The following is a 57,671-nucleotide window of genomic DNA, read 5'->3' on the forward strand; positions in this document are numbered from 1 at the left end:
ACCTATAAAACATCGGAATTACCTGAAGTACTTAAACGCATTGATTTACAACACATCATACTGGAAACAGATTCTCCGTTTTTACCCCCTGTCCCTTATCGTGGAAAACGGAATGAAAGTGCTTACCTGCTTCATGTGGCTGAAAAATTAACGGAGGTATACGGGGTTACACAAGCGGAAATTGCCGCAATTACCACTAAAAATGCCCGGGAACTATTTCATCTTTAACACATTCATCTGTTACTTTTTATAAGTATACCGTTATAATAAGAAACAGAATGCGTTTCATTTCCAACTACTTTTTATTGGGATTATGCTGCTTCCTGGCTCGTACAGGCACCGCTCAGCAAACGGCCCGGTTTCATTCGCTGTGCAATCAGGCCTGTGAAGCATTGGAACACGGAATGGTTGACCACGCTTATGTCTTACTGACAGAAGCATTTGCAATTCCGATTCCTCCTAAAGCGGCTGATTACCTGAACATGGCCAAATGTTATTCTCAACAGAACGAAGCGGACTCAACAGAAAAGTACATTTACCTGGCAATGGAACGGAATCCAAAAATCCGGGGAATCATCCGCATACACGGTTTGTGGTTTGAACCGATCGTCGGGGTCGGGAAATGGGACGAAATACGGGAAAAAACAAGAAGTTCTGTCACACTTTCCAACGAAGCTCAACGGGTTGTAAATGAACTCAGCACCATTGACTCGCTCAACACCCGGTTTTATAAACGGTTCCGGTCGGAGGCAAATCCATGGGAACCCGTGGATACGGCTGCACTCCATGCCAGTTGGGACAGTGTATTTCAGGAAGCACTTAGAAATGCTCCGAAACTGGATAGTATTCTCCTGAGTTTGCCCGACTCTCTGTTGATTCACCCGGCTGTTGAAGAAACATTCATGATTCTGGATAATTCTCTCCGGGCGGACTATTGGAAACCGCGAAAATACATGTATGAGGAGCTAATCCGAAAAGGGTTTACAACACCGGATATCCTGGCACTTATTTATACCGAAGAAAAGTTCGGAAATGACAGTATGTTCGACGTGTTCAACAAACCAGGTGAAAACGCATTGTTTTTCATTGAATATGGTCTTATAGCAAATCTGTACACTCATTCGTATCGCTTGTTGAATCTATGGAATTACGATGAAAAAGAAAACTGACCTGTTCCATCTTCCACCGGAGAAAGAACGATATGAACAATACTTACCCAATAAATAAATCCGGATTCCTATTGTTCATTTCTCAAAGCTTTGTATTTTCATCACTTCTTAAAAACTAGCTATGAATCAATTGGTGAACGAGAGTAATCAACACACAAATAACGGAGCCCTTACTACACTTACAACGGTCTTTTTTTTCTGGGGATTTATTGCTTCCGGAAATACCGTGTTCATTCCTTTTTGTAAAGAATATTTCGGATTGGATCAATTTCAAAGCCAGTTAGTTGATTTTGCATTTTATGGCGCCTATTACCTGGGAGCACTCACTTTATTTTTGATCAGTTCGTCAAAAGGAAAAGATTTAGTGGGTTCCTGGGGGTATAAAAAAACGATTGTCATTGGCTTGTTGTTCTCAGCAATCGGTGCAGGAGCAATGATTTTTTCGGTCTACAACAATGTATTTTCAGGAATGCTATTCGGGCTGTTCATTGTTGCTCTTGGATTTTCCCTGCAACAGACCTCGGCAAATCCGTTTATGATTATTCTGGGGGATGAAAAAACCGGAAGTACCCGCATTACATTGGGTGGAGCTGTAAACAGTTTTGGGACAACGATCGGACCTTTGGTCATTTCACTGGCATTGTTCGGCACAACTGCCGCTATCAGTGATGAACAGATAAAACAACTCGAACTGGATAAAGTCAACATCCTTTACGGTTGTGTAGGACTATTATTTTTAGCGGTTGCATTGCTCTTCCGGTTCTCGAAAAACGTACCGGAGGGAAAGATAGCAGAGGAACATTCAGAAAAGCTGTCTGAAAAAAAGGCGATCACCAGTTTACTGGTCATCACCGGGCTACTGATTGTTTGTTTTGCTCCTGTATTCTACAGTTACAGCGACCGTTTTAACGGAGATGAGAAACATGCGGAGCAAATACGGATTATCGGATGGCTGGCCGGTCTCTTAGTAGTTATATCCGGAATTCTCTTCACCTATTTCAAAGGTTCTAAAATCAAACACGGATGGGGAGCCATGCAGTATCCTCAGCTGACATTGGGAATGCTGGCGATTTTTATCTATGTCGGCGTCGAGGTATCTATTGGCAGCAACCTGGGAGAACTACTCAAAGAAGACCACAAGATTGATGGTTCCGGTATCGCGCCTTTTGTTTCCATGTACTGGGGGAGTCTGATGATCGGGCGCTGGACGGGTGCCATCGCCGCTTTTAATCTTAGCGCATCAAGTCAACGTTTTTTACGCTTCATTGTCCCGTTGATTGCATTTGGAATCATTATGGGGATCAGCAAACTGTGGGGATACAATGTAGAGCCACTGAACTGGTATATTATCTGTGTTCTTTTCCAAATCATTGCATTTTACCTCACCCAGGACAAACCCGCATTAACGCTTGGCGTGTTCGGTATTTTAGGTGTCGCGGCCATGATCATAGGTATCCGGACAAGCGGTATCGTTTCAATTTACGCCTTTCTGAGCGGAGGGTTATTCTGTTCCATTATGTGGCCCTGTATTTTCTCATTGGCGCTCGGCGGACTCGGAAGGTATCAAACACAGGGATCCGCGTTTCTGGTGATGATGATCCTGGGAGGAGCGATTATTCCTCCTTTGCAAGGAAAATTAGCTGATATTTTTACGATTCAATCTTCATTTATCGTAGGCATCTTTTGCTTTGCTTACCTGGCATTTTTTGCTTTTGCAGTAAAGCGGATTCTCACAAAACAAGGAGTGAATTTTGAGTAAGTTTATTCGACAATGACCGGGTAGCTCCGCCCCTTGCTCCGGATGATATAATACCCTTTATCCAGCGTACTGACATCGATCTGAACGAATGTTTTACTCGCATTCACAACCATCGTTTTACCGGTAACATCTTGTCCCAACAGGTTTAAAACGCGAATTTTCCCTACATTTTCTCCCCGGACAGATAATATACCGGAAACAGGATTGGGAAATAATTCAACAGGCTTCCCTTCTATATTCACGGCAACAATATTCGAATAGGTATAATTCCCGTCGAAATCGGTTTGTTTAAGCCGGTAATAGGAAACGTCATTCAACGGATTTTCGTCAAATTCTTCGTACTGCAGCTCTGCATGAGAGTTTCCTGCAGCCGCTCTTCGGACTACCTGCTCCCAGTTATATCCGTCAGCACTTCGTTCAATCACAAAATAATCAGTGTTAATTTCAGTTGCCGTTCTCCAGCGGATACGTACCTCATCGTTTTCCTGTTGCGCTTCAAAACTCAGGAGTGTAATTGGCAAAATAACAGCCGAAATAGTATTGTAGGCTACAAAAGCGACATCACTGTTTGGTGTCAATATATGTTGAAAGCGTGCGATGCTTGTATAATTGGAAATTGTAATTCCCAGGTCGGCAAAATCAAATGCCAACAGGCGAAGATCCCTTGTTCCGGCAGTTGATGCACCGCAGGCACCTCCCAATGTATAAAATTTCCAGTAAGGACGCGCAACGGCAGAAACAGCTGAGAAATTAACATCTACTTCCGTTCCGACCAGGACATTTGACGCATTTAAGAAGCGGAATTTGTCCCACACCGAACTATTCAGATCGCCGGTTTGCGTCACAACAATGTCCGGTACACCATCTCCTATTGACGCAGGGTCGATCATTGAAACAGTGTATCCGATAGTTCCTCCGATATTGAATACAGCTGTCGACAAATCCAATCCGTTCTGTCCGTCCGTCAGGTAAGATGAAACATTCCCTCCGAAAGGAGGAGTAACCGCCGGGTAGCATCCGTTTGCTGCCGGAGTCGTACTAAAACCTCCGTATTGTCTTCCAAGCCCGATAACAGCGCTGCTGCTGCTTCCCGATACAGTTGCGGGCATTGCGTTAAAATTGAGCGGGACAAAAGTAATTCCATTTGCCGTCAGCGCAGCGTTGTTGACACCTGTTGACCACACGGTAGATCCGGTTCGGAATGCGATCAGGTTCTGCGTGGCAACATCTACGGAAACAGGAGAAGATGTCGAACTTGTAAAATAACCTGAATGATCGGTGTAAATGCGCGTAACCGGGGTCTGGGAAAGGCAGGTAATGCCTGTATGCAATAACATTAGTATTCCAATCAGGAAGCGGGTGTAAGTGATGTACTTTTTCATGTAAATGGTTCCTTTGCGGAGCAACAAAAGTACCCTTTTTGAACCGAAATACCAAAAAATGGTTTTAACAATGGCAAAACCGCCTCAAATATGAAAACATTTACACACAATAAAGCGCCTGAAAATCATTTAAAAAGACTTACAGACGCTTTATCTGTAAATTGATCAGTTAGCGATTATTTCCCAATGACCAACTGGTGAATTGACGTTCCGTTTTCTCCTGAAATTTTCACCAAATATGTTCCGGTAGAAAGCGAAGTAACATCCAGTTGTTCAGCTTCTGCAGAAGTAACGGTGGCTTGATGAACAACAACACCTCTCAAATCTGTTACTTCAACACGGTCATTGATTGTTCCTCCTTTGATGTACACCAATCCTGACGAAGGATTCGGATAAACAATCAAATTATTTTTCTCTACTACAGAAAGACCAACCCCGGGTTCTACAGGTGCTTCAGCTTCTTTCACAAGAATTTTAAACTCATCAAAATAAAACCCGTCGTTTCTGACGCCTCCGTCGGATTCCAGTATAAAACGAACATGAATTGTTTCCCCGATGTAGTCGCTTAAACTGATTTCTTCCGCCACCCAATTAGCCTGTGTTCCATCCCATACCGGCTCGTTATCAGGCTGAACAGAGTTATTGGCAGCTGACCCCGCATTGGTATATAAACCGCATTGTCCGATCCAGGAAGTTCCCCCGTCCAATGAAACCTGGAATTGACAGTAGTCATAATCTGCTTCAACCTCCCACTGTGCGTAGAATGTGACTTTAGCAGACGCTGCATTTGTCAGGTCAATCGGATTGGAATACATCATCGTACGCGTCGTGTTGTTTTGGTAATCAGCTCCCGGAGAATCGGTAATTGAACGGGACGGTGAATAATATTTTGCCGTTGTCGTATTCCAGTTTCCGGTCCAGTTGGTTGTGCTTTCTCCATTTTCGGATACCACTTCATCCATTGCCGCACCCGATCCGTAAATCTTTGTGATGGTATCCCGTTGCACCCAGTTTCCGTCATCGGTTGTCAATACATACTTTATTTCGTCTCCGTCCTGGATACCGGTCGTCAACACATAAGAAATCGTTCCATCATCTGTTCCTGTAGCTGCCAGGTTGTACACAACGGGAGTTCCAACACTCTGGATATTCAGCAACGGTTCCAACGATACGGTTGCCGGTCCGTTTTCTCTTCCCAGACGTTTAATTGTGTGGTGAAAATTCCCGGTTGTTGTCGTCACGGAGATCGGATCGTCTTCGTTTACAATGTAATATTTATGGACCATGTGCGCCAACCCTAAATTGACAAACAGCATTTCCTGACAGGTCGGAATAATTTCTGAACTTGCCGGCCAGAAGCTTCCGCCAATCTCCGGCGTCATCGCAAAAATGGTATCCTTCACTCCTACTCCCACATCTACTTTGTACATGTAATCATCCGAATCACCTGAAGCAGGATATAAACCACTACTTTTAGTTGCTTCAAATCCATTATACTGAGTCAGGTGATCACCCAATGCCTGGAAGTAATCGTGGTGGTCAGCATACTCTTCAGCAGTCGTTCCAATCGGAAACAACAACATGTCTCCATACGTGTGTGCATTCAATGCTGCTCTCACCGGCAGGTTTTGTACCAACCAGCGCATTGCTTGTGTTTCCGGTTCAGAAAAAGCGCTTGTCCCCGGATAGGTGTCATTGTTTTGATTGGTACTCACACCAGTTGTTCCCCATCCGTAGGAATAATTCCGGTTAATGTCCACTCCTTTATTGGTGGAACCGATATTGGGATTCCTGTTTTTCCGGTGCATTCCTCCTCCGTTCGGATCAGTTGTCTCATTATAAATGTAACCGTCCGGGTTTAAGCACGGCACAAAAAGCATTTGTGTATGATCAACCAGGTACTTGACTTCCGGGTTATTGTTATAATTTTCCAGCAGATACCACATGTAATAAATCAGCTGGGACATACTCATTGGTTCACGGGCATGGTGAATAGCAGAATACAACAACATCGGATCTCCGTCATCTGTATTCGGATTATTGGAAATCTTTACCTGGTAAATCGGTCGGTTTTCCCATGTCAGGAAAGTGTGAATCGGTGCCTTCACAGAAATGAGGTTGGGATACAACGCAGCCATTTCATCCAGTTCCTGTAACATTTCATTGTATTTGTAATATCCTCCGTAGGTTGAAGAAACCTGGAAATTTTCCGGAACTGTGTTTGTATTTCCGGTCGAGGTCCCGGAGCAACTTGCATTTTTAGGTTGTGCAGGATAAGAATTCTGTTGAACATAGTATTTTTTTACATCGTCAATCACCACTTCGTACTGGTAATTTAATGCCGCCACACGCTGAATATCCTGCTCGGACAAATCGGTAATAATGAACTGTCCGCTTTTCCGGTAACCATGATCCACCGGGATTCCTTCGTTGAACAATTGTACCAAACCATCCCGGTCAGCATAAATTTTTACTTTGGAGAATTTTTGAGCACTGACTGTTGACACAACAAAAAGCACTGCTGCAAAGAGTATTGTTTTCATCATTTATAAGTGTTTGATTCATGTGAAATTACAAAAAAAATAAACACATTCATGAAAAAACACCTTTTTAATAACTACTGCCAGGACACATACATTTAAAATTTTTCACGCTAATTTCTTTAATGATTTACATAGAAATGGCTCGCCAAGCCGCTAAGTCCCAAAGGTATTGGTTTATTCATATTGCGTCTTTGCGAGAACAGGTTAAATGAGTTAAAAAGTAAATGCGTTTGCTATGTAACTACTGCGATTCAATTATTTTATTTCCTCGAAAAAGTGTAATTTTGCACTATGAAAAGAGTGGTTGTAGGACTATCAGGAGGTGTAGATTCAAGTGTTACTGCACATTTATTGATTCAGCAGGGATATGAGGTAATCGGGATGTTCATGCGCAACTGGCATGATGAGTCCGTAACGCTTTCGGATGAATGTCCGTGGATCGATGATTCCAATGATGCCTTGTTGATTGCCCAGCAATTAAATATCCCTTTTCAAGTCATTGATTTAAGTAAAGAATACAAAGAGCGAATCGTCGATTACATGTTCAGCGAATATGAAGCCGGAAGAACTCCCAATCCGGATGTACTGTGCAACCGGGAAATAAAATTTGATGTATTCCTCAAAGCGGCAATGGAACTCGGTGCCGATTACGTAGCAACCGGTCATTATTGTCGGAAAATTGAACACGAAGACGGAACATTCGGATTACTGGCAGGAAAAGATCCGAACAAGGATCAATCTTATTTCTTATGTCAGTTGAGTCAGGAACAATTGGCCAAAGCACTGTTTCCGATCGGTGAATTACTGAAATCGGAAGTACGTGAGATTGCAAGTGAAATTGGGCTGGTCACTGCGGATAAAAAAGATTCGCAGGGCTTGTGTTTTGTCGGAAAAATCAGTTTACCTGTCTTTTTACAACAACAATTGGCTCAAAAGAAAGGTAATATTGTAGAAATCCCGGATACGCTTCCACAGTTTTCGACGTATCATTCACTCGCAAGGACAGAAGAGAATTTAGAGCAACTGGTTGAACCGTTTACATTCCACGAAAGTGACGGAATAAAAGTGCACGAACACATCGGGGCACATTACTATACGATTGGTCAGCGCAAGGGACTGCACATCGGCGGACGACCAAACCCTTCGTTTGTGATCGGGATCGATACAGCGACCAATACCGTTTATACAGGGCAGGAAGAAACGCATCCCGGCCTGAACAGAATTGCTTTGTTTATTGCCAATGATGAGATCAATTACATCAACAGCAAATACATATTGAACACTGGAGATTCTTTGACTTGTCGTGTGCGGATTCGTTACCGTCAACCATTACAGAATGCTACCTTGTACAAAAAAGAAGACGGGTTGTACATTCTGTTTGATGAGCTTCAGAAAGGAATCACTCCGGGACAATTTGCTGCGTTTTACCTGGGCGAAGAATTGATCGGTTCGGGTGTGATCATGTATTGATCATTGGTTCCCGTTTTTTATTTCATTCAGCACTTACTCCACAAAAAAAGTCCTCCGGGTTGCGAAGGACTTTTTACTATATAGAGAAAATTATTACTTATTTTTTTACAGCGTTAACAACTGCTTTGAAAGCTTCAGGGTGGTTCATTGCTAAATCAGCAAGTACTTTGCGGTTCAACTCGATTCCACTTTTGTTAACAGCTCCCATGAATTGAGAATAGCTTAATCCATTCTGACGTGCACCTGCGTTGATACGCGCGATCCACAATGAACGGAAGTTTCTTTTCTTTTGTTTACGTCCGACGTATGCATATCCCAACCCTTTTTCAACGGCGTTTTTTGCTACTGTCCAAACATTTTTTCTGCGTCCAAAGTAACCTTTGGCAAGCTTCATCACGTTCTTACGACGTGCTCTTGAAGCAACATGATTTACTGATCTTGGCATAATTTTTAAGTTTTTTGATAAAAAGTGCGTTGTTATTTCAAACGACTTAGTTACTCATTACCGGGTTAAACAATTAATAAACCTTGGGGTTGATTATTTCAATCCCAATTGTAATTTAACATTTGACTCGTCAGACGGGTGAACCAATCCGGCGTATGTCAAGTTACGCTTTCTTTTTGTCGACTTCTTAGTTAAGATGTGACTTTTGAATGCGTGTTTTCTTTTGATTTTACCGCTTCCAGTAACTGTGAATCTCTTCTTTGCACTGGATTTAGTCTTCATTTTTGGCATCTCTCTTCAATTTTAAAGTTACCTCTATATAGCTTCTTTTAATTATGAATTATTAATTATCAAAGGTCAAGTACATAAATTGTACACTTGATAAATTAATAACTCATACTTTTTTATTTCTTTTTCGGGTTGATCATAATGGTCATTCGCTTCCCTTCCAGTTTAGGCATTTGTTCCAACACACCTAAATCGGCCAGTTCCTGTGCAAATTTCAACAACAAGATCTCCCCCCTGTCTTTAAATACAATTGTACGTCCGCGGAAGAACACGTACGCTTTCACTTTACTTCCTTCTTCCAGGAATTTTTTAGCGTGCTCCAGTTTGAAGTTAAAGTCGTGATCATCTGTGTTGGGGCCAAAACGGATCTCCTTGATGACAATCTTACTTTGCTTCGCTTTGAGCTCTTTTTGTTTTCTTTTTTGGTTGTACAAGAACTTCCGATAGTCCATGATTTTACAAACCGGCGGAACGGCATTCGGAGAAATCTCTACCAAATCCAATTCAGCCTCTTCGGCTAAAACCAATGCTTCTCTCACGCTCATGACCTTCGGTTCTTCACCTTCAACGATCAATCGGATCTGAGGAGCAACTATTTTTTCATTAATTCTATGTTCTTCTTTTGGTTCCTGACGAACCGGTTTACCACCTCTTAATTTAGCCATTCAAAAATTAAACTATACGTTAAATACAAGTTCTTGTTCTACCAATTTTTCTACCAAATTCTTAAACTCTTCCATGCTCATTGCACCTAAATCCCCTTCTTTTCGCTGGCGAACGGAAACCTGCTGATTGGCTTCTTCCTGTTCTCCAACAATCAACATAAACGGGATTTTGTTGAGCTCTGCCTCACGTATTTTCTTACCGATTTTCTCGTTTCGGTCGTCAACGGAACCGCGAATATCGTAATTATTTAGGAATTCTGAAACTTTTTCTGCATAAGCATTGTATTTTTCCGAAATCGGAAGAATCGTAAACTGACTGCCAGTCAACCACAAAGGAAAGTCTCCCGCGCAGTGTTCCAGCAATACAGCAACAAAGCGTTCCATGGATCCGAACGGTGCTCTGTGAATCATCACAGGTCGGTGTTTTTGGTTATCTGCTCCGATGTATTCCAATTCAAACCGCTCCGGCAGGTTGTAATCGACCTGGATTGTTCCCAACTGCCACTCACGCCCCAATGCATCCTGCACCATGAAATCCAGTTTCGGCCCGTAAAAGGCCGCTTCACCGTACTCCACAATGGTCGGTAAGTTTTTCTCTGCTGCTGCTTCAATGATCGCACTTTCAGCTTTCTCCCAATTTTCATCACTTCCGATGTATTTGGAAGGATTTTCAGGATCGCGCAGTGAAATCTGTGCTTTGAAATTTTCAAACGACAACGTTTTGAAAATATACAATACCAAATCAATTACTTTCTTGAATTCTTCTTTTACCTGGTCCTGTGTACAGAAAATGTGTGCATCATCCTGAGTAAATCCGCGGACACGTGTCAATCCATGTAATTCACCGCTTTGTTCGTACCGGTAAACAGTTCCGAATTCTGCAAAACGAGCCGGCAATTCTTTATACGAACGTGGTCGTGATTTAAAGATCTCACAGTGATGCGGGCAGTTCATCGGCTTCAACAGGAATTCTTCATTCACATCCGGTGTTTTAATCGGCTGGAATGAATCGGCACCGTATTTCGCATAGTGACCGGAAGTCACGTACAATTCTTTGTTCCCAATGTGCGGTGTAATCACTTGTTCGTATCCTGATTTGCGTTGTGCTTTTTTCAGGAAATTTTCCAGGCGCTCACGCAATGCTGCCCCTTTCGGCAACCACAATGGCAATCCTTGTCCGACAGTCTGTGAGAATGTGAATAACTCCAGTTCTTTCCCCAGTTTTCTGTGATCACGGCGTTTTGCTTCTTCTACTTTTTCCAGGTACTCTGTCAACTCTTGCGCTTTGGGGAATGTGATTCCGTAGATGCGTGTTAACTGCTTGTTTTTTTCGTCACCACGCCAGTATGCTCCTGCAATGGAAGTCAGTTTTACCGCTTTGATAAAACCGGTATTCGGGATGTGCGGTCCGCGACACAGGTCGGTAAAGTTTCCTTGTGTATAAAATGTAATTTGTCCGTCGTCCAACCCTTCTATCAACTCCAGTTTGTACGGATCTTGTTTTTCTGTAAAATAAGCAATCGCATCGGCTTTTGACACTTCTTTACGAACGAACGGGCTTTTTTCCTTTGCCAGTTCTTTCATTTTTTGCTCGATCTTTTCCAGGTCTTTTTCCTGAATGGTATAATCCATGAAATCGACATCGTAGTAAAAACCGTTTGCAATCGGAGGTCCGATCGCCAGTTTGATGCCCGGATAATAGAATTCCAGCGCCTCTGCCATCAGGTGAGCGGACGAGTGCCACATGGTTGATTTTCCATCGGTGTCGTTCCAGGTCAACAACTGCAGCGTGGTATCACCATTGATCGGTGTGTTGGCATCTACAACTTTGTTGTCAATCTTTGCGGCAAGAACATTGCGAGCCAATCCCTCTGAGATGCTCATAGCGACGTCCATAGGAGTGATTCCTTTGTCGTACTGTCTTACCGATCCGTCCGGAAGAGTAATGTTAATCATTGTTATAAAATCTATTATCTGTTTATTTTGGACTGCAAAGATAAGGATACGGATTTTAATATTGATTAAATTATGTGGAAATAATAAGTGGTTAGTGGAGAGTGAATAGTTGAAAGTGGATTAGAGTTGAAAGTGAAGAGCGAGGAACCATTAATTATCAATGCTCAAAACTCCACAACATATAGCATACTGCATTTTGAATGAGGTAGTGTGAAATCAATCATAACATCAGCAAGTCAAAAGGTCATAAAATCATACAGTCATAAAGTCAATGATCAAAGCTTCGCAACAATAGATTTTATTGGCAACACTCGATCATTCATAATTAAAAGGAAGAACTCATTCGCTTTATGGAACGTCTGCTGTTGAAAAGTTTCAAACGGGGGCTTCCGGGTCATTTGGCATTCAATTACCTTTACCGCTAAGAAATAACCGAAATATGAAAATTACATTCAATTCGCCTTTTATACTGACCTTCACGTTATTGGCTATGTTTGTGCTGATTATTAGTCTGAGCATTGGCGGAACGTTGCAGATTCTTGCTCTCAACGGCAATTTTGATTTCACCAACTGGCAATCGTATGTCGGGTTGTTTCTGTATCCGCTCAGTCACGCGGGCATTACGCATTTAACGGCCAACTTCGGAATCATTCTGCTCATTGGCCCGTTGCTGGAAAAACAATACGGGTGGAAAAAATTACTATCGATGAGTGTGATCACGACACTTGCGATCGGAATTGCGCACATTATTTTGTCTGACAGTGGTTTGATTGGTGCCAGCGGATTGGTGTTTTTGTACATTATTCTGGCAAGCTTATCCAATGCCACCAACAAAGAAGTCCCCCTCACGTTTATCCTGGTAGTCTGTCTGTTTTTGGGACAGGAAATTGTCAGCAGTTTCCAGGAAGATCAGATTTCACAACTGGCCCACATCGGAGGTGGATTGATGGCAATCTTATTCCGCTACGTATTCAAATCCGCATAGCACGGCAATTACTTAATCAGAACCGATTGTTTCTGAAGGAAGTTTTTTCCCTCCGTCCAATATTCACATCGGATGTCATACATCCCTTGCTGTAACGTATTGAGCGGAATTAAAAAAACATGCGTCCCTGTTACTGAAAACGACTGATCCAGTTGCTGATTATTTGGTCGCCATAATTTCAACACAATGGAATCAGCTTCAATGTTTTTTGCAAACTGAACAATCAATTGCCCGTCCTGTTGCGAGATGACAAGTGAATCCAGCAATTTTGCCGAATGCATGGCATCAATTTCATGTTGATAGGCAATTTCTTCCTTGTAATACTCTTCACTCACCAGATCTACTTTTTGCCCGGCCAATACAGAGACCAATACACCGATAAAAACGATAAAAAGTCCCATTACGATCATAATTCCTTTTCCCCAGTTCATTTGTTTCTCTTGTTAAATAATTTGTTCCATCCGGTCAGAAAATCGGACCGATGATTTTTACTTTTTCACGGTCAATTCGTTTCCCGTTCCCATACACTTGCAGGTCAAATTCTTTCTTCCCTCCTTTTATTTCACTGAGCGGCAGACGAACGATAAAACGCTCTTTGACGGTTCCTTCAGCCGGCAGAATGAGGTTTTTCACCACCTGCTCCACTTCTCCCTTCTGTCCTTCCGGCAGTTTCAACTCAACTTTATAAACATGGCTTGTCTTATTCACCAGACTGATCTCAAAAATATTGACAACACTTCCCTGGTCAATTCGGTACGTCGTTCCCCGTTGTCGCAGAATAATGCTTTCAAAATCCTTACGGGTGATCATTGCCGTTGCTACCAGACCCAATAACAAAATCAATAATGCAGAATACGCTTTGACACGCGGCGTCCATCTGAAACCGTTTTTTTCAACGATGTTATTTTCCGATTTAAATGCAATCAATCCTTTGGGCAAGCCCACACTTTCCATCATGTGATCGCAGGCATCAATACAAGCAGTGCAGTTAACACATTCCAGCTGTGTTCCGTTGCGAATGTCGATTCCTGTCGGGCACACATGCACACATTGACGACAATCGATGCAATCCCCTTTTCCTGCTGCCGACCGGTCTTCATTCTTCTTGAATTTTGCTCGCTCCTCTCCCCGCACATGATCATAAGAAATCACCATGGAGTTGGCATCAAGCAGTACACCCTGCAGCCTTCCATAGGGGCAGATTGTTGTACAGACCTGCTCTCTTAATTTTGCAAAAACCAGGTAAAAAACGGTGGTAAAAATGACAATTGCAACCAGTCCTCCGACGTGCTCATTCAACGGATCTGTCTGAATTTCCCACAACCTGTCGGAACCAATAATATAAGCCAGGAACGTATTGGCAATGAGGAAAGAAATGACCCAAAAGATCAGGTGCTTGAGAAACTTCTTCCGGAGTTTTTCTTTTGTCCAGGGCGATTCCCGAAGTCGTTTCTGATGGGTATAATCACCTTCAATCCAGTATTCGATTCTGCGAAACAGCATTTCCATGAAAATGGTCTGCGGGCAAACCCATCCGCAAAATAACCTTCCAAAAATGATGGTAAAGAAGATGACAAAGACTATTCCCAATACCATCACCAATGCAAAGATCCAAAAATCCTGTGGCCAAAAGACACTTCCAAACAGAATAAACTTCCGCTCCAGGATATTGAAGAGCAACAGTTGCTTTCCACCGATTTTGAGATGGGGAGCCAAAAAGAGGAAGGCCAAGAGAAAATAGGACACTATTTTACGGTAGTTATAAAATGTCCCACTGGGTTTTTTCGGGAAAATCCAGATGCGTTTCCCTTTGTCATTTACGGTTGCTATATGGTCTCTAAAACCTTCCTCCAAACTCATATCTAATGTCTTTAGATAAAACTCCCCTTCAATTATTTTTTCGTCACACGACGTATTGCAAACATTTTATTGCCGAACGATCTTACCTTCCGGTTCTTTTCCGTTCGCAGCTTCTTTGAAATGCAGAATGTAAGACGCGACCTGCTGAATCTGTGTCGGCTTCAATTTAGAAGCATGTTCCGGCATCCCGTTCGACGTTCCGTACTTCACAACTCCGAATACTTCTTTGATGTCGTACCCGTATATCCATGTATTATCCGTCAGGTTCGGACCGATTTTACCGGATCCGTCTTCCAGGTGACAAGCCACACAGTTTACATCAAACAAAGCTTTCCCTTGTTTCAGGTCGTTTTCATCTTCCAACAATTCTGCTGTTGTCTCATCAACATTCATCGCCATTTTAACCAGGTATGCTTCGACCTCTTTTTGTTTCGCGATCATGTCTTTCTCGTATGCGGTGGTCTGCAAATCCCCTGTTCCAAGAATGTGAAAATGGAATACATACACCACTGCAAACACGATTGTTGCGTAGAATCCCCAGACCCACCAAGGTGGCAGGTTGTTATCCAACTCCCGGATTCCATCGTATTCGTGGTGCAGGAGGATTGTATGTTCTTCTTCCAGATCAACAGCATCTGTCAGTACCTTATTCAATTTCTTCGTTACCGGCGATTTGATTGCTTTTTCTTTCGGTGTCCGCACCATCCTCATGAAGTTCATGAACATACTTCTCAGGTAGAACACAACTCCCAGCAACACCAGGTCAATCGCCAGGAAGAAATACAAATCCTGATTTTCCACCAACAGCCACGGCTGTCCTTCTTCCGCCATTCCGGGACGGTTGAATGTAAGTGCAAATAATTCATTTCCGGCAAATAAGAAACCAACCAGCAGAAGAACCGATAACAGTGTTGATCCCCCGTCTTTTTTCTTCGCGATTCGCTCCTTGAAATAATCGGATTTAATCAATGTAGAAATGGACCCTGAAAGCACGATGATTGCCAGCAATAAAATGATTGTCAAAGTAATGAACCAGTAGAAAATCGTGAGGTTTTTCTGGTAATTCGGCACGTATTTGATTTCCACCTTTTTTTCTGTTCCTTCCGGGACATCTGCTGTGGGTTCCGGAGCCGGCGTCCACGCATCAATGTAGTCAAAGACGGCTTTGATTTCTTCTGTCGACAACGGCTGCGGATCCATTGTTGTCGGAGAAAAATCTTTGATGGCATTCGCCATGGTACTTTTCCCGGATGTGATCAGCGCATTGGAATTTTTCACCCACTCAATCAACAAATCTCCCTCTCCTGCCGCTTCCCATTTGGCGCGTACTCCGACCAGGTCAGGTCCTGTTGATTTTTTACCGAGGGTATGACAGGTAAAACATTTTTTAAACAACTGTTCTCCATTTTGAGCGGCAACACTACCTATGTGAATCAAACATCCGATCACCACAACCAGTTTAAACAAACTTCTCCTTTTCATTGCTTTTCATTTTCTTGATGAAACGTACTTCCTTCCTCAACATCCATCGGGATATTGCTCAACTCTTCTACCTCTGCTTTCGACATCCGGATCACTCTGGTCAGAACAATCGTAAAAAACAGTACGAAAATCAGTAGTGAGATCATCGGGTAAATATCAATCCCCTCAATGGTCGTCAAATTGTGTTTTATAAATCGTAACATAAGCTTCTATTTTGGTACGTCACTCGCTTTAATATCTGTCCCCAATCGTTGCAGGTAAGCAATCACAGCAACAATTTCTTTTTTCTCAATGTCTTTGATCAAGTCTTCTTTGTTGACATTTTTCAATACTTCCGGTTCAAAATTGTTAACAATGTCCTCCGCAATGGTGCGCGCTTGTTTTTTCAAATCAGCCACCGCCTGGTTTGCGTACCCATCTTTGTAGGGCACATTCAATTTCTGCATGGCTTCTATTTTCTTCGCAGTCAAAGAAATATCCAGGTCATCTGTTCTCATCCACGGGTATGCCGGCATAATGGAACCTTCGGATACATCTTTCGGACGGATCATGTGTTCGTAGTGCCACAAATTGCTTCGCAATCCTCCTTCCCGTGCCAAATCCGGACCGGTACGTTTGGATCCCCACTGGAACGGGTGATCGTACACAAATTCTCCTGCTTTTGAATATTCGCCATACCGGACCGTTTCAAAACGCAACGGACGAATCATCTGCGAGTGGCAGTTGTAACAGCCTTCCCGGATGTAAATATCGCGTCCTTCCAATTCCAGTGGTGTGTATGGCTTCACACTCGAAATCGTTTTTACATTGGATTTCACCACCATAGTCGGTACGATTTCAATAATTCCCCCGATCGCCACAACGATGATGCTCAGGATCATGAACTGAACCGGCTTGCGCTCAATTCTTCTGTGCCAGTATTCTCCTTTTGAGGATACTTTCAGGTTCTTGGTAACAGTTGCCTCTGCAGGCTCTTCCGCCTGGAATGAACCTTGTCGCGCTGTTTTGATCAGGTTGTAGAACATCATGACCGTTCCGACAATGAACAACAATCCTCCGATTGAACGCAACACATAGTACGGCCGCAGTGCCTCAACTGTTTTCAGGAAGTCTCCGTTGACCAATGTTCCTTCCGGTGTAAAGTCCTGCCACATTAAGCCTTGCACAAATCCGGCAACATACATCGGAATCGCATACAAGATTACCCCCAACGTAGCGATCCAGAAATGTTGATTCGCCATTTTCTTAGAGTACAACTCTGTGCGGAACATTTTAGGGAACAGCCAGTAGAGCATTCCGAAGGTTAGCATCCCGTTCCACCCCAGTCCGCCAACGTGCACGTGTGCAATTGTCCAATCGGTAAAGTGAGAAAGCATGTTCACATTTTTCAGGGATAACAACGGTCCTTCAAATGTCACCATCCCGTAACATGTCAAGGCAACCACCATGAATTTCAGCGTTACATTGTCACGCACTTTGTCCCATGCCCCACGCAATGTCAGTAACCCGTTGAGCATTCCTCCCCAAGACGGAGCGATCAGCATGACAGAGAACACGACTCCTAAACTTTGCGCCCAGTCGGGAAGGGAGGAATACAACAAATGGTGAGGTCCAGCCCAGATATAGATAAAAATAAGTGCCCAGAAGTGAATAATGGATAAACGATACGAATATACCGGACGTTCAGCCGCCTTGGGAACGAAGTAATACATCAACCCCAGGTAAGGCGTTGTCAGGAAAAATGCGACCGCGTTGTGACCATACCACCATTGTACCAACGCATCCTGTACCCCTGCGTACCAGGAGTAGCTTTTCAGGAATGAAACCGGCAATTCAAATGAGTTGAAAATGTGCAAAATAGCTACCGCCACGAATGTTCCGATGTAGAACCAGATGGCCACATAGAGATGCTTCACCCTTCTGACCAGAATGGTCGCAAACATGTTCCATCCGAACACGACCCACAGAACCGTAATCGCGATGTCAATCGGCCATTCCAGCTCCGCATATTCTTTAGAGGATGTGATTCCCAGCGGAAGCGTTAGTACTGCTGAAAGAATGATCAACTGCCATCCCCAGAAGTTAATGTAACTCAACTTATCACTCCACATCCGGGTTTTCAGCAGTCGTTGAAGGGAGTAATAGACCCCTGTAAAAATCCCGTTCCCCACAAATGCGAAAATCACGGCATTGGTGTGCAACGGCCGGATACGTCCGAAGGAAAGTACTTTAAATCCTAAATAGTCATTAAAAAACTGCGGGAATGCCAATTGCAAGGCAACAATTAATCCCACAAGCATACCTGTAATCCCCCAAATAATGGTGGCATAAGCAAAATACTTAACAATTTTGTTGTCGTAATTAAACTTCTCTACTTCCATCTTCTTCTTCTTTTGTTTCGTTACTTTCGTCTTCAAAAAGAATTCTTACGGATGGTGCATAATCATCTTCGAACTGATTATTTTTTACTGCCCAGATAAAACTTATCAGGAAGAACAGTGCAATCAGCAAACTAACTACCAGCATCACGTAAATAATTCCCATGGTGCAAATGTCATGAGATTGTCATAGAGAAAATATGAGCCGGATAGGGTAAAAACATGATTTATGTCATGTTTTTACCACCGGACAAAACCGACACACTATTCCGTTATAAAACAAATGATTACTCTTTTCACAGGTAGCACAGCTATTTGAAAGAACCGGTGACGGATAAGCCCATACAGGGCATGAACATATCCTGGTATTGCATCATCCGGGATTTCAAAAAATACGGTCTATATATAAGGTATATAAAATAAGGAAATTACGTCCAAAAAACACGTAACACATCAGTTGAAAATAACAACCGTTTAATCAATAAAAACACACCATAAAGCAATTGTTAAAAAACCTACGCTTTTAAAATTTACTTTAGTCAGGTGATAATGAACTGCATTATGAATAAAAACGACTGTTTTTACTACAATCTAAAAACAATATTTTTATGAAATGGTGTTGAATTCATTTCCAAAATGAAAAAGTTTTGTATTTTTAACGCAAATTTAATGTAATTATGAAGAAACTATTATACTCATTTGCAGTTGTTTTGTTTGCTGGAAGTGGTGTTATGGCACAACAATTCTCATGTGCTACAGACCATTATCATCAACAGTTGGTGGAGAAAGACCCCTCTTTAGTTAAAGACCTTAAGCAGTTAATTGCCAACGGTTATGTTGAAAAAGCAGATGAAGATGATTCCACAGTTTTTGTGATTCCTGTCGTTTTCCATATCATTCATCAATACGGTGTTGAGAATATTCCGGATGCGAATATTTTTGATGCGATGACGGTATTGAATCGCGACTACAGCAAGATGAATGCTGACACAAACACTGTTGTTTCAGTGTATGACACATTGATTGCTAACGCGAAAATCCAGTTTAAACTTGCGGCTTATGATCCGTGGGGAAATTGTACAAACGGTATTGACCGTATTTATTCACATGAAACATACATTGGAGACAATTTTGTAAAAATGAACCAGTGGGACCGTTCCCGTTATCTGAACGTTTGGATCGTGAACAGCATGGAGTCGGGAACAGCAGGTTATGCCTTGTATCCGACAGATGTGAATGGTTTGGGCTACTGGTTAGACGGAATCGTTCTTCGTTACAACTATATCGGGAGATTATCACCGGGAAGTGAGTTCAATTCACGAGCGTTGACACACGAAGTAGGCCACTGGTTGGCGTTGCCTCACGTTTGGGGAAGCAACAACAATCCGGGAATTGCTTGTGGAGATGACGGTATCAATGATACACCAAGAACAAAAGGACATACGGACTGTACAGACCCGATCAGTATTGTTTGTGACGTGAATAACTTAGCAGCTGCTACATATGATTTCAGAAACGTTACAACAACTTCCGGTGCGATTGACACAACTGCACCTCCGACTCAAGTAATCATAAATACTAAACGAATCGAATTCAGCAACTTTGAAGCAATCGGAGTTTCAACGAATTCAACTGCTGATAGTGTTTTCTCCTTTACAGGTTGGGGAACAGGTGCAGCGGACGGAGAAACAGACTTTGCAAACCTGACAGGTACAATTAATACAGGTAAATATTATGAATTTACTGTTACTCCTCAATTTCTTCAAGGACTTACACTCTCTGAAATCACATTTGATGCAGGAAGAAATGATGAAGGGGCACGAACATTCGTGGTTCGCTCCAGCGTGAATAACTTCAGTTCTAACTTAACAGCAACGACAACTCCACCGACACACCCTGAGTTAGCTGTACAGGCTGGAAATGTATTCTTCATTAAAAATGATGCTGACAACTCGTTCTCCGGAGCAAAAATAACATTGTCAGGAGCGAATTATACAGAGTTTCACGACCCGATTACATTCAGAATCTATGCATACAATGCTGAAAGTACTGCCGGAACATTTGAAATTGACAATGTGAACCTGGTTGGTACATATGGAACAATTGAGAACGTTCAAAACTATTTGGAGTATTCTTACTGTTCAATGATGTTTACACCCGGACAAAAGAAAGTAATGAGACATGCATTGCAAGGTACAGACGGTCAACGTAAGAACCTGATCACAGCTGCAACACATGAAGCAACAGGTATTGATTTGACAACTCCTCCGGTATGTATTCCTACTGTGGATATTACTTCAGACCGTAAATTCGTATGTGTGGGGCAAGCAGTTGCATTCCAGGATAAATCATACAACGGACCTGTTACGTTCCGTGAGTGGACATTCCAGGACGGAACACCAGCAACAAGTACTGCTGCAAATCCATCTGTTTCTTTTAACTCGTTCGGAAGAAAAGCTGTAACACTTACTGTTGGAAATGCTTCCGGACAAGTTACAAAAACATTTACGCACTACATCGATGTTCAGGAAGACTGGGCTGCTTATACAGGACCGAAATCATTTGACCTGGAGCCGGCAAACCAATACCAGGAGTTGCGTTATGTAAACGATGGTGATAACTTCAGCAAGTTTGAACCGGCAGGTACAGGATTTAACAGTAGCCGTTCTGTAAAATTAACGACATACAAAGATATTTCAAACGCATTGCCAGGAACACAAGAGTCTCGTTATTATAACAACCTTGGAGGACAGGTAGACGCGATTATCACACCTACGTTCGATTTGAGACATACAAGCGGTGTTACATTCTCGTTTGATTATTCGTATGCGACAAACGCTGTACAAACAGCAGACATGACTGAAAACATCAAAGTATATTATTCAAGAGGATGTAGTGAAACATGGGTTCCATTGGGAACAACAACACAACATACGATCTCAGGAGCGGCGTTGGCAAGTGCAGGATTTGCAGGAAGTATCAACTTTACTCCAGCATCAGCAAGCGATTGGAAAAGCTTCTCTCGTCCGTTTAATGCAACTTCTGCCGATAACAAAACACGTTTCAAAATTGAGTTTACAGCATCTGATTATTCAAACAACCTGTTCATTGATAACATCATGATTGGCGGAACACTCGGTTTAGCGGATGATTTTACATCTGAGCACGAACTGGTTATTTCTCCAAACCCGATTGTAAGCGGAAATGCTTTGAATATTCAATACGTAGCGGGGAACGAACCGATCACATTTACATTGAGAAACCTTCAAGGTGAAGCAATCACTTCAGAGGTGAGAAACGAAGTAAATCAACCGGTATCATTCGGATTTGAAATTTCTGAAAACATTGCTGCAGCATACTACTTCCTGGAAGTAAAATCTGCAAGTTCAACAACAGTCAGAAAAATTGCTGTTATTAAATAATAGTTATCTTCAATACATTAAAAAGAGGGGTTCAAAAATTGAACCCCTCTTTTTTGTATCATCTCAGCAAATTCTCCGCTTCAAAAAAACAGCAACAAACACAATCAGATAATATTCACTTCTCTTTCCAATGTTACCCCGAACAGCTGTCGGACACTTTCAATGATTTGCCTGGATAAATGGTAAATTTCGTTCCCGCTCGCACCTCCGTAGTTCACCAGTACCAAGGCCTGTAATTTATGCACGCCGTATTGATCAAATGTTTTTCCTTTCCATCCTGCTCGTTCAATCAACCAACCTGCGGCAAGCTTGATCATTCCTTCTCCCGCAGGATAAGAGGGAATATCGGGAAACGTTGCTTTCAACTGCTCATAGTGCGTTATTGCGATAACAGGATTTTTAAAAAAGCTTCCTGCATTTCCGATTTCTTTCGGATCGGGTAATTTACTCTTTCGGATTGCGATCACAGCGTTGCTGACATCCTTGATTGTCGGAGAAGTGATTCCTTGTTTTTTCAGTTCTTCTTCAATCGCTCCATAACTTGTATTGAGTTGGTGTGTCCTGGAAAGTTTATATGTCACATTTAAAATAACGTATTGATTTTTGTACTTGTTTTTGAAAACACTTTCCCTGTATCCGAATTCGCAATCTTTGTTGTAAAAAGTATGAATCTCACCGGTTGCGATGTGGTAGGCTTCCAGGGAGTGGAATACATCCTTTATTTCCCTTCCGTAAGCACCGATATTCTGCATCGGGCTGGCTCCTACATTCCCGGGAATCAGGGACAGATTTTCCAATCCACCGAGGTTCAACCCGATTGTTCGGATCACAAAGGAATGCCAGTTTTCTCCTGCCCCTGCCTTCACATATACACTATCCCCTGCCTTTTCTGCAATTTCAAATCCGAGGATTTCATTTTTCAGAATCAGTCCTTCAAAATCTTTTGTAAACAAGACATTACTCCCACCTCCGAGAATCATAAAGGGAATACCTTCTTCTTTTTGAGACAAAATCAGCTTCAGTTCATCAACAGACGAAAATACCGCAAATTGCGCAGCTTTCACAGCAATACCAAATGTAGTGCAGGAGGTAATATCTATATTGTTCTTAATCATACTATCAAAAGTATGGATTAGTTCAAATAAAGTCGGAAAAAACAGTTTGTTTTACTAACAATTCACCGTTAGTTAGGGCCCCCATCTATGCATAGAAAACGCCCTCCCATTAACCGGAAGAGCGTTCAAAGCAATTACTAAAATGTCTATTGTTACACTTTATCGGCCATCACCAGGGTAGACGGAATATCGGAAAGCCATATACTCTTTGTATCGAGTAATTTTTTCCAACTCTCAATGCTGATAATCATCAAATCCTGTTGTGCAAGGAAATTCTTATCAATGGTTTGTTGATTCAGCAGTGAAATATGGTTGGGTGCAAACTGCTCAATCGCGCGGATTGCTTCCTTGATTCCCGGATTATTTTTGATCTCACCGGCAGCATCCAGAATAACGACCTGTGCACCGGAATTGTGAATCAGTTTTTGAGCGTACGTAATCAGGTGTGCATCTTTGGGGCTGAAAATGGGCACAAAGACGTTATCCGATCGGTTAAATCCTTTATCGATCAGAATCCCGACAGGGATCTGCGATTTCGAAAGAATCAGTCGCGTATCGTCATCCAGTGGTGATTGATCAAACATATTTTCCTTCCCGGTAACAGTATTCAGAATTGTTTCCGGATTGACGATCCGGGTAGTAAAGCCCAGAATTTTCCCCAAAAGTGTTCCTTCAAAGATGGATTGCCCCAATTCGATTAATAATAAGTCATAATTTCCTTTGTGGGCTACATTTGTAATTTCATCATCAATGCTTCCACCGGAGACTTTAAACAACGTTGTCACCTTTTGATTCAGGTGTTCTGACTCATCCGTGATCGGTGTGAAGTATTCTTTTTCGTATTCTTCGTCATCGTGCGGATGGAGTTCATTTTTCGGTGCCAGGTGCATTGCTGTAATTGCTGCATTTCCTTCCAGCTTTCGGGTCAGTGAATTGGCCAGCCTGAACAATGATCTTCCTGATTCCGGTTCTCCGAATGAAAACAGAATCTTATATTTTCCTGCATCCTTCAACCCACTGAGCTCTTCCTCTTCTGCCGGAGAAGACCGAAAGAACCAGTTGATCACATCCAGTGCCGGGCCAGTCATAAATGTTGTTGTAAGTGCCATAATCACCAACATTGCAAAGATTTCCGGAGACAATACTCCCAGATCATATCCGATGTTGAGAACCACCAATTCCATCAATCCTCTGGTGTTCATCAGTGCTCCGATCGTCAGGCTGTCTTTCCAGCTCTGCCCGACGAATTTTGCAGCGATGGCACTCCCGACAAACTTCCCGACAACCGCTACCAGGATAATAATTCCCGTCATTTTCCACAACGACCATTCATTCAACAGCCCGATTTCGGTCCGCAATCCTGTAAATACAAAGAACAAAGGCAGTAACAATACCAGGGCCACATCTTCTACCTTTTCCACAAAAATGTGTCTGAATTTCGCATTTTCAGGCATGATTGCACCTGCCATGAATGCTCCGAACAGTGCATGAATTCCGATGACTTCCGTTGCGTAGGAAGAGATGATCAAAACCAGGAAAAAAATGGCAACAATCGGTTTGGTCAAACTTGCTTTGGTGCTATACAAATCGCCGATCCGCTTCAAAAACGGACGTACGACTTTAATCATGAGCAACACATACACAATGGCAAGACCGATCACATATAATGAACTGACAAACGAACCTGCCTTCACAATTGCAATCACTGCAGCAAGTAAACACCACGCAGTAATATCATCTGCCGCCGCACATGTAATCACAATGGTTCCCAATCGTGTTTTGTGAATTCCCCGTTCCTGTACAATCCGAGCCAAAACGGGAAATGCCGTAATACTCATTGCAATGCCGACAAAGAGTGCAAACGAGGTAAATTTCACATTTGCGGGAGCAAAGGAATCATAGACAAAATATGCCAATCCGATTCCCAGTGCAAATGGTATAATAATGCTGGCATGGCTGATCACCACCGCATCGTGCGCTTTATTTTTCAACACCTTCAAATCCAACTCCATACCAACAATGAACATAAACAAGATCAAACCAATCTGGCTTAAAAACTGGAGATTTCCCAACGATTGCTCGGGGAAGAGCGCCTGTGAAAATTCGGGGAAATACATTCCAACCAATGATGGACCCAGGACAATCCCGGCAATCATCTCTCCAATCACTGTCGGTTGCCCTATTTTGGTGCAAATCCACCCGAAAAGTCTTGCCACCAATACAATGGTTACAATCTGTGCCAGTAAAAGTGCCAGCGGATGCTGTAAATTATGTGTCAGTGTATCTAAGAAATCCTGCCATTGCCCTTTTCCTGTTAACTTGACCGCGATGTCTCTCCCGATCTCCAGTTTGGCTCCAAGAATCAGAATCCAGTAAATTAATACTGAAAATCCTCCGATTGTACCGATATAGAAAAAACTGTTTCTAAATCTTCTCATATACTATCTGATTTTAATTTAAAACTTTTATTTAAACTTGTATCCTATCCCCACCCCTATTGTCCAGCGCCCGTTTCTACTTGCAGTTTTTGCGTTGTAGTAGAATGGTACCTGGAAAGCTATCTTCTTACAGATATAAGTTATTCCTCCACCTAAGTTGGGTGTCACAGGTGCGTTTTTAGGGGTGGACGTATCTTCTTTCAATCGCAAAGAAGGCAGCATCCCGAGTACGACCTTGTGTTTGCCCTTTGTAAAACTAATATTGGGTCCTAAAAAATTCAAATAGGCTCCCCTGTCAACATATCCGGCGACTACGATTCCTTCAAAAACCGCAATTTCAACTTTTTTAGATGCTTCCTGTGCAAACGCATCTGACCATCCGAACAGGAACAAAAATAAGAAAAGGAAATAGCGAAAATTCATCTGAAAAAAAATTATTTCAACAAAGATGAAAACTCGCCAGAAAATAAAAATTGACCCCGAAATGAATCGCGCGTAAAATGTAATAAAGAAGAGAAAAATTGTAACAAAAACTACACCTTCACCCGTTTTAAAAATCCTTCCCGGTAGACTTCTCCGAGGATTAAGCGCAAGGGATTTTTACTGTTCGGTGCCGTAATATTCGTTGTAATTTCATCAAACGAAAACAACTGTACAATTTTAAGTGCAATGAGTTCTTTTTTGTTTACACGTACAAACCGGTCCGCGGGAAGGACTGTTTTTAATGCCTGAAATGAAATATTTTTCAACACGATTGTAGAGCCGTCCTGCAACCGGGCGATTTTATCCCGGCTATCCACTTCCGAAGCTTTGACGTACACCAGCTGATCGAAGAAAATAATGGCTTTTCCTTTATCGGTATTCAATTGAATAAAATTCTTCTTATTTTTCTGCTGATTCAACCGCATTTTCGCTTTCTCAACTGCCTGCTGTAATCGTTCCATCCGCACTGGCTTCCGGACATAATCAATGGCATCGATGTCGAATGCTTCCGCCGCGTGATCCGTATATGCTGTCGTGAAAATAACCGGTTTTCCATGAAGCAGATTGGCCACCTGTAATCCGTTCATTTCCGGCATTTCAATATCCAGGATGCACAGATCAAACTCCAGATCCGATAACTCACGCAGCAGGTTCACAGGATTGTCAAATGCCTTTACAACTTCCAGGTCCGGAATTTGTTCGCACAGCATTTTCAGGTACGTCAGTCCCGGCAACTCGTCATCCAGCAGCAAGCATCTTAGTTTTGTACTCACGCAAATTAATTTTTAGGTTTGCAATATAGATGTCATTCTCGGTATGCCGTTCCAGTTTAAAATCTTCTTTGTAGATAATTTTCAACCGTTCTTCGAATGTAGCGGAGCCGACGCCTCCCTTTTCTTTTTTCAACGGGTTTTTGGAGGAAATTTTATTGGTCACTGTCATTGAGAATACACCATCCCGGAATTCAAATACAATGGATATAAACGCATTGGGGCTTTGCAGATCCGCGTGTTTAAATGCATTTTCAATCAAATCAACCGACACTAACGGAGCCAGTAAGTGCTGTTCGAATAACGCGTCCTCCTCTTCGATCTTCGTTTTCACTTTCAGTTCAAATAGCGGACTGATCTTAATTTTATTGATTTCAACCAGATTCAGTGCAAAATCAATCTCTTCCCGCGGTGTTACATACCTGTCTCTGCTTTCGTAAAGAATATAATCCAGGACATTTCCCAATTTGTCCATCGCGAAATAAGTTTGATAGGCATGTGACTGAATGGAGTTCAGGATGTTTTTGAACAAGTGCGGGTTTAACTTCGATTCCAGATTTTCCAGATGAAGTTTATTATAACTGCTTTCGTATTTCTGAAACAGCTGTTCCATTTTCTCTTGTTTTGCTCTGCTTTTTCTCAACTGGATGAACATATATACCAGTAAAACCAACAATACCAGGATAAAAATGGTAGCAAGAGAAGTGGATATATACAATGAATCATTCACAATAAGCGCAATTAGCATTCATACAAAAATAGTTTTTTTCTTGTTTTCCCTGGTTTTAAAAAAATCAGCGATCAACGATTTTCATGGTGACCATTCGTTTTTTATCCCGGAAGAATCATGGATTGCATTTCCAAAACGGAAAATTGATTGTATCTTCGCAGGGCTCCATTTTAATGCAACCGTAATGAAAAAAATCCTCATCAAAAATATCAAAGGTTTGGTACAGGCAGGTGAAGAAATTCCTGCTGTGATCAAAGGAACTCACATGCACATACTCCCGGTGATTGAAAACGCATTCCTGGCACTGGAAGACGGTGAAGTCGTTGCTTACGGTCCGATGGACGACTGGCAGGGAGTTACAGACTGGAGAGATCTGGAAGTCATTGATGCAACAGGAAAGTATGTGCTGCCTGCTTTTGTGGACGCGCATACACATACGGTATTTGCCAAAAGTCGGGAAGAAGAATTTGTAGACCGGATCAAAGGATTATCCTATGAAGAGATCGCGTTGAAAGGAGGGGGAATTTTAAATTCAGCACGTCGGTTGGGAGAACTATCAGAAGACGCACTGTTCAAAGCGGCAAAAGAACGCATTGAACGGCTCATTTCTTACGGAACAGGCGCCCTGGAAATAAAATCCGGGTACGGGCTTACTGTAGAAGCGGAAATCAAAATGCTCCGCGTCATCAAGCGATTGAAGGAACATTTCCCGATCACCATCAAAGCAACGTTCCTGGGAGCGCATGCTTTTCCGAAAGCGTACAAAGAAAATCAACAGGGATACATCGATTTGATCATCAACGAAATGCTTCCGGTGATTGAAGCGGAACAACTGGCAGATTACATCGACGTGTTTTGCGAACGCAATTACTTCTCCGTAGAACAAATGGAACAGGTATTGACTGCCGGGAAAAAGATCGGATTAAAACCAAAAGTGCATGTCAATCAGTTTTCCATCATGGGAGGGATCCAAAAAGCAGTTGAACTGGGTGCTGTGTCTGTTGATCACCTGGAAGAAATTTCGCAGGAAGACATTGACGCCTTGAAAAATGCGGCAACTATACCGACGATTTTACCGAGTTGTTCTCATTTTATTTCTATCCCCTTCGGAAATGCCCGATGGATGATGGAAAATGACCTTCCGGTGGCACTGGCAAGTGATTTCAATCCGGGAACAACACCGAGCGGAAATCTGGGATTTGTCTGGTCACTGGCGTGTGTAAAGATGAAAATGACACCCGAAGAAGCCTTCAACGCTCTGACAGTAAATGCCGCTGCCGCATTGGAATTGAGTGAAACGCACGGAAAAATAGCATTGGGAAGAAGATCACCGGTTATCATCACCAAAGAAATTCCAAGTCTGGCTTACATTCCGTACGCGTTCGGCGATATGCACATCGAACGTGTGATTGTCTAATCGTATCCAGTTAAGAAGTGACGGAAATTGATCCCCGCTTTTTATAAAACAAAACCTTAAGAAATTCCCTGCAAAGAAGAAAGGTACGCGTAGGTACCACCTTTCCCGATCAGTTCATCATGGGTTCCCCGTTCGATGATTTCTCCTTTGGAAAGCACAATAATTTCGTCCGCATTGCGAATGGTACTCAGCCGGTGTGCAATCACCAGCGAGGTTCTGTCTGCCATCAGTTTATTAAGCGCTTCCTGCACCAGTTTTTCGGATTCGGTATCCAGGGCGGAAGTGGCTTCATCCAGGATCAGGATATCCGGATTTTTCAGGACTGCCCGGGCGATACTCACCCGTTGCTTTTGCCCGCCTGACAATTTATTTCCACGCTCACCGATCTGGGTATCGTACCCGTTTTCCAACTCTTCAATAAATTTGTGCGCATTGGCAATTTTGGCTGCCTCTATGATTTCTTCCCGCGTAGCATGTGGTTTTCCGAACGCAATGTTTTCCGCAACTGTTCCGTTAAACAAAATAGATTCCTGGCTCACAATACCGATTTTACTGCGCAGGTAATCTACTTTCAGGTCACGGATGTTGACATCATCGATAAAAATTCCCCCTGACTGCACATCATAAAAACGCGGAAGCAAATCTGAAATAGTTGACTTACCACTCCCCGATTCTCCAACCAGGGCGACTGTTTTTCCTTTAGGAATGAAAAAAGAGACCTGTTTCAACACCGCTTCTTCACTGTAAGCAAACGATACATTTTCATACCGGATTCCATCCCGCAATTCTACCGAGGAAACCGGATGTGCCACTTCGTGAATTTTTTCATCTGTATCAAGCACTTCATTGATGCGCAGCTGTGCTGCTTCTGCTTTATTCAGGTTGGCTACAGATGTTGCAATCCCCTGAATCGGGCGCAATAATTGAGAGAAAACCAGAATAAACCCGATGAACTGTGGTCCGTCGAACCCATTACCGGCCTTGTTGTCAAGAATCATGCTTCCTCCGTACCAGACAATCCCCAGCATGACTACCACTGCCAGGAATTCATTCAGTGGCGGAGAAAGGTCTCGTTTTCGGAATGCTTTTGTTGTGAGTTGTTGGTGGCGCAGGTTCGTTTTTCCGAATGATTCCCGGATAAATTTCTGCGCATTGAATGCTTTGATAATGCGGATTCCACCCAATGCTTCTTCCATTTTGGAAAACAGCACTCCCAATTCGATCCGTTCCTGTCCTGCCGTTCGCTTTAAACTCTTCCCGATGCGGGAAATAACAAATGCTGTTAATGGCAGCAAAATAAATGAAAAGAGTGTAAGCTGCGGGCTCCAGTACAGCAATGCCGCTACATTCAGAATCACAGCAATGGGCTCCCTGAAAAACAGTTCAAGGACAGCAATCACCGCAATTTCGATTTCACCAACATCACTTTGAATCCGTGCCATCAGGTCGCCTTTCCGCTCATTACTGTAGTACGACAATGGTAAAGACATCGCTTTATTAAACAAATTCTGACGCACATCCCTTACGACTGCCATTCTCAATTCTGATTGGTGCCAGATCGCTCCGTAACGAAATAAATTTTTCAGAAAAAAGGCAACCAATACCGAGCAACAGACAAACAACAGTGCATTTTTGGGGTTCTCTGCCACCATGCTTTGGGTAAAGTAGTTGTAATAGTCGGAAACATACCTGATCCCGCCAGAGAATGTCCCGTCATAAACAGGTTTACTCACCGTTACGATTTCATCGGAGCTATCCGGGAAAATCAATTGCAGGAACGGGATGAACAGTACCATTGAAATGAGGTTAAAAATCACAAACAACAGGTTGTAAACAATGACCAGTACAGCAAGTCCCTTGTACCTGAATGTCTGCCTGTAAATCTCAATGGTATTTTTCATTGCGCTAAAGTTACACAAAATGATTTGATAGAAGTAACAGCTGAAGGGAGGAAAAAAATCAGCTCTGGCAGTGTGATTCCAAAATATTTGATAATTTTAGTCGTCCAACACAACAACAGGCATTCAAATGAGCACCATAAATTTTGAATCTTCACAATATGTTTCGGTAGAGTTTTCTCTTGCCAATGCAGGACAACGTCTACTCGCTGCCTTTGTTGACATGGCTGTTTTCATTGTCTATTTCATTGTGATGATCGCTTTTTTGGGCGAGTCACTTATTTTCAGTGTGCACACTTACGCCGATTTCTTTTGGTTATTGCTCATCAAAGCTCCCTGGATTTTGTACAACCCGGTGTGTGAATACTTTATGCACGGGCAGACGTTGGGGAAATACATTGTCGGAATCCGGGTTGTGACCTTAAACGGTGATCGTCCAAAATTGAAAGAAGTCTTTACCCGGTGGATTTTCAAAGGTGACTTTCTCTGGATCAGTGCCAATATTTTTGTCTATGTCTGGTTTGGGATGGGACTTGTTGCCATCGCTGTAATCAGCCTGTCAAACTACCGGCAACGCCTCGCTGACGTCTTGTCCAACACCATTGTGATTAAAACAAAAGGGAGCAACGCATATAATTTAAAGGATATTCTTTCGATCAAAGACACCAATACACACGATGTTCAGTATCCGCAAGTCATTCGTTTTACCGATGAGGACATGATGTTGATCAAAAATACGATTTTGCGCCTGCGCAAACACCCGACTCCGGAAACGATCAAATTCGGAAAAGAGCTCTGTGATGAAACAGCACGACTGATGGGTATTGAACCTGTTCAATCGAAACGCATGGAGTTTTTACAAAACGTACTGCAGGACTATGTGGTATTGACGCGGTAGTTTTCTGAATATTGAATTATTGAAGTTTCATAACAACTGACCTCCCCTCACAGTCATTAAAATGCTCTAAATAGAGGTTTTTAGAACCCTTTTGTACAAATACATCGTTTGAATGTATACTCGTGCATCTATTTTGTAAAGGTGTTGAATCTACGTGCCGGCATCAGTACTGTTCCTTGGTAAGCAAGAATCTTTAACGCATAATTAAACAACTGTTTATCAATAAAATAAATCAAAAAAAAGCAGTTTTAGTTCCAAAAAATGAAACAGGTTCAAACTGCAGGGTTTCAGGTAGTGAGAACCACAATCGTGTAATTTTATTACTTTTAAACCATCTGATTTTTAGGAAAATTTAAACATCGGAGCAAACTACAGCATGAATAAATTTGCATGAATCTGGACGCGCATAATAAACACTTATAAAAAACACTAACAACATGAAATTTTATAAACATATTACTCTCTCAATAATTCTGGTTATATGCATGATTGGTCCGTTGAATGTATCTGCTCAAAATTTGGGAAAAGATCAGGAAGCATGTAAATATGTAGATGCTAACATAGTTGAGAACTCGCGTATTGAGTGGGACGGAAAATGTAAAAACGGCTATATTCATGGAAAAGGAACATTGAAAGTCTATTCCGGTGAAACGTTATATGCGACCTATATCGGAGAGGTAAAAAATGGAGATCTGAACGGACAAGGAAAATTAGTTTTTGAAGACACCTCATACGAAGGGGAATTTAAAAACGGAAAATTTGACGGATTCGGAAAATACAAAGCGCCTGAATTAGAATATACTGGATATTTTAAAAATCATGTGCGAAACGGCTTCGGTAAATACACCTCTACTGACGGTGAATTGTATGAAGGGGAATATTTGAATAATGAAAAGCACGGAAAAGGAAAGGCAACTCTCTCGAATGGTGATAAATATGAGGGAGATTTTAAAAATGGAATGGCAGAAGGATATGGTAAAATAACTTTTTCAGACGGAGGCGTTTATGAAGGAACATTCATTGCCGGACAACCAAACGGGAAAGGAATGTATATCACTGCAGCACAAGAATGGAAATATCAAGGGGATTTTAAAAACGGAGTCATGGAAGGCGTAGGCAAACTCGCTTATTCAACAGGAGATGTCTATGAAGGAGAATTTTCCAATAACCAAATGAATGGAAAAGGAATATTTACATTTGAAGACGGATCCAAATATCAAGGTCAGATATCTAATGGAGAATTTCACGGGTACGGAAAATTTTCTGCTCCAAACGGAGATGTATATGAAGGAAATTTTAAAAAGAGTATAAAAGATGGAATGGGGACGATGACAACACGTGATGGCATTTATACAGGAGAGTTCAAAGACGACGTGATGCATGGAAAAGGGAAATTGACGTACACGATCGGAGATATTTATGAAGGTGAGTTCCGAAACGGGATGTTTGAGGGAATGGGATACCTTCAATTAGGAAACGGAGATAGATATACAGGTGGCTTTTCTAATCATCAAATAAATGGTGAGGGTCACTATCAATTTACAAACGGTTATTATTTTAAAGGCGAGTTTCTGAACGGACAATATATCAATGGGACGATATTTGATCCTAACAATCAGATTTTTGAGGAGTACAAAGATGGTGTAAAATTGAATGAGTGATAAATGAAGGACTATCCTAAAAATACAAGCATAAATACCGATCTGCAAAGCAAGAAAGCATCAAAAGGAAAATATGACAAAAAATGAAAAATAATTCGTTAATTTAGAATGGGGTATTCCGTAAAAATCAACAATAAAAAATGACCAAAGAAATTCTAACCCTTATTGATAATCACACCTATACAGCTGCTTATAACCTGGTAAAGCAAAACGAACGGTTAGCAAAAATTTATGTTGTATGGACACTCGTGTATGACGGACAAAAATTTGAAACGATTGACCGAACCATCCATTCTGATGATGTTGGCAATGAGATCATCGAATCGGTTAAACTATACATTCATTTGTCACAATCAAATTGGGATAAGGAATTATTGTCGGAGTTCAGACGGGTAGCGAAAATGATTATCGCAGAGATAGCAGCCGGGTTAAGAAATGCCTCACATACGATCGTAGACGGACAGATCATACATACCCCTGCCCACCTAATAAAACCTGACGTCAGGGATTATATCCAGGAATTAATTGAGCACTTTGACAAAAAAGAATTGTATGAAAGTAAAGCAGATATGGCGCGTGTCAAGGCTCAGTTAACGTTGACGATGAACCTGGAAAAACGCTATGTCGGGGCTGACATGATTCAATATGGTACGTTTTACGAAAACGTGAAACAATACGAAGACAGTGTTCAAATATACTATGCGGTAGTTCACGACTTTGAAGAAGCTCTTGATTCAGTAGCTTATGAAGACAAAGAAGAACAACTTTTAGAACTAGGTTTTTTAAAAGACGCGTATGAAGGAATTTTAAGGTTGACAGATACTCCAGATATTCAACAAAAACTGGATGAACTGAATTTCGTTGTGTCAACATTGCAACATCAATCTGATTCAGAATCATTCAACCAGTCCACAGGAGATAATCATCATGTTGTTGAAAAAAAATCGTGGTTTAAACGAATTTTGAATAATTAGGAAGAAACAAGATTGACTCGTTTAATGTTTCGTTAGTTATTCAAAAAAACAAAGGAAGGACAAATGCCCTTCCTCTGCTGCTAACTTACGAAACCTAACCACTAAAAACTATCTGTACTGGTGTTGCTCACTTTCAGCTTATCATCACCTGTAGAGATTACCTTAAATTCTGTTCGTCTGTTCTTTTCGTGCTCTTCTTCCGGACAATCCGATTTTACGGTTCCTTCACATGCGCAATCATTCAACAGACGCGATTCACCGTACCCTTTCCCGTAAATACGCTCCGGATTAGTAATTTTCTTCTTGATATATTCTGCGGAAGCCTTCGCACGCTTATCCGACAATGACATGTTGTATGCTTTCGATGCCCGGCAGTCTGTGTGAGATCCTAATTCTACCACCATATTTGGGTACTTGTTCATCACATCCACAATTTTGTCCAGCTCTTTTGCTGCATCCGGGCGAATGGCATACTTGTTCAAGTCAAAATTAATCGGGTTAATCTGTACCATTTCCGACAAATCTTTTACCTCCGGATCCAGTCCAAGATCCAGAAGCGCATGAATATCGTACTGTCCTGGCTTGTCAAACAAGGTATTGTAGGTAACTGTTTTTGAGAAATATCCTTCTTTCTGCAATACCAGGTTGTAACTGCCACGTTCGTTGAGTTTTTTTCCGAACAATGCTTCCCGGAAATCACCGGATACAGGCGTCACAATCCTTTTCGATTTATCCGTCATGTTGTCCACCAGGTACACTTGTACCCCTTCCAGCGGCAATCCTGTTTTTTTATCTGTGATCAATGCATACAGCGACAAACCAGGATCTTTTTCCAGGATGACATCTGCAATGACAACTTGCTCATTGGTGAACGTATTTGCCAGATTCTTTCCGTCAAAATAATCTGTTTTTGTACCTGTCAACCCATAGTTTTTTTCGTATTCCGCTTCAAAGGAGTATACCCCGTTTTCGTCAGCAGTAACTGATTCAATAACCGTTCCTTTGTCATCTTTCAGGTCAATTTTTGCAAACGGAACAAGTTCTCCTTTCTTATCTTTTGCAGTTCCTTTAATGGTAATTCCAAATACAAACGGACGAATCGATTGCACCGCGTAGATGTCATCTCCACCTTTTCCGCCATCCCTATTGGATGAAAGGAAACCTGTCTTTAAATCGTTGGACAAATTGAATGCGAAATCGTCAAACTGACCATTCACCGGCAATCCGAGGTTGTGAATTTTCCCGAATTGCTCTCCTTCCGGCAACGCAACAAATACATCCAATCCTCCCAATCCCGGGTGACCATCTGTTGAGAAAAACAACCTGCCTTCTCCGTCAATAAACGGGAACATCTCCTGCCCTTCCGTATTGATTTCTTTCCCCAGATTGATCATTTCTCCGAAAGTTCCGTCCGGTAAAATTGCTGCTTTATAAATATCCGCACCGCCGTGTCCTCCCGGTTTATCCGATACAAAATAGATCGTTTTTCCATCTTTTGAAATCGTTGGATGTCCGACAGAAAAGTCTTTGGAATTGTAAGGAAATTCTTGTTCATTGACCCATTTTCCATGTTCATCCACGGTTGCACTGTACAACTTCAGGTTCTGGATCTTTTGTCCGTCACGGCGTTTACTTCCTGAAGCAATGTTATTGCGGGTAAAATAAACGGTCTTCCCATCGGGTGCAAATGCCAGCGGACCTTCGTGAAACTTGGTGTTCACCTTCGAAACACGCTTCGGTTTTCCCAACTGTTGCTGATCGACTGTCACCTGGTAGACGTCCAGGAAGCGCTTGGCATCCCATGCCCACTCATTTTTGACAAAGGCGCGTTTTTTCCGTGCCGTAATAAAATACATCTTGTCCTGTGACGGGTTGTAATACCCTCCGAAATCGGCAGCAGCGGTATTCAAACTCAGGTTTTCCAATGAAAAAAACGGCTGAGTTTTCTCAATGTTGGATTTATACCCGGTATTTGTCAAAAACAATTGGCTCCGTATATCTGCTGTAGCGGCCTGACTGTACTTATTCATCCACTTATCGCTTTCCATGTAATTTCCGGTCTGTTTCAATGCAGAAGCGTAATTGTAATAATCTTCCAGCCTGGCTTCAGGAGATTCAATCATCTGGCTGTAATAATCAACTGCCTTCGTATAGTTATCCATTTTCAGGTAACTCAACGCCAGTTTACTTTTCAATGCCGGGCTGTCTACTTCGGAACCAATCAGGTCTTCATACAATTCGGCAGCATATGCGTACGACAAACGGTTGAAATAACTGTCTGCTTTCTTCAATTTACCCGATTGTGCAAACAGGGCCATTGAAATACTGCAACTAATTGCTAATAGAACTATTTTCATGTCTATGTCTGTGTTTTTTAGAATTAGAAATAACGGGGTGAACGGATCCCTTCTTTTTTGAACAAACAGTCATACGACAGCATGATTTCAAACGATCCGTTGTTATAGTTTCTCAATCGTTGTGTTCCGAAATCACTGGCTACCCCGATTTTGAACTGCGGTGTGATCTGTACCTGTACAAATGCTCCAAACGCAGCCAATAAGCGATAATTTGCTCCCAACCACAGTTTTTCATTGTAAATGGCTGCTGCTGTCAGATCCAGGCTCAACGGAGCTCCCTCTGTTATTTTCAACAAGGAAGTCGGGCGGAGTTTCCATTTATCCGATAGGCGAATCACCCCTCCGATAGTCGCAAAATAATGGCGACGTTCCAGGTTGGTTGTACTCAGTTCATCATAACTTCGTTCCAGTAATTTCGGAGTACTCACACCAATGAAAAAACCGGGTGTATGGTAATAGATTCCAAACCCGAAATTCGGATTGATGTTGTTGCGAATATTCTGCAATAATTTCGGATCGTTCGGGTTATCTGTGTTCAGTCCTTCTCTTCCGATATTGATCAGGTTAATCCCTCCTTTCACACCAAATGCCAGTTTACCCCGATGATTTTTAAATTTCACCGTATATGACGCATCGGCGTAAAACATCGTCTGGTTCATCGGGCCAATGTTGTCATTGACAGCAGTCAACCCCAATCCGATGGATTCATACGACAGCGGAGAGTGAATACTGAATGTGGATGAACGGGGCCTTCCGTCAAATCCTACCCACTGTTCGCGGTGGATTCCCGTCATGTTCAGCATTCCACGACTACCGGCATAGGCCGGATTGATGAACAGCATGTTGTCAAAATACTGTGTATAATGAGGATCCTGCTGTGCGGTTGCACCGGTGCTTCCGAGAAGCACCAGTGTCAGACAACCTGCTAAAAACTTAATTGTTTTCATTCTTATGTTTTTCAATGTGAAAAATTTCTATTCTTATCGCTGGATATATACATATCCTTTCAATACTCCTACGTTACTGTCTTTGGTGTCAATCACGTAGTAATAAGTTCCCGTCGGAAGTTCTCCTCCTCCGATGTTCAGATTACTGTTGGATGAACCATCCCAGGTATTGAGGTATCCGTCGGCAGTATACACGACATTCCCCCAACGGTTGTAAACCGTTAACTGATTATCCGGGTATGCTTCAATTCCGTTGATGACCCATACATCGTTGATACCATCACCATCCGGTGTAAATGCATTCGGGATATTGATTCCGCATGGATTCGGATCACATGGATCAAGCGGATCAGAGCCTCCGGCCAATTCATCGCCATTGGTAATTCCGTCTCCGTCACAGTCGGCATTCATCCAAGTTGTTCCCGGAGTAACTGTTTGACTTGTCAGTACAAAATTACATGGGTCGTTTGGATTAGTTCCATCTGTCAATTCATCGCTGTCTGTCACACCATCTCCGTCTGTATCCGGAGTCAACGGATCTGTTCCCGCCTCTACTTCTTCTTCATTGGTAAGTCCATCATTATCACAATCTGAACTGTTCCATGCACCTCCTTGTGTAAGTGTAACACTTCCTGCACTGTAATCGCATGGATCATTCGGATTGGTACCATCTGCTACCTCATCACCATTGATTACACCATCTCCATCACAATCCAATGTGTTCCAATCTGCGCCCGGAGTTGTTTGACTTGCCGTGTTGTAATCACACGGATCGTTCGGATCAGTACCGTCTGTCAACTCATCTCCATTCGTTACTCCATCCCCGTCACAGTCTGCATTGTTCCAAATAGCACCCTGAGAAAGAATAACACTTGATGTATTGTAATCACACGGATCATTTGGATTCGTGCCGTCTGTTAATTCATCACCATTGGTTACACCGTCTTCATCACAATCCAGTACATTCCATACAGCACCAGGTGTTTGCTGATTCGCCGCATTGTAATCGCATGGGTCGCTCGGATCAGTACCGTCTGTCAACTCATCTCCGTTGGTCACACCATCTCCGTCACAATCTTTCATCGGATCGGATAAACATGGTACCACTGTAATTACAACAACTGCTGTGTCACATAATACCGGCATACCCGTATCACAGATTGAATAGATCAATGTATCGGTTCCACTGAATCCGGGGTTTGGTGTGTACGTAATTTCTCCGGTAACCGGATTAACTATCGCCGTTCCGTTTGTCGGAGGGGTTACAACTGTTACGCTCGCTTCATCCAGGTTCCCATCTGCATCTGTATCATTCGACGGAACATCAATCACAACAGGCGTATCTTCATCTGTCGTGGCTGTATCGTCATTCGCTACCGGAGCATCATTTACAGGGTTTACTGTAATCACTACAACAGCTGTATCACATAGCACCGGCGTACCCGTATCACAAATTGAGTACACCAATGTATCCGTCCCATGAAAGTCAGGATTCGGTGTATACGTAATTTCTCCCGTAACCGGATCAACTGTTGCTGTTCCGTTTGTCGGAGGGGTTACAACTGTTACGCTCGTTTCATCCAGGTTCCCGTCTACATCCGTATCATTCGAAGGAACATCAATCACAACAGGTGTATCTTCGTCTGTTGTCGCTGTGTCATCATTTGCAGCAGGCGCATCATTTACAGAATTTACAGTAATTACAACAACTGCCGTATCACATAGCACCGGCATACCCGTATCACAAATTGAGTACACCAATGTATCCGTCCCATGAAAGTCAGGATTCGGTGTATACGTAATTTCTCCGGTAACCGGATCAACTGTAGCCGTTCCGTTCGCTGGTGGCGTTACAACTGTTACACTTGTTACATCCAGGTTCCCATCTACATCCGTATCATTCGAAGGAACATCAATCACAACAGGTGTATCTTCGTCTGTTGTTGCTGTGTCGTCATTGGCAACAGGCGCGTCGTTTACAGAATTTACAGTAATTACAACAACTGCCGTATCACATAGCACCGGCATACCCGTATCACAAATTGAGTACACCAATGTATCCGTCCCATGAAAGTCAGGATTCGGTGTATACGTAATTTCTCCCGTAACTGGATCAACCGTTGCCGTTCCGTTCGTTGGTGGCGTTACAACTGTTACACTTGTTACATCCAGGTTCCCGTCTGCATCCGTGTCATTTGACGGAACATCAATCACAACAGGGGTATTTTCGTCTGTCGTTGCCGTATCGTCATCGGCGACAGGAGCATCATTTACAGGGATCACGGTAATTACCACTATAGCAGTATCACACAACACCGGCATACCCGTATCACAAATCGAATAAACTAATGTATCATTTCCGTTGAAATTCGGATTGGGTGCGTACGTAATTTCTCCGGTAACCGGATCAACTGTAGCCGTTCCGTTCGTTGGTGGCGTTACAACTGTTACACTTGTTACATCCAGGTTCCCGTCGACATCCGTATCATTCGAAGGAACATCAATCACAACAGGCGTATCTTCGTCTGTTGTCGCTGTGTCATCATTTGCTATCGGCGCATCATTTACCAGGTTTACGGTAATTACTACTACAGCGGTATCACACAACACTGGCATACCTGTATCACAAATCGAATAAACTAATGTATCATTTCCGTTGAAATTCGGATTGGGTGTGTACGTAATTTCTCCGGTAACCGGATCAACTATTACTGTTCCGTTTGTCGGAGGGGTCACAACTGTTACGCTCGTTTCATCCAGGTTCCCGTCTGCATCTGTATCATTTGACGGAACATCAATCACAACAGGTGTATCTTCATCCGTTGTTGCTGTGTCGTCATTGGCAACAGGCGCATCATTTACAGGGTTCACGGTAATTACAACAACTGCTGTATCACACAACACCGGCATACCCGTATCACAAATTGAGTACACCAATGTATCGATTCCATTGAAATTCGGATTGGGTGTATAGGTGATTTCTCCGGTAACAGGATCAACTGTTGCTGTTCCGTTTGTCGGAGGGGTTACAACTGTTACGCTCGTTTCATCCAGGTTGCCTTCCATATCTGTATCATTTGCCGGAGCATCAATCACAACAGGCGTATCTTCGTCTGTTGTCGCTGTATCATCATTGGCTACTGGCGGACAGTTAGAAGTATGTGGCAATGTAATGTGTGCAACCTGGTATTCGCATGGATTCAATGGATTTGTTCCATCAACCACTTCCTGGCTGTTTGTCACACCATCTCCGTCACAGTCTGTATTGTTCCATGCTATTGTTGGTGGTGAGCTCTGACTTGCCAATACAAAATCACATGGATCTGTCGGATTTGTTCCATCAGTTACTTCCTGTCCGTTGATGACACCATCTCCATCACAATCTGCATTGTTCCAGATTGATCCTGTCGGTTGCGTCACACTTCCGGTCAACAATTCACATGGATTCAACGGATCTGTTCCGTCTGTGATTTCATCTCCATTTGTTACTCCGTCACCATCACAATCGTTATCATTCCATGCCGCTTCCTGAGCCACAGATTGACTTGCCAGATTAAAGTTACACGGATCTCCCGGATTGGTTCCATCAGTCATTTCATCCTGATTGGTCACTCCATCTCCGTCACAATCACCCAATGGGTCTGATAAAATGTCTACATCCAGATAAAAATCTTCTACTTCACCATGAATCACAGATCCATAGCTTCGTTCATCGATTGATGTAGAGATATTATCGGTTAGCGTTTCAGTTGTTATTCTGACACGTACATATTTAATTCCACACGACGTAGTGACTCCGTTCCACTGAAGATTTACGGTTTGGGGTCCTGCTGCTGAAGGTACAGTTGTTTCAACAGCTTCATCCGGACTGAAGATGCCGTCTCCGTTCCAATCTACCCATGCATAAACCGTAGCATTAGAGCCTGAATTATTAACGTATGTCAATGTTGTGGAAAAATCCGGGTTGGCAGTTGTATGTGACAAAGGAGTCGCTAATCCGTCTTCATCTGCTCCATCTCCGTTTGTTCCTGTATTGTCCGCTCCCCAGGAAACATTATTGTTCAGTCCGTTGTCCGGATCCGGCGCGATTGTTCCCAGGTATAATTCATCTCCACACATATAATAATGCGTTGCCGGATTTCCATTTTCATAGGAAAGTGGTACATCACCGGCATCATACGTGCTGGAACCACAAATCAATCCAAGTGGTGTATTGGCGCAATCGAATGTAGAAACGGTACTTGTTGTAGCAACGTTATCTCCCATTGAACCGTCAATTTTATGTCCTACATAACAATAGCGCTCTGCACATAATTTCATACATGCAGTGGTATGTCCTCCGACTTCCACATACGTGGCGATATCCGTTCCCAATGTAAATCCGTTAGGAACCTGTGGTAAACTGTGTGTTCCAGTACCTCCTGGTACACCGATCATCTGGTTGTTATTGTTTCCCCATGACCACAATTCTCCGTTGGCAAGGATCACAGAAACGGCCGCACTTGCAGTCGTCCAGCCATCCTGATCGTTTCCGGATACAAAAATAACATTGGTCAGATCTGCTGTATTTGTAGCATTCCGTACGGGCAACCACCCCAGTGAATGCGCTGTATTTCCTTGTCCCAACTGACCACTGGCATTTCCTCCCATCGCATATACTTTATTGTCTGCCGGGTTAATGGCATAATAACTGGTTCTGTTAGCAGCATTGTCCCATGTCGCATTGGTATAATCACTCGTAATGGCAATCATCACTGGTGTTCCTGTAAACGGTGTCGTCATAGGTGTAGCACGGTCATATGTTGCCACAGCTGATCCGTCTCCCAGGTAACATCTCGGTCCCCAGGTATACCATTGTCCGGTAGACGTTACAGCAAAAGCACCTGTGGGGCTCACCCGCATATCGATGACTCCCGTAAGAGGTGGGTTTCCTGTAATGTTTCTTGTCACCCTCGACCAATAGTTATCTCCAGCTCCCGGAGATGTTCCTCCGATTCCGTGAATGCTTGTATTACGTCCGCTGACATATACCTCTCCCGAATTGGTCAATAACATGAGTGACCCGAACGAAGCAATCATGTTCTTAACATCTGAAGGAGTGACTCCAACAGGCATTAGAATTTGCTGGAAACCGGTTGTATTGTACAATCCTGTTCCTACTGCTATGTTGGTGGATCCCCATGCATACAAACCTGTTGTCGACAATACAAACCCTTGTGTTGCATTGGACGAACTGGTTGCCAGTGTGGCAAACAACGGTGATCCTGTATAGTTATAGTGTTCATGTGGAGCAGAAGGATTGGGTGCAATGACAACAGGTGTCAGATGCCGGTTCGTGCTTGTCCCGTTTCCGTCTGCCCATGCACCGGCACCCCAGATCAGAAATGAACCGTCCGGACGGGTTGCAATGGTGGTATGAAATCCTGATTGAATCTGGTCGTATGCCTGCAAGGGGTTGCAACCGGAGCTCTGAGCAGCTGCATCCTTCGCCATTCCTAAAAAGAAAGAAACGGTTATCAACAGGAATACATACGCTTTTTTGAAAAGTAATTGATGTGTCATCATTCGTTTGTTATTAGATGGTTGAAGAATGTCGGTCGTCCGTCTGCATCATACACACGAAACTGCACATTTCCCTGTTGTGGAATCGCTCCCGATAATTCAAAGGTCAGCTTATTCTCTCCGTTTTTCAGTGTTACCTGCCCGTCTTTTAACCGGGATGAAAGATGAGCAACTCCTGTTGTCCTGATTTCATTGGAAGTATAGTCAACTGTTTTTCCTTCATACGTTTTAACCGTCACAGGTACCGTCAGGACAATCCCGGAAGCATCGCCCGTAGTCAGTGGTTTTGAGAACTCAATGTTCCTGACATCAAATGTCATCTTTACACTTCCTACCTCTACGGTAACTGTTTCCGTTTTTGCAGGATGGTCTCCATGTGCGGGAATGTTAAATGTGACCTGGTATGTTCCCGGTTGAGAAAAAATCAGGTCACCGGTTGTTTTCCCCGAGCCGGAGACCTTATTCATTCCTTTCTGAGGGGATACACTCCACGAAACTGAAAGCGGAAGTTCTGTTGAAATTCCTGCCGTTATGGTATCTCCGAAACTGATTTGAAAATGATCCTGGATGACACTGACATCATCACCGCACAGTATGTGCGAAGGCCCTCCATGTGCAAGTAGGCACCAACACGAGAGTCCGATCATGGTTAGCATTTTTTTCATATAATAACGTTTTAAAATCGGGACAAAAGTAGGTCCGTAGCAATGCTTTAGAAAGCGAAAGGATGTCCGGATTCAGGAATTCGGACAACCTACACGAAAATAAAACGCTTTAAATTTCAATCAATTACGATTGTTTTGATAAGGAAGTGCTTTTTTCAAGGTAGTCTAAAAATGTAGACGGAGAAAATCCTGTGACGGACTTAAAAATAGCAGAAAATTTACTGTGTGAAGAAAACCCGGCTTCCTCTGCCAGGTAACTGATCTTATAATTTTTGAAGACGTCGTTTTTTTCTATTTTTTCAATGATGTACCGGATTCGTAATTCATTGATGTAGGCATTGAAATCTTTGTTTTTATGTGTTTTCAATACATAAGAAAGATACTTTGTGTTGGTATTCAGAATACCGGCAAGCATCGGTAGTGAAATCTGGTTATCCGTATACCTGCCTGTTTTTTCAAATTCGTCCAGGTCACTTAGGAGTTTCGATTCAACGGCTTCTGAAATCAGTCGCTTTTTATCTTTCAGTACCGGTTCTCCCGATTCGATCTCAGTTGTATTTCCTCCCCGGTTCTGCTCCTTCAGTTTCCTCATGATCAGCTTGAACCGTTCAAAATCGCGCTGTTTACTTCTGCGATGCCATAGAATCGTTGCAATAATAATCAGCACCAAAAAAATAGCGACAATGATTAAAATCCGGTAGTTGAACGACAATGATTTATCGCGCTGCTGAATGGTATTGACAAAATTATCAATCGATTGCTTTTTCTTTTTTTCATTGGCCTGGAATGCATCTATGTACTTATCGTGGTAAACCGAGTAATTTTTGTAGTCATCTTCCGACTTATAGTATTCCGAAAGCGTTTTGTAGACTTCAATCTTTAACTCTAAATGATCAGACAGTTGTACAATCTGTTCTGATTTTTTCAGGTGATCAATTGCCAACAGAGGTTCGTTCTTTTCGAAATAAACCCTTCCGAGTCCACTATGAACAAATCCATTGAGCATGGCGTCCTGCTGGGTAATTTTCCCCATTCGTTTGATGGCTTCATTGTAATGCTGCAATGCCTCATCCCATTCTTTCAAACCGATGCATGTTCGTCCGAGCAATTCTTCGTTCGTTGCCAGAAAGTAATTTTTATTCACCTCATCTGTCAAACGCATAAAATAACCTTCCGCCGTCTTGACTGCTTTGTGTGCCCGTTGGTAATTACCGTACTCCATTGCATAATAAGCGGTTTCCTGGAAAATCAATCCCAGGTACAGGATTTTTATCTCTTCATTTTCAATTAATTTACTGACATTTTTTCCTTTCTCCAGGTATACCTCTCCCTGCTCATACAATCCCAATATCCGGTATTGTGTTGATAAAAAACCGGCAATCCGGGCTTCCCAATCATAGAAATTGTTTTTCACAGCAAGTTGATCAGCCATTGTCGCATAGTGGATTGATTTTTTCATCTCACCTTTCTGCTGAAACAAGGTAGACGACAACATTAATGCTTTGAGTTGATGAAGTTCTGACTCAGAATGGGTGTGTAACGAATCTGCAATTGCAATAGCACGGTTGATATCTGTGGCCGAAATATGAACCGCTGTCTCAAAATAAATGCTGTCAAATTTGTTTGTCGCCTTATTGTTTTGAGCAGCTGTTGTTGCAGTGGTTAGTAGTATCATAAAAATGCCTTGAACCGTCAGCAAAATGGTTGAAAACGGTTCAAGGCAAGTGTGTCTTTTCATATACTAGTTAGTGTGTCAATCAGGAAACGTGTGTGCAAAATTAGGTAGTTTCGGGAAGACAACTGCATCAAAACTTTATAAGTGAGTGATTTTAACCGATAAGTGAGTTCTTTCTTCATTTTTAAATCATCATTCATTGGTTTTTAATACTTTTGTTTCATGAATTTTACGTTTGATGAGACCTAAGTTCACCTGTTTTATCATTCTCACATTTCTACTTGTTATTGTGAACCGTTCGCTTTCCCAAAAGTATGATTACTTCGGTCAGGAGAGCAAGTTCCCTTATGCCGTTACTCATTACAATGCCGAACACGGATTACCTCAAAATCAGGTACTGGACATTGTGGAAAGCGACCAGGGAATCATTGCTTCAACGGCCAATGGCATCAGTTTGTTTAACGGGACATTCTCTTCTCTTTCTTCCGCCATCAGCAGGGAGAAGAAAATGCATATGCAGTATAAGTTATTCTTTGATACGAACACGCAACAATTGTATGGATGGACACAAGGAGGTAACTACAACCTGATTCATCCCGAAATTAAACAATTAGCAACCTACAGCTGTATCGCGTTTGACGATGAATCGGTGACCGGAATGCAACCCGACGGAACCATTATTACCTCCAGCCATGATATAAAAACAACCTACCGGACAATAAAAACAGGCATTCTGTACCCTATTGCAATTCTGTTGCATGAAAACCACTACTATGTCAGTACCAGCCAGCACCTTTATCAGATTGATCTGCATACGGGAACTACTCGTCTTCTCCTGGACGGGCAGTTTGAGGTATTGGGTAAAAATCCGGCTACCAATACCATTTATGCGATCGATCAGGATTTGTTCTGCATCGATGCAAAAGGAATCCGGCAGATTAAATTGTATAATCCTCCCACATCCCGCAAACAGGCATTCCGGGACATTGAATGTATAGCTGCCGACGAGTTGCTCATTACTTCTTCAGCGGGTTTGTACCATGTAAAAAACGGAGTTGCTTCCTTGTACGATGTCCGGGACGGGCTGGTATCCTCCTCCCTTTACGGACTCCATTATTACGCGGATGAAAATTGTGTTTTTGTAGGGACAGAAAACAACGGATTAATGATCCTTATTCCCAAAAAGGTGAATACCTATTTCATCCGGGACCAGATAGGCGGGTCTCAGTCGTTTTCTTCCGTTGTTCAGGATGAAACCGGTGCCCTTTATTCTGCTGCATCAAAAGGACATATTCTCCGGATCAGCAATGGTATTCAGTCAGCTTATTCCTTCGTCGACCGGAATGTTCTTTCCCTGGCATACATCCATCAAAAGTTGTATGTCGGCACATGGACAAAAGGATTGACCATCCTGCAAAACGGGATCCCTGTTGATTCCATTCCTTCGGAAGTCCTGCCGTCTCCCCATGTCCAATGTACTTATATGGATTCCAGGGGGGTGATCTGGGTCGGGACGACAGAAGGTCTTGTTTTTAAAGTGCCTTCCGGTCAATGGCAACGCAATTCCATTCCAAAACAAGCCGTTATTTCTATTTATGAGCTTAGCAATGGAAATCTGTGCTTCGGAAGTAACAACGGGTTCTATATTCTGAGTGAGACCGGAACCATCATCCGTCACCTCGGTGAGCGGGAGGGAATGGCCTGCAAAGAAGTTCGTTCGTTTTATGAAGATTCTTACGGAATGCTCTGGATAGGGACATACGGAGGAGGGCTTTACCGTTATTACAACCGGCAACTGGAATCCGTCAACAGCAAACCCAATTGCCTGCTCAGTCAGGATGTGTTCACATTGGCACGAACTACTGACGGGCAACTGTATATGTCATCCAACAACGGGATTTGGTCTGTCAATGAAACAAAATTACGTGATTTCTGCAACGGGAATATTTCCTACCTGATTCCAGCCTATTACGGGCGGGAAACCGGTATGATCAATACCGAGTTTAACGGAGGGTTTCAAAACAATTATACGTGCATCGGTAGTAAGTTCTACTTTCCATCAATCTATGGATTGGTGGAGCTCGACACCGATCAGCAACTCCCACGTAAAAAGCTCATCACTCATTTGCGCTCCGTCCTCATCAACGATACAATTACACCCGGTTCCACTGTATTTAAACGTTCTACGCACACCATTCTTTTTGAGTTTTATACACCTGTTTTCACCGAGCAATACAATGTCTACTATCAGTATAAATTAACAGGGGAAGGCCTCCCTGATAAATGGAACAAACCCCAGAAAACCGGAAGTGTGACATTAAAAATGCTTCCCCCTGGGGATTACACCTTCAGCGTCAGGGCCATCGATTGTTTCAACGATGCCTCCCCTCATCTGCTGTCGTATCACTTTACTATCCGCCCGCATTTCTACGAAACTACTGTATTTCAAATTTTGCTGGTATTGTTGGTTATTGGCATCATTGTTCTGTTCGTCCGGCAAAAAATAAAAAAAGAGGCGGAAAAAAACAGGATCAACAATACCCTTCTGGAACTCAAGCTGAATGCCATCCATTCAAAAATGAATCCACATTTCATGTTCAATACGCTCAACAATATTGTGTACCTGCTGACCATTGAAAACTATACCGCTGCAGAAGAACTATTACAGGATTTTTCCCTCTTACTCCGCAGTTACCTGGAAAAAAACGATAGTTCATTCATTACCATCGGGGAAGAGATGGAAATGATTGACCTGTATTTATCCATTCAGCAAAAACGGTACAACGGGCAATTTGATTACTTCATTACCTATCCTGAGAAATTAGCAACCGCTGTTATCCCATCCATGTTGATTCAGCCATTCGTTGAAAACGCCATTATTCATGGATTGGCACATAGTAAGCATCCCGGAAAACTGACACTGGACATTTACCAAAACGGACAGACAGTTGATATCCGGATCAAAGACAATGGTATCGGAAGAAAAGAGTCGGAGCGCATCAATGCGAAGCGCTCCGGACATTCTTCCAGAGGAATTGCATTAATTCGGGAAAAAATCCGGGTAATGGAACAAAAATACCTGCTTCACATTCAACTGGAAATTACCGATCCGGGAGAAGACGAAGAACAAGGAACATTCATTTTATTAAACATTCCCATTTATGATAAAGTGCCTGATTGTTGAAGATGAAATTGCAGGACAAACAATCCTTGCAAAGAAACTGGCGACCTTTTATCCGGAATGCAGCATCGAAGGGGTTTACGATAATAAACAGGATGCCTTTGATCACATTCGCAGCAAGGAAGTAGATTTGCTGTTCCTGGATGTCCAGATAAAAGGCGGGACAGGAATTGAAATCGTTGAATCATTCAAGGAACCGGATTTTGAAACAATTTTCATTACAGCGCATAAAGAATATGCGATGGAAGCACTCAACAACAATGCTTCCTACTATCTGCTAAAGCCGATTCACGACCGGGAATTTAAAAAAGGAATGGATCTCGTGCTGGAACGCATCAAACGAAAAAAAATCATTCCCACCATCTTTGTTCCACATAAAAACATGCAGGTTCCGGTCAATATTTCCCACATTCTTTACCTGAAGTCTGATGGAGCTTATGCACACATCATCACGAAACAGGAGCATTATCTGTCGTCGAAGAGCCTTGGTCACTATGAACAGCTGCTCGCACAATCAGGTTTTATCCGTTGCCATCATTCATTCCTGGTCAACAGTAAACACGTGGTACAATTGGAAAAAGGAAGAAGCGGAACGCTCATCCTGTCAAACGGCGATACGATACCGATTTCCCAACGCAGATTAAACGATTTTATGTCTCTGTTTCAGGGGTAAGTCTACTTAAACAAATTCGGACAACTCCAACCAGCGGTTGGTTTTATCGTCCAGTTCAGCAACAACCTTTGCCAATTCCTCCCCTGCTTTCATAATGGCTTCATTGGAACTGTCAGCAGCAGATAAAATTACAGTCAGTTCTTCCTTTTTTGCTTCTAATTGTTCAATTTCTCCTTCCAGGGATTCGTATTCCTTCTGCTCTTTATAGGACAGTTTTTTCTTTTCTTTCAGTTCAGCTGGTTCCACTGCCTCAACAACTGTTTCTTCGGCCAGCTTTTTTTCTTCCTGCCGTTCTGCTGATGCGACTTGTTTTTGTTGTTTGCGGTACTCCGAATAGTTTCCGATGATGTCTTTCACTTCTCCTTTTCCTTCAAACACAAACAAGTGATCGACCATTTTATCCATAAAATACCGGTCGTGGGAAACAACAATCAGGCATCCTTCAAATGAACGCAGGTATTCTTCCAATACGGCCATTACAAAAATATCCAGGTCATTTGTCGGCTCATCCAGGATCAGGAAGTTCGGGTTTTTCATCAACACTGTCATCAGTTTGAGGCGCCGTTTTTCTCCCCCGCTGAGTTTGTGTACAAAGTTGTAATGCATATCGCGCGGAAACAGGAATTTCTCAAGAAAATGTGCCGCAGATAATTGCCGTCCTTTCTCCAATGGGATGAATTCGGCTACATCCCGGATCACATCAATTACTTTCTTGTCATCTTCCACCACGAGTTGTTCCTGATTGTAATAACCGAAAACGACTGTTTCACCAACAACGATTTTTCCTTTGTCAACCGGTTCTTTTTCCAGGATCATATTCAGGAATGTAGACTTACCTGTTCCGTTATTTCCGACAATTCCTACCCGTTCCTGACGTTTAAAAATATAAGTGAAATCATTGAGAATTTTTTTCTCTCCGAATGCCTTCCCCAAACGGTGTAGTTCCAGGATTTTCGTTCCCAGGCGTTCCATTTTAACCGGGATATCAAGTTCGTCTTTATCCAGACGTTGGTGTGCCACTTTTTTTGTATCGTGAAATGCTTCAATCCGGGCTTTTTGTTTGGTTCCCCGTGCTTTCGGCTGACGACGCATCCATTCCAATTCTTTCCGAAACTGGTTCTTTGCCTTCTCAACCGTTGATTCAAATTGTTCTTCCCGCTCTGCTTTTTTCTCCAGGAAATAGGAAAAATTCCCCTTGTAGCGGTACAAAGTTTTATTGTCTAATTCCAGAATCGTATCACAAACCACCTCCAGGAAATAACGGTCATGCGTCACCATTAGTATCGTTGACTTCGATTTGGAAAGGTAATCTTCCAGCCATTCAATCATATCCAGATCCAGGTGGTTCGTCGGCTCATCGAGGATCAGGAAATCCGGTTCGGCAATCAGTACTTTTGCCAGCGCAACCCGTTTTTTTTGTCCCCCCGATAAATTTTGAATCTGCATGTCTGTATGATCCAGTTTCAGTACCGACAATATCTGAGACACGCGAACTTCTACATCCCAGGCGTTCAATTCCGAGATTTGTTCAAATGCTTTTTGTACGGCTTCTTCATCGTTTACGGAAGTTGCTTTATTGTATGCTTTAATGGCACGTAGTTCAGGCAGATCATGGGAAAAAACTTCCTCCAGAATGGTATGCTCCGGGTTCAAATCTTCACTCTGCTCCATGAACACCATACGCAGGTCATTGCGAAAAACCACCCGTCCCTCGTCCAGTGTATCCAAACCTGTAAGACAGCGGAGCAAGGTTGTTTTTCCGGCACCGTTTTTTGCAACAATGGCTACTTTTTGTCCCTGGTCAATTCCAAATGTGATATCCTGGAAGATAACGCGGTCACCAAAAGATTTTGTGATGTTCTCAACTGAAAGAAAGTTCATGTGTATCGTTAAAAGAAATTAGATAGTAAAGTATGTGTTCAATTAACGAAGTCTGTTCAATGAATCGATTGTCTTTTTGTCTTTCCGGATTCCCATATGGGCCAGGTGCGTCAACGGAAGACCAATTACCAGCAGATAAAAACTATGGGAGTAATTATTCTGGATCACTTTTCCTGTCACCTGTCCGGGTGCAATAAAGTAATTCCAGGCAACAATCCCGATTAATACCAGTAAGTACAATCCCCACAACAATTTGGAATACGCAAACTGCTTGTTCAGTTTCTTATAGCTAAACAGAACAAATGCAGCAAAAAGCGCAAGCAGTAATGTTGCAATATACACCGGTAGTGACGTTTGTTCGATCAATTCTTTTCCGTCCAGCGTATACTTGGAAATTCCATATGCATTGAAGCGAAAAAATGCTTCATCCGTAATATAATTGAAGAAATCTCCCCAAAAACTGACAATTACGAGGAGGATAATTGCTCCAAACAAATAAAGTGATTGTACACGTTGTATCATGTTGATTTATTTTTTGCGAAGGTAGCTAATTTCAAAGAAACAGACACAAAAACTGCCGACACATTCGCACCGGCAGTCTGTATATAGTTATTTGGAAATTTTATCTGATGACTACTTTTTTCATTGCTTCTTTTCCGTCCGTAGCATTTAATTTCACCAGGTAAATCCCCGGTTGAAACGCCGAAGAGCGTACCTGAATCCTGTTTTCTCCGGACGTGATCTGCTCTGTGGCAATCACTTGTCCCAGCATGTTAACAACGGATACGCTCCATTCCCATTCATTGGCAGGAATGTCAATATAGAATGATTCCGCTGCCGGGTTCGGATAGATGGAAAACAATACTGTTTCGGGATGTGAGGCCAACGACAATCCCTGTACGCATAATTGGTCGTACATAAAGTTGGTGACAAATTCTCCGCTGTTAGCAGGAAAATCACAATGTCCGTTTCCCGGAACACTCATATAATCACTGTTAACACCGACGTTTAACGTTCGGATGTACATCAGCGAGTCACCGTACAACGTCACCGGAATAGACACACCAATGTTTGGCTGGCCGGATAAATTCGGAACGACGTTGTCATCCAGGTTGTGTACTCCTACGTATGGTTGGTCACCTGCTTCGATCCATGTCGTATCTGCGATTGCTCCGCACCAGCTCAAGGCCATTTGAGGCACACTGTTGAATCCGCTGTTTCCTGAATTTCCTTCCATTCCGCCCTGCGCGGCAACATATGCGATTAAATCCGTCGGAATTTTTGATTCGGCATCAAAATACGTCGTATGATTTGCCAGGATTGCTCCTGCTGAAAATCCTCCGACAATGATAATATCCGGGTTGATTCCGTATGGATTTCCGTCTTCAGCAACCGATTTTCTGAAAAAACGAATGGCAGCACGCATATCGTGTACCGCACGTACAACTTCTTTTTGAAACTCCAGTCCGGGGTTCGAAATAACAGCCGGTGAAATGCTCAGCAAACGGTATTGCATCGTTGCAGCCACATACCCCATTTTCGCCAGGGCCTGACATTGTGTTGCCAAATCTGTTTTATTTCCCCCGATAAATGAACCGCCGTGTGCTAATAAAACCAGCGGACGATCGGTATCCGTATCACCATCCGGGTAATAAATATCCAGGAATAAATTCACGGGTGTTGTTTCGTCCTGTGCCAGGTTGGAACCATATTGCACGTTCGGAACAGCAACTGTATTGGTGAAAATGGGTTGATGATACCGATTCCCGGTACAATCCTGTGCAACAGCAACATTACCCCAAGCCGTAGCAAGCCCGATAAAGAGTATTAGTTTTTTCATAAGTTCTAAATTCTAAAAAAGTTCGACTAAAATTAATAAAAAAGTAATGATTTCAAAACATTAATTACTTGCGATTACTTTTTCATATTTATCTTTCAGTTTAATCTTGATTGTCTTTTCCCAGTTTTTACCGGTCACATAAATCGCATCCTGTGTTTTGTTGTATGCAATTCCGTTAAACACATCCCCTACTTTTCCACGTCCGATCGGTACCAGGGTGCTACCGTCAATCACTCCGATGACACGCCCTGTTTCCGGTTCTATGGCAGCAATGTTATTGGTCATCCAGATATTGGCATAAATTAATCCGTCGATGTACTCCAGTTCATTCAACCGGGTAACAGGTTGTTCATGTGTGTAGACCTCAATGGTTTTTACAACAGCAAATGTTTTCGGATCACGAAATGTCAGGCGCTCCGTACCATCTGACATAATGAGGTATTTACCGTCATTGCACAATCCCCAACCTTCTCCCTGGTAGGTATATTCTTTCGGCAGAATCTGTAGGGTATTTCTATCGTACAAAAAGCATTTGTTTGTCGTCCAGGTCAACTGGTATACCGTATCACCGAAAATAGTAATTCCTTCTCCGAAGTGAGTCGCATCCAACCCGATCTTAGACAGGTCGTTTCCGGTGGCAATGTCAATTTTCGCAATTTTACTTTCCCCCCGCTGTCCTGTACTTTCATATAACTGGTCTCCGCTGAACTCAAATCCTTGTGTAAAATTCGCAATGTTGTGCGGAAATGTAGATAACACTTCATACGCCCACAGCTCCGGTTGCAAGTCTGAAAGTACGCGTAGAGTACGTTCATCTTTGAATTGTTCTCCGTTCTGGTTGTGTGCGATCACTATTATTTTTTTAGCTCCGATTCCGAAATCAGTACTTTTCAACGTGTATTTTACCTTTTTCATTCCGGGATTGTTCCACTTAGAAACAATACTATCCCCGATCTGCAACTCAATCAGTTTCAAACCGTCCACGAGTGGTTCTATCTCAACTTCGGCCTCGGAATTATAAGGTACTCCCAGGTTTTCTTTGAATGTGAATGTTGCGAAATCTTCCGGCTCGTCTTCACACGCGACCAGTATCAACAACAACGAGAAAGCGACCAGATGAATAAAACGGTAGTGTTTGAAAGTGCTGAATGTACGATACATTTCTATGTGAGTTTAATTAATTACTGCTTCAATGCTTTCCTGTGCGGAAATCGCATTGTGACTTTTGTGGTATTTCACGGTTCCGTTCTTCACAACAATCAGTTGCGGAGATTCGTGTTGCACCCCTGTCAGTTCTTCAATTTTCCCGGAAACTGACCGGTAATTCAATAAATCCAGGTACAACAAACGAAACGGGAAATCAGGAGTCTTCCATTCCCGCTCAAACCGGCTCTTCGCCATCGAAGAAATATTGCAACGCGTACTGTGCTTAAAAATAAACACAACTTCTTCGTCATTATTCAATACGTCTTGAAGCTGTGCTTCGCTTGTCAGTGCTTCCCATGGAAATACTTCAGCAGCGGAACGAGAGAAAAATCCCATAATTATTTTCTTTAAAATTCAGATGTGAACTGGCGCAGGAAGCGGACATCATTCTCCGAATACAAGCGCAGGTCGTTTACCTTATATTTCAATTGAGAAATCCGTTCAATTCCCATTCCGAAGGCAAAACCAGAATAAACAGTAGAATCGATTCCGGACGCTTCCAACACATTCGGGTCAACCATTCCGCACCCGAGGATTTCCAGCCAACCGGTATATTTACATACGTTACATCCTTTGGAATTACAAATGGTACAGGAAACATCTACTTCCGCACTTGGCTCTGTGAACGGGAAATAAGAAGGCCGCATCCGGATTACCGCATTTTCTCCAAACAATTCTTTGGCAAAATACAACAAAGTTTGTTTGAGGTCGGCAAAGGAGACATTTTTATCGATGTACAATCCTTCTACCTGGTGAAAGAAACAATGCGCCCGTGCTGAAATGGCTTCGTTGCGGTATACTCTTCCCGGAGAAATAGTCCGGATCGGAGGTGTTGAACTTTCCATTACACGCACCTGAACAGAACTGGTATGTGTACGCAATGCCATTTCCTGTTCGCCTTTTTCAACAAAAAACGTATCCTGCATATCTCTTGCCGGATGTTCAGGCGGGAAATTCAATGCGGAGAAATTGTGCCAGTCGTCTTCAATTTCAGGTCCTTCAGAAACCGTGTACCCGATTCGGGAAAAAATACCAATGATCTCGCTTCTTACCAATGAAAGCGGGTGCCGTGAACCAACAGGTTCTGCGTTTCCGGGACGGGAATAATCCAATTTTGAATGCACTGCAGACGCTGCAGACAATCGTTCTTTACATTCCTCATAAAACGCTTCTGCCTGTGTCCGGAATGTGTTAAGCAATTGCCCCACATCCTTTTTTTGATCATTCGGCACATTTTTCAGTTCGCCAAACAGTTCTTTCACAACACCTTTCGATCCTAAATACTTAATCCGAAACGTTTCTAACTCCTGTAAAGTAGAAATGTTCCCGGACTGGATCTCTCTCCAAAGCGTATCTATTTTTTCCTTCATTTGTTCAATTTAATCCAACCTTTGCTCAATGAAATGCATTAAATATTCAGTTTAGTTATTAAAACCGTAACTTTTATATATAATTGCAGTTTTTATGTCTGAGGCTACTATAAAAACCGATTTTGGATACGAAGTTAAGAAATATCTGATCAATTTTTGTTGAAGTCACGGAAAATAGGTTAACTTTATGCGCTTGATAAATATACGATGAAAACAGTCAGAAGTAAATTTGCTCTTATAACAATCTCATTAGCAGTTGTTTTTACTCAATCCTGTAAAGACAAGGATCCCAGTTTCGCAAAAATCTTTGTCCGTTCTTCCAGCAATGAGTTACTGACAGACGCACGTGTTGTCATTATTGCAGATGTGGAAGAAAATGAGTCAGACATGGAATATGTTGACACATTAAATACCAATAGTTCCGGTTTTGCAGAATTCAATTTAAATGAATACTACGACCAGGTCGGGAAGAGTATAACGGTAGCGAAATTTGACATTATCTGTAGAAAATCAGGCCTTGAAGGTACAGGAACAATTCGTACGCGTGTTAATACAACAGCCGTGGAAACAATCCACATATCACAATAATATTAAGTAATGGAGATGATGAAAAATACACTAAAAAAAGCAGGTTTTTTCGGGTTGATGATCTTGTTTGTTTCCATCACATCGATGGGATGCCGGAAAAAGAAAGATACAATTGCGGCGATAACGGTAAAAAATTCTGCCGGAGCAGTTGTACCTGGAGCAAATGTCCGGTTATTCCCTGTTCCAACTCCTCCGGGCAACGGAACTTTATTGTGGGAATTTGAAACGACTACCAATGCGTCCGGAATTGCTACATTTAACTTCAACGAAGTTTACCAATTAGGTCAAGCTGGTGTCGTTGTGGCAAATATCGAAGCTGTTTACGCAGGAAATACAGGAACCGGAGTAATAAAAGTGGATCAGGAAACGACCTCTGTAGCAACGGTTTTCATTTAATTTAAGATTTTTTAAGTCCGGATGCCATGTTCAAAATTGAATATGGCATTTTTTTTGCGATCAAAAATGACAGTATAAAAATTATTCAATATGAAAAAAATCGTAGCAAGTTTGTTTTTAGGTTTGATGTTGGGAAGTGGATTGAATGCACAAACTGTTAATCAGGGAGATCAGATTATTAATCTCGGATTCGGTTTTGATCCGTATTATTCATTTTCATCTGCAGGCGGTGTCAGAAAAGGTGCTGTCGGACCGATTGTATTGGGATATGAATACATTGTAACCGAGAAATTAGGAATCGGACGGATCAGCGCCGGAGGTATTCTCGGACAATCGTTTTACAATGAAAAATACACCATCGGGTGGACAGACTACCACAATAAGAATTCACGAACAGCAATCATTGCGCGAGCTGCCTATCATTTTGATTTACCGGTGAAAGGACTGGATTTATACGCCGGAGTCGGAGGTGGAGTATACATTAACCACCATGTAGATCGCACGGTTTCTCCAAACGGGGTTGAAACAAAATCAACGAGTTCACGCGCCACCGGAGGGCATTACGTCTTTGGAGGCGTGCGTTACTTCTTCACTGATGCCTTTGGTATGTACGTGGAAGCAGGACACGGGTTTAATGCTATCAACGGCGGTTTTGCATTTAAGTTTTAACACCTGTCAATTACATTTATAAAAAAAGTCCGGAAACAAGTATGTTCCGGACTTTTTATTTATGTCGTCGAATTATTTCGTAAACAACATTTCTCTGAATTTAGGCAGTGGCCACAACTCATCCTCTACCAACCATTCTAATTTATCTGCATGGTAGCGAATTTGTTCAAAGTACACTTTTACCGTTTCACAGTATGCAAATGCTTTTTTGTGATAATCTTCAATTTTATTTGCAACTTTTCTGGCCTCCAGCATATCGTAATTTAACGAAATCAACTGGTTCAGGTGCAACGCAATCTTGTCAATAATCTTAATTTGAGCAGCAGCAGCTACAGCACCGGCCTGGTCTCCTAACAGTGCTTTTAACTCCCGCACGTTTTGAAGCAATTTATTCTGGTATTCAACCGTTGCAGGAAGGATGTGATTTTGTGACAATTCATTCATAATGCGTGACTCGATCTGCACTTTCATCA

At 42.4% G+C, this 57,671-nt stretch carries 45 protein-coding genes (2 of these 45 only partly in view); 15 read left to right on the forward strand and 30 right to left on the reverse strand.

The genetic code is table 11. The features are described from left to right. The 3 genes from H9Y05_RS09475 to H9Y05_RS09485 form a co-directional block, all read left to right on the forward strand. Positions 1 to 228: the 3' portion of a TatD family hydrolase gene (locus H9Y05_RS09475; RefSeq protein ID WP_216714141.1), read on the forward strand. 546 nt of this gene lie to the left of the window's left edge; the window shows 228 of its 774 coding nt (coding positions 547-774); its start codon lies beyond the left edge, outside the window; it ends in the stop codon at positions 226 to 228. A 50-nt stretch (positions 229 to 278) separates the two neighbouring features. Continuing rightward, entirely contained in the window at positions 279 to 1,169 is an 891-nt protein-coding gene (locus H9Y05_RS09480) for a hypothetical protein (protein WP_216714142.1), read from the forward strand. Positions 1,170 to 1,290: 121 nt separating this feature from the next. Next, positions 1,291 to 2,928 carry an MFS transporter gene (locus tag H9Y05_RS09485; RefSeq protein WP_216714143.1) on the forward strand — a complete coding sequence of 546 codons (1,638 nt, stop codon included), beginning with the start codon at positions 1,291 to 1,293 and terminating at the stop codon, positions 2,926 to 2,928. 2 nt (positions 2,929 to 2,930) lie between these two features. Here H9Y05_RS09485 and H9Y05_RS09490 read toward each other — a convergent pair whose 3' ends face one another. Both H9Y05_RS09490 and H9Y05_RS09495 read right to left on the reverse strand, forming a co-directional pair. Beyond that, positions 2,931 to 4,310, reverse strand: coding sequence for a T9SS type A sorting domain-containing protein (locus tag H9Y05_RS09490; protein WP_216714144.1), 1,380 nt, complete (start codon positions 4,308 to 4,310; stop codon positions 2,931 to 2,933). 176 nt (positions 4,311 to 4,486) lie between these two features. Then, positions 4,487 to 6,856 carry a M14 family zinc carboxypeptidase gene (locus tag H9Y05_RS09495; RefSeq protein ID WP_216714145.1) on the reverse strand — a complete coding sequence of 790 codons (2,370 nt, stop codon included), beginning with the start codon at positions 6,854 to 6,856 and terminating at the stop codon, positions 4,487 to 4,489. 288 nt (positions 6,857 to 7,144) lie between these two features. Between H9Y05_RS09495 and mnmA the strand changes: the two genes are divergently transcribed. Next, entirely contained in the window at positions 7,145 to 8,323 is a 1,179-nt protein-coding gene (gene mnmA, locus H9Y05_RS09500) for a tRNA 2-thiouridine(34) synthase MnmA (RefSeq protein ID WP_216714146.1), read from the forward strand. A 97-nt stretch (positions 8,324 to 8,420) separates the two neighbouring features. On the opposite strand, the gene rplT is transcribed toward mnmA, so the two are convergent. The 4 genes from rplT to thrS all read right to left on the reverse strand — a co-directional run bounded on the left by rplT (position 8,421) and on the right by thrS (position 11,677). Next, entirely contained in the window at positions 8,421 to 8,768 is a 348-nt protein-coding gene (gene rplT / locus H9Y05_RS09505) for a 50S ribosomal protein L20 (protein WP_163491475.1), read from the reverse strand. 93 nt (positions 8,769 to 8,861) lie between these two features. Further along, on the reverse strand, positions 8,862 to 9,059 hold the full coding sequence (gene rpmI / locus H9Y05_RS09510) for a 50S ribosomal protein L35 (protein ID WP_163491476.1): 198 nt from the start codon (positions 9,057 to 9,059) through the stop codon (positions 8,862 to 8,864). Between the two features lie 113 nt (positions 9,060 to 9,172). Further along, the gene (gene infC, locus H9Y05_RS09515; protein WP_163491477.1) at positions 9,173 to 9,721 is read right to left on the reverse strand and encodes a translation initiation factor IF-3; all 549 of its coding nucleotides are present in this window, start codon (positions 9,719 to 9,721) and stop codon (positions 9,173 to 9,175) included. Between the two features lie 12 nt (positions 9,722 to 9,733). After that, positions 9,734 to 11,677 (reverse strand): threonine--tRNA ligase, encoded by a 1,944-nt coding sequence (thrS, locus tag H9Y05_RS09520; protein WP_163491478.1) that lies wholly within the window; start codon positions 11,675 to 11,677, stop codon positions 9,734 to 9,736. Positions 11,678 to 12,116: 439 nt separating this feature from the next. On the opposite strand from thrS, the gene H9Y05_RS09525 reads away from it, so the two are divergent. Beyond that, positions 12,117 to 12,662, forward strand: a complete 546-nt coding sequence (locus tag H9Y05_RS09525) for a rhomboid family intramembrane serine protease (protein ID WP_163491479.1) — start codon at positions 12,117 to 12,119, stop codon at positions 12,660 to 12,662. An 8-nt stretch (positions 12,663 to 12,670) separates the two neighbouring features. Here the strand turns inward: H9Y05_RS09525 and H9Y05_RS09530 are convergent, their stop codons facing one another. From H9Y05_RS09530 to ccoS, 6 genes are all read right to left on the reverse strand, one after another. Next, on the reverse strand, positions 12,671 to 13,093 hold the full coding sequence (locus H9Y05_RS09530; RefSeq protein WP_216714147.1) for a FixH family protein: 423 nt from the start codon (positions 13,091 to 13,093) through the stop codon (positions 12,671 to 12,673). Between the two features lie 34 nt (positions 13,094 to 13,127). Continuing rightward, a complete protein-coding gene (ccoG, locus tag H9Y05_RS09535) occupies positions 13,128 to 14,522 on the reverse strand; it encodes a cytochrome c oxidase accessory protein CcoG (protein ID WP_216714148.1) in 1,395 nt (464 codons plus the stop codon). Between the two features lie 66 nt (positions 14,523 to 14,588). Further along, the gene (locus H9Y05_RS09540; protein WP_163491482.1) at positions 14,589 to 16,004 is read right to left on the reverse strand and encodes a cbb3-type cytochrome c oxidase N-terminal domain-containing protein; all 1,416 of its coding nucleotides are present in this window, start codon (positions 16,002 to 16,004) and stop codon (positions 14,589 to 14,591) included. Beyond that, complete coding sequence (locus H9Y05_RS09545) at positions 16,001 to 16,207, reverse strand: CcoQ/FixQ family Cbb3-type cytochrome c oxidase assembly chaperone (protein WP_163491483.1); 207 nt, start codon at positions 16,205 to 16,207, stop codon at positions 16,001 to 16,003. The genes H9Y05_RS09540 and H9Y05_RS09545 overlap by 4 nt, the downstream gene beginning before the upstream one ends. Before the next feature lie 6 nt (positions 16,208 to 16,213). Further along, a complete protein-coding gene (gene ccoN, locus H9Y05_RS09550) occupies positions 16,214 to 18,385 on the reverse strand; it encodes a cytochrome-c oxidase, cbb3-type subunit I (protein ID WP_163491484.1) in 2,172 nt (723 codons plus the stop codon). Beyond that, positions 18,366 to 18,548 (reverse strand): cbb3-type cytochrome oxidase assembly protein CcoS, encoded by a 183-nt coding sequence (gene ccoS, locus H9Y05_RS09555; protein WP_163491485.1) that lies wholly within the window; start codon positions 18,546 to 18,548, stop codon positions 18,366 to 18,368. Before ccoS ends, ccoN begins: the two co-directional genes overlap by 20 nt. A gap of 511 nt (positions 18,549 to 19,059) precedes the next feature. Between ccoS and H9Y05_RS09560 the strand changes: the two genes are divergently transcribed. Next, positions 19,060 to 21,804, forward strand: coding sequence for a M43 family zinc metalloprotease (locus H9Y05_RS09560; RefSeq protein WP_163491486.1), 2,745 nt, complete (start codon positions 19,060 to 19,062; stop codon positions 21,802 to 21,804). 104 nt (positions 21,805 to 21,908) lie between these two features. Here H9Y05_RS09560 and murB read toward each other — a convergent pair whose 3' ends face one another. From murB to H9Y05_RS09585, 5 genes are all read right to left on the reverse strand, one after another. Further along, the gene (gene murB, locus H9Y05_RS09565) at positions 21,909 to 22,919 is read right to left on the reverse strand and encodes a UDP-N-acetylmuramate dehydrogenase (protein ID WP_216714149.1); all 1,011 of its coding nucleotides are present in this window, start codon (positions 22,917 to 22,919) and stop codon (positions 21,909 to 21,911) included. Between the two features lie 152 nt (positions 22,920 to 23,071). Continuing rightward, entirely contained in the window at positions 23,072 to 25,357 is a 2,286-nt protein-coding gene (locus H9Y05_RS09570) for a cation:proton antiporter domain-containing protein (protein WP_163491488.1), read from the reverse strand. 27 nt (positions 25,358 to 25,384) lie between these two features. Beyond that, positions 25,385 to 25,780 carry a hypothetical protein gene (locus H9Y05_RS09575; RefSeq protein WP_216714150.1) on the reverse strand — a complete coding sequence of 132 codons (396 nt, stop codon included), beginning with the start codon at positions 25,778 to 25,780 and terminating at the stop codon, positions 25,385 to 25,387. A 110-nt stretch (positions 25,781 to 25,890) separates the two neighbouring features. Further along, positions 25,891 to 26,613, reverse strand: a complete 723-nt coding sequence (locus tag H9Y05_RS09580) for a LytR/AlgR family response regulator transcription factor (protein ID WP_163491490.1) — start codon at positions 26,611 to 26,613, stop codon at positions 25,891 to 25,893. Next, complete coding sequence (locus tag H9Y05_RS09585) at positions 26,579 to 27,358, reverse strand: sensor histidine kinase (RefSeq protein ID WP_163491491.1); 780 nt, start codon at positions 27,356 to 27,358, stop codon at positions 26,579 to 26,581. The genes H9Y05_RS09580 and H9Y05_RS09585 overlap by 35 nt, the downstream gene beginning before the upstream one ends. A 166-nt stretch (positions 27,359 to 27,524) precedes the next feature. Between H9Y05_RS09585 and hutI the strand changes: the two genes are divergently transcribed. Then, a complete protein-coding gene (gene hutI / locus H9Y05_RS09590; RefSeq protein WP_216714151.1) occupies positions 27,525 to 28,757 on the forward strand; it encodes an imidazolonepropionase in 1,233 nt (410 codons plus the stop codon). Between the two features lie 56 nt (positions 28,758 to 28,813). On the opposite strand, the gene H9Y05_RS09595 is transcribed toward hutI, so the two are convergent. Next, positions 28,814 to 30,658, reverse strand: coding sequence for an ABC transporter ATP-binding protein (locus H9Y05_RS09595; RefSeq protein ID WP_163491493.1), 1,845 nt, complete (start codon positions 30,656 to 30,658; stop codon positions 28,814 to 28,816). Positions 30,659 to 30,785: 127 nt separating this feature from the next. Here H9Y05_RS09595 and H9Y05_RS09600 point away from each other — a divergent pair, with 127 nt between their 5' ends. The 3 genes from H9Y05_RS09600 (at position 30,786) to H9Y05_RS09610 (ending at position 34,188) form a co-directional block, all read left to right on the forward strand. Continuing rightward, complete coding sequence (locus H9Y05_RS09600; RefSeq protein WP_163491494.1) at positions 30,786 to 31,553, forward strand: RDD family protein; 768 nt, start codon at positions 30,786 to 30,788, stop codon at positions 31,551 to 31,553. Positions 31,554 to 31,990: 437 nt separating this feature from the next. After that, positions 31,991 to 33,214, forward strand: coding sequence for an MORN repeat-containing protein (locus H9Y05_RS09605; RefSeq protein WP_216714152.1), 1,224 nt, complete (start codon positions 31,991 to 31,993; stop codon positions 33,212 to 33,214). Between the two features lie 140 nt (positions 33,215 to 33,354). Then, complete coding sequence (locus tag H9Y05_RS09610) at positions 33,355 to 34,188, forward strand: hypothetical protein (protein ID WP_216714153.1); 834 nt, start codon at positions 33,355 to 33,357, stop codon at positions 34,186 to 34,188. A gap of 101 nt (positions 34,189 to 34,289) precedes the next feature. Here the strand turns inward: H9Y05_RS09610 and H9Y05_RS09615 are convergent, their stop codons facing one another. From H9Y05_RS09615 to H9Y05_RS09635, 5 genes are all read right to left on the reverse strand, one after another. Further along, positions 34,290 to 36,545 (reverse strand): OmpA family protein, encoded by a 2,256-nt coding sequence (locus H9Y05_RS09615; RefSeq protein WP_216714154.1) that lies wholly within the window; start codon positions 36,543 to 36,545, stop codon positions 34,290 to 34,292. Between the two features lie 23 nt (positions 36,546 to 36,568). Then, the gene (locus H9Y05_RS09620; protein WP_163491500.1) at positions 36,569 to 37,492 is read right to left on the reverse strand and encodes a PorP/SprF family type IX secretion system membrane protein; all 924 of its coding nucleotides are present in this window, start codon (positions 37,490 to 37,492) and stop codon (positions 36,569 to 36,571) included. A 33-nt stretch (positions 37,493 to 37,525) separates the two neighbouring features. After that, positions 37,526 to 43,057: a tandem-95 repeat protein gene (locus H9Y05_RS09625; RefSeq protein ID WP_216714155.1), complete on the reverse strand. Its 5,532-nt coding sequence runs from the start codon at positions 43,055 to 43,057 to the stop codon at positions 37,526 to 37,528. Beyond that, entirely contained in the window at positions 43,054 to 43,719 is a 666-nt protein-coding gene (locus H9Y05_RS09630; protein WP_216714156.1) for a hypothetical protein, read from the reverse strand. The genes H9Y05_RS09625 and H9Y05_RS09630 overlap by 4 nt, the downstream gene beginning before the upstream one ends. Before the next feature lie 124 nt (positions 43,720 to 43,843). Beyond that, positions 43,844 to 45,394 carry a helix-turn-helix domain-containing protein gene (locus H9Y05_RS09635; protein ID WP_216714157.1) on the reverse strand — a complete coding sequence of 517 codons (1,551 nt, stop codon included), beginning with the start codon at positions 45,392 to 45,394 and terminating at the stop codon, positions 43,844 to 43,846. Between the two features lie 238 nt (positions 45,395 to 45,632). Here H9Y05_RS09635 and H9Y05_RS09640 point away from each other — a divergent pair, with 238 nt between their 5' ends. Next, complete coding sequence (locus H9Y05_RS09640) at positions 45,633 to 48,578, forward strand: sensor histidine kinase (RefSeq protein ID WP_216714158.1); 2,946 nt, start codon at positions 45,633 to 45,635, stop codon at positions 48,576 to 48,578. Next, positions 48,556 to 49,248 carry a LytR/AlgR family response regulator transcription factor gene (locus tag H9Y05_RS09645; RefSeq protein ID WP_163491505.1) on the forward strand — a complete coding sequence of 231 codons (693 nt, stop codon included), beginning with the start codon at positions 48,556 to 48,558 and terminating at the stop codon, positions 49,246 to 49,248. Before H9Y05_RS09640 ends, H9Y05_RS09645 begins: the two co-directional genes overlap by 23 nt. A gap of 6 nt (positions 49,249 to 49,254) precedes the next feature. Here the strand turns inward: H9Y05_RS09645 and H9Y05_RS09650 are convergent, their stop codons facing one another. From H9Y05_RS09650 to pheS, 6 genes are all read right to left on the reverse strand, one after another. Further along, a complete protein-coding gene (locus tag H9Y05_RS09650) occupies positions 49,255 to 51,129 on the reverse strand; it encodes an ABC-F family ATP-binding cassette domain-containing protein (protein WP_163491506.1) in 1,875 nt (624 codons plus the stop codon). Between the two features lie 42 nt (positions 51,130 to 51,171). Continuing rightward, positions 51,172 to 51,651, reverse strand: coding sequence for a DUF4293 family protein (locus H9Y05_RS09655; protein ID WP_163491507.1), 480 nt, complete (start codon positions 51,649 to 51,651; stop codon positions 51,172 to 51,174). A 100-nt stretch (positions 51,652 to 51,751) separates the two neighbouring features. Then, positions 51,752 to 52,969, reverse strand: a complete 1,218-nt coding sequence (locus H9Y05_RS09660) for a T9SS type A sorting domain-containing protein (RefSeq protein WP_163491508.1) — start codon at positions 52,967 to 52,969, stop codon at positions 51,752 to 51,754. A 60-nt stretch (positions 52,970 to 53,029) separates the two neighbouring features. Then, a complete protein-coding gene (locus H9Y05_RS09665; RefSeq protein ID WP_163491509.1) occupies positions 53,030 to 54,130 on the reverse strand; it encodes a glutaminyl-peptide cyclotransferase in 1,101 nt (366 codons plus the stop codon). Between the two features lie 12 nt (positions 54,131 to 54,142). Continuing rightward, positions 54,143 to 54,511: a bacillithiol system redox-active protein YtxJ gene (ytxJ, locus tag H9Y05_RS09670; RefSeq protein ID WP_163491510.1), complete on the reverse strand. Its 369-nt coding sequence runs from the start codon at positions 54,509 to 54,511 to the stop codon at positions 54,143 to 54,145. 11 nt (positions 54,512 to 54,522) lie between these two features. Next, on the reverse strand, positions 54,523 to 55,545 hold the full coding sequence (gene pheS, locus H9Y05_RS09675; RefSeq protein WP_216714159.1) for a phenylalanine--tRNA ligase subunit alpha: 1,023 nt from the start codon (positions 55,543 to 55,545) through the stop codon (positions 54,523 to 54,525). Positions 55,546 to 55,752: 207 nt separating this feature from the next. Between pheS and H9Y05_RS09680 the strand changes: the two genes are divergently transcribed. The 3 genes from H9Y05_RS09680 to H9Y05_RS09690 all read left to right on the forward strand — a co-directional run bounded on the left by H9Y05_RS09680 (position 55,753) and on the right by H9Y05_RS09690 (position 57,198). Continuing rightward, positions 55,753 to 56,133, forward strand: a complete 381-nt coding sequence (locus H9Y05_RS09680) for a hypothetical protein (RefSeq protein ID WP_163491512.1) — start codon at positions 55,753 to 55,755, stop codon at positions 56,131 to 56,133. Between the two features lie 18 nt (positions 56,134 to 56,151). Then, on the forward strand, positions 56,152 to 56,529 hold the full coding sequence (locus H9Y05_RS09685; RefSeq protein ID WP_163491513.1) for a hypothetical protein: 378 nt from the start codon (positions 56,152 to 56,154) through the stop codon (positions 56,527 to 56,529). 90 nt (positions 56,530 to 56,619) lie between these two features. Then, entirely contained in the window at positions 56,620 to 57,198 is a 579-nt protein-coding gene (locus H9Y05_RS09690) for a hypothetical protein (protein WP_163491514.1), read from the forward strand. A 72-nt stretch (positions 57,199 to 57,270) separates the two neighbouring features. On the opposite strand, the gene H9Y05_RS09695 is transcribed toward H9Y05_RS09690, so the two are convergent. Beyond that, positions 57,271 to 57,671: the final stretch of a glutamine synthetase III family protein gene (locus H9Y05_RS09695; protein ID WP_163491515.1), read on the reverse strand. 1,786 nt of this gene lie beyond the right edge of the window; the window shows 401 of its 2,187 coding nt (coding positions 1,787-2,187); its start codon lies beyond the right edge, outside the window; its stop codon occupies positions 57,271 to 57,273.

Source organism: Taishania pollutisoli (genome assembly GCF_014518315.1).
Classification (GTDB): Bacteria; Bacteroidota; Bacteroidia; order Flavobacteriales_D; family Crocinitomicaceae; genus Taishania; species Taishania pollutisoli.

Coding starts and splice junctions, on each gene's coding strand:
- H9Y05_RS09480 (WP_216714142.1), top strand. CDS start 279: ATGCGTTTCATTTCCAACTACTTTTTATTGGGATTATGCTGCTTCCTG.
- H9Y05_RS09485 (WP_216714143.1), top strand. CDS start 1,291: ATGAATCAATTGGTGAACGAGAGTAATCAACACACAAATAACGGAGCC.
- H9Y05_RS09490 (WP_216714144.1), bottom strand. CDS start 4,310: ATGAAAAAGTACATCACTTACACCCGCTTCCTGATTGGAATACTAATG.
- H9Y05_RS09495 (WP_216714145.1), bottom strand. CDS start 6,856: ATGATGAAAACAATACTCTTTGCAGCAGTGCTTTTTGTTGTGTCAACA.
- mnmA (WP_216714146.1), top strand. CDS start 7,145: ATGAAAAGAGTGGTTGTAGGACTATCAGGAGGTGTAGATTCAAGTGTT.
- rplT (WP_163491475.1), bottom strand. CDS start 8,768: ATGCCAAGATCAGTAAATCATGTTGCTTCAAGAGCACGTCGTAAGAAC.
- rpmI (WP_163491476.1), bottom strand. CDS start 9,059: ATGCCAAAAATGAAGACTAAATCCAGTGCAAAGAAGAGATTCACAGTT.
- infC (WP_163491477.1), bottom strand. CDS start 9,721: ATGGCTAAATTAAGAGGTGGTAAACCGGTTCGTCAGGAACCAAAAGAA.
- thrS (WP_163491478.1), bottom strand. CDS start 11,677: ATGATTAACATTACTCTTCCGGACGGATCGGTAAGACAGTACGACAAA.
- H9Y05_RS09525 (WP_163491479.1), top strand. CDS start 12,117: ATGAAAATTACATTCAATTCGCCTTTTATACTGACCTTCACGTTATTG.
- H9Y05_RS09530 (WP_216714147.1), bottom strand. CDS start 13,093: ATGAACTGGGGAAAAGGAATTATGATCGTAATGGGACTTTTTATCGTT.
- ccoG (WP_216714148.1), bottom strand. CDS start 14,522: ATGAGTTTGGAGGAAGGTTTTAGAGACCATATAGCAACCGTAAATGAC.
- H9Y05_RS09540 (WP_163491482.1), bottom strand. CDS start 16,004: ATGAAAAGGAGAAGTTTGTTTAAACTGGTTGTGGTGATCGGATGTTTG.
- H9Y05_RS09545 (WP_163491483.1), bottom strand. CDS start 16,207: ATGTTACGATTTATAAAACACAATTTGACGACCATTGAGGGGATTGAT.
- ccoN (WP_163491484.1), bottom strand. CDS start 18,385: ATGGAAGTAGAGAAGTTTAATTACGACAACAAAATTGTTAAGTATTTT.
- ccoS (WP_163491485.1), bottom strand. CDS start 18,548: ATGGGAATTATTTACGTGATGCTGGTAGTTAGTTTGCTGATTGCACTG.
- H9Y05_RS09560 (WP_163491486.1), top strand. CDS start 19,060: ATGAAGAAACTATTATACTCATTTGCAGTTGTTTTGTTTGCTGGAAGT.
- murB (WP_216714149.1), bottom strand. CDS start 22,919: ATGATTAAGAACAATATAGATATTACCTCCTGCACTACATTTGGTATT.
- H9Y05_RS09570 (WP_163491488.1), bottom strand. CDS start 25,357: ATGAGAAGATTTAGAAACAGTTTTTTCTATATCGGTACAATCGGAGGA.
- H9Y05_RS09575 (WP_216714150.1), bottom strand. CDS start 25,780: ATGAATTTTCGCTATTTCCTTTTCTTATTTTTGTTCCTGTTCGGATGG.
- H9Y05_RS09585 (WP_163491491.1), bottom strand. CDS start 27,358: ATGCTAATTGCGCTTATTGTGAATGATTCATTGTATATATCCACTTCT.
- hutI (WP_216714151.1), top strand. CDS start 27,525: ATGAAAAAAATCCTCATCAAAAATATCAAAGGTTTGGTACAGGCAGGT.
- H9Y05_RS09595 (WP_163491493.1), bottom strand. CDS start 30,658: ATGAAAAATACCATTGAGATTTACAGGCAGACATTCAGGTACAAGGGA.
- H9Y05_RS09600 (WP_163491494.1), top strand. CDS start 30,786: ATGAGCACCATAAATTTTGAATCTTCACAATATGTTTCGGTAGAGTTT.
- H9Y05_RS09605 (WP_216714152.1), top strand. CDS start 31,991: ATGAAATTTTATAAACATATTACTCTCTCAATAATTCTGGTTATATGC.
- H9Y05_RS09610 (WP_216714153.1), top strand. CDS start 33,355: ATGACCAAAGAAATTCTAACCCTTATTGATAATCACACCTATACAGCT.
- H9Y05_RS09615 (WP_216714154.1), bottom strand. CDS start 36,545: ATGAAAATAGTTCTATTAGCAATTAGTTGCAGTATTTCAATGGCCCTG.
- H9Y05_RS09620 (WP_163491500.1), bottom strand. CDS start 37,492: ATGAAAACAATTAAGTTTTTAGCAGGTTGTCTGACACTGGTGCTTCTC.
- H9Y05_RS09625 (WP_216714155.1), bottom strand. CDS start 43,057: ATGATGACACATCAATTACTTTTCAAAAAAGCGTATGTATTCCTGTTG.
- H9Y05_RS09630 (WP_216714156.1), bottom strand. CDS start 43,719: ATGAAAAAAATGCTAACCATGATCGGACTCTCGTGTTGGTGCCTACTT.
- H9Y05_RS09635 (WP_216714157.1), bottom strand. CDS start 45,394: ATGATACTACTAACCACTGCAACAACAGCTGCTCAAAACAATAAGGCG.
- H9Y05_RS09640 (WP_216714158.1), top strand. CDS start 45,633: ATGAGACCTAAGTTCACCTGTTTTATCATTCTCACATTTCTACTTGTT.
- H9Y05_RS09645 (WP_163491505.1), top strand. CDS start 48,556: ATGATAAAGTGCCTGATTGTTGAAGATGAAATTGCAGGACAAACAATC.
- H9Y05_RS09650 (WP_163491506.1), bottom strand. CDS start 51,129: ATGAACTTTCTTTCAGTTGAGAACATCACAAAATCTTTTGGTGACCGC.
- H9Y05_RS09655 (WP_163491507.1), bottom strand. CDS start 51,651: ATGATACAACGTGTACAATCACTTTATTTGTTTGGAGCAATTATCCTC.
- H9Y05_RS09660 (WP_163491508.1), bottom strand. CDS start 52,969: ATGAAAAAACTAATACTCTTTATCGGGCTTGCTACGGCTTGGGGTAAT.
- H9Y05_RS09665 (WP_163491509.1), bottom strand. CDS start 54,130: ATGTATCGTACATTCAGCACTTTCAAACACTACCGTTTTATTCATCTG.
- ytxJ (WP_163491510.1), bottom strand. CDS start 54,511: ATGGGATTTTTCTCTCGTTCCGCTGCTGAAGTATTTCCATGGGAAGCA.
- pheS (WP_216714159.1), bottom strand. CDS start 55,545: ATGAAGGAAAAAATAGATACGCTTTGGAGAGAGATCCAGTCCGGGAAC.
- H9Y05_RS09680 (WP_163491512.1), top strand. CDS start 55,753: ATGAAAACAGTCAGAAGTAAATTTGCTCTTATAACAATCTCATTAGCA.
- H9Y05_RS09685 (WP_163491513.1), top strand. CDS start 56,152: ATGAAAAATACACTAAAAAAAGCAGGTTTTTTCGGGTTGATGATCTTG.
- H9Y05_RS09690 (WP_163491514.1), top strand. CDS start 56,620: ATGAAAAAAATCGTAGCAAGTTTGTTTTTAGGTTTGATGTTGGGAAGT.